Source organism: Cohaesibacter marisflavi, assembly GCF_900115225.1.
Lineage (GTDB): Bacteria > Pseudomonadota > Alphaproteobacteria > Rhizobiales > Cohaesibacteraceae > Cohaesibacter > Cohaesibacter marisflavi.
Map to the genome: position 1 here is coordinate 115,344 of NZ_FOVR01000010.1, position 57,671 is coordinate 173,014.

The window sequence follows — 57,671 nt, forward strand, 5'->3', positions numbered from 1 at the left end:
CAGCGGAAATGCCTTCGGACGAAATGGCCGAATGGGCTGCCGATGAAGCGGCAGACGTAGTTGATGAAGTGGTTGATGTTGACACTGTTGATGCCGACGTCATGGATATGCAGGATCTTGATTGGGCGGCTGAAGCAGACGTTGATACCGATGCTGCCGATGATATGGAGGCTGTTGAGCCTGAGGCTGCTACGAGTGTTGAAGATCAGGAAGCCGATATCTTTGCTTCAACTGATGCAGAAGAGCCGTCCGTAGAGGCCTCCGCTGATACTGATGTAACCGCACAGGATGAAGCCGAAGCCATGCCCGCAGCCGAAGACGGCGAGCCGGATATTTTTGCTTCTGCTGATATCTTTGACAAGGCTTTGAATGAAGAGCTGGCTTCTTCCGAAGAGGAAGAAGAAGAACTTCTTGATCTGCGAGATCGTGTAGCTCAGTTCAGCTGACCGTTCCTGACAGCCCAGCAAGGCGTTGCCTCCGTTATATATGTCATGAAAAAGGGTGCCGTGCTGGCACCCTTTTTTTGTGTCTGAAAATCTATCTGCGGGAGGGAGAGAGGCAAGAGGATTGGTTCCTCTTGCTTGATCCTGCTATCCCAACCGGCCACTGGCATGGGCAAGCATGGTGTAGATCTTGCCGGTATCAGAGGTCAGATAGTTCATGGTCGAGCTTCCGTCTCTATCCTTTCTGGAGATGTCATCCAGAATGCGCTCGAAATCGCCGACATAGCGGTTCACCGTATTGCGGAAGTCTGTGTCACGCTGGTAGCGCATGCGCACATCTTCAAAGGTCTGCTGACCTTTCAGAGTGTAGAGCCGCCGTGTGAAGCTTCCGCCTTCGCCGCGGCGATAGCTTTCCCATGCTTCCGACTGGTTGTTGGTATCAATCCCGCGGATGATATCCTTGGAAATGGGAGCCAGTGCCTCGGCATCGCCCGGCTGAGGAATGTTGTCCTCTGGCTGGGAGGCCCGACGCAGCAGATCTGAGACCCAGCCGCCGGAGCGACCTTCGGGTTCTTCTCTAGAGCTCTGCGGCGCATAGTTGCTTGCCGTCTGCTGCGGTTGCTGCTGAGGCTGTGGCTGTGGTTCAGGCTGTCTGGCTGGCTGCTGAGCAGGTGGCAGCGGACGCTGCTGGTTGCTCGCTGCTGGTGCATTGTTGCGCTGCTGGTTGGAACGATCCGATGCGGGCACCGTATCGAACATGTTACCATGGCGCTGTACCACGCGGGACAGTTCCTTGAGGGCGTCGATCTGCTCGGAGACCACACGACGCATGGCGCCGGTTGCCTCACGGGTTTCGGTTGGCAGTTCGCTGAGGCCCTGTTTGAGCTCGGAGCGGGTGACATCCAGGTCTCGCTTGATTTCTTGCGTGATGGTACGAATGTCCTGTGTGGCTTGCTCGAAGCGTGTGTTGGCATCGGACATGGACTGGGCCATTTCCTCGCTCATTTCACGCTGCACGGCACGAATGGATTCCGCTGCACGGCGCCCTTCGGACGCTGCATTGATACGCAGCTGTTCGAGCTGGTCCATGACCTCTTTGGAAACCCCTTCGGTGCTCTGGCTGAGCAACATGCCCACATCCCGTGCGCGGCCTTCGGCTGTGCTCAGGGTGCTGGCAATGATCGAGGTGAAGTTGTTGAGCACATTCTCGATGGCTTCTGTCCGCTGGGAGAGGTCTTCAGTCATGCTGACAAGCATGGCGCGTCGTTCCTCGACCGAGCCTTCAAGGCGATCATTGGTGGATTCCATGATGCGGGTCGTGTTGACCAGAGCGGAGGCCTGCTCCTCGAACTTGTCGGTAAGAGAGGCCACCTGACCAAGGATGCTGTTGGAAACATCGCGAAGGTCATGCACATGGCCGGTAAGCTGATTGGTCGAGTTGCCTGCTTCGTTGACCACCGTTTCCACGACCGTGCGGAACTGGTTGGTCTGATCGGACAGGCTGGTCTCGATGGTCGACAGACTGTGACCGGCATTGAGCAGCAGCTCGGAGAGCGTGTCGTTGGCATGCTTGAGCCGCTCGACAATCTCTGTGCCATCCGCCCGCAGCAATTCGTTGGTGCTGCTCATGGACTGGCTGGCTTCGTCCGAGGCTATGCGCATTGCTTCCACCAGTCGCTTGTTGGACGTGTCGAGCTTGACAATAGCGTCGTGGCTACTCTGGGCAATGGCCTTGACCAGATTGCTGGAAGAGGCTTCCAATGCGCTTCTTGCCTGATCGGAGCTGATGGTAAGCGCTTCCACAGTGCGCTTGGAGCTTTCGTCCATGGCAGTGAGGGTTTCATTGGATTTCTCGCCAATGGTCTCAACCGCCTGACGGGAGCTTTCAGAAAGCGCGGATACAGCGCGCCGTGAGCCTTCATCCAAGGCGGCAAGGGTGCCGTTGGAGCTTTGGCTGATGGCTTCGACTGCACGACGGGAGCCTTCTTCAAGGGCTTCCAGAGTGCCACTTGAGCTTTCCGTAATTGCGGTAACCGTGCGTCGCGAGGTGTTTTCAAAGGCCGCAAGGGTTTCGCTGGAATTCTCGGTGAGGGCCGATACAGCGCGTCTTGATGTATCCTCGAAGGCTGCAAGGGTCGTGCTTGAGCTTTCGTTGAGTGCCTTGGCTGCCATTTCCGCGCTGGCGGAAAGGGCCATCTGCGTGCGCGATGTGCTTTCCTCGAGCGTCTGAACAGCCATCTGGGCGCTTTCGGACATGGTGTGCGCTGCGCGATCGGTGCTGTTGGTCAAAGAGCCAACGGATCGATCAGTGTTTTCGGTAATCGCCTGAACGGCACGGCTCGTGCTCTCGTTGAGCGTTTCCGTGGCGCGTGAGCTGTTGTCGTTGATGGCGCTGACCAGATGGTCGCCCGTTTCGGCGAGGGTCTGGGAGGCTCGGGCACTTTCCTGAGCAACGGCGCGTGCAATTTCGCCACCGCGGCTGGAGAGGCTGTGAATGATGCTTTCACCCGCTTTCTGGAAGGTCTCAGTGATGCTCTGGCTTCTGCTATCCAGAGCCTGAACCACGGAGTTGCCTTTTTCATCCAGAATGGAGGAAAGCTCAGCCGAACGCGACCCGAGGACAGCGTTGAAGTTCTCGGTCTTCTCGGTGATTTCGGCACTTGCCGTCGTCAGCGTGGAGGCGAGAGCGTCGCGAGCCTTGGCGCTTTCGGTTGCGAAGTTGGTGGAGATCGCATTCAGGCGATCATTGAGGATAGCCTCGATCTGTGCAGACCGGCTGTCGAGAGTTTCTGCAACCTCGAAGACCTTGCTGCCAAGGGAGACGTTGATCTCGGCAACACGATCCGACAGGGTTTCGGTAAGCTCGTGTGCCTGACGGGACAGGGTTTCGCCAACCAGAGTGAGACGCTTGTCCATGCTCTCGTTGATGTCATTCTGCCCTTGCGAGTAGGCCTGCGCGATATCGCGGGTGCGCTCAAGCAGCGTTTCGTTGATATTGCGTGCCCGGGAATCGAGGGTTTCGTCGAGCCTTGTGGTGCGCTCTTCCAGTGCGGTATTGAGCGTGTCGGCCTTGGTGGCGAAATTCATCGTCAGGCTGGAGACATTGTCTTCGAAGCCGCTCAGGCGTGTCGCAATTTCCTGCTCGAATGTTTCGGTGCGGCTGGTGAGTGCGTTGGCCACTTCTTCAGCACGCGCCGAAACGCTGACCGAGAAGCCTTCAAGGCGGTTATCCAGCATGCTTTCAATTTCACCGGCCCGTGCGAACAAGGTCTGGTCAAGCGAGTTGATGCGCTGATCCATGGACTGGCTGAGATTGTCGAGGCGATCGCCAAGATGGCTGACGAGATTGGTGCCACCGACGGTAATGACATCGTCGAACGCCTTGACGCGTTCTTCCATGGCGATGCGGATCTCTTCGCTCTGACCTTGCAGGGCGTTGGTGAGCTCGCCTCCGGCGCTTTCGAATAGTTCTTTGACCTTGTTGCCGCGCTGGGCAATGACCTTGGCGATCTCGGTGCCGACCATGGCGAGGCGTTCGGTGACTTCCATGGAGCGGGAATTGAGCGCGTCTGTTGCCTTGCCCGTGGCTTCTTCGAGATTTTCGGACATAGCCTTGGACTGGGTCTCAAGCACAATGCTCATGCTGCTTGTGCGTTCATCCAGCATGGAGCCCAGATTGGAGGCATGGGCTTCAAGCTGCTCGTTGAGCTCGCCGCCCTTGACGGTGACCGTCTGATGAATGCGCTCTGCTGTGGTGTCGAGCTTGATGGTGAACTGCTCGCCTTGCGTTGACAGGGTTTCGGAAATATGGGTTCCGGTCTGCGTCATGCGCTGGGTGAGCGTTTCGCCGGTTCTGGAAATAGTCTGGGCAATGTTGGTGCCCGTCTCGTCCAGCTTTTCGTTGATTTCCGTGCCGCGCAGCGACAGATCCACCAGAAGCGCATCGCCAGTGCCTTTGAGGGCCTGGGAAACTTCGGAGGAGCGTTCGGTGATGGCAGACACGATCTCTGTGCCCTGCGTACGGATATTTTCGGCCACTGTGGACCCTGTCTCGGACATAGAGAGGGTCATTGTGGAGCTGATTTCCGTCAGGCTGCCGGTGACAGACGTGCCGATTTCGCGCAGTTCGGACGTGATGGAACCGCCGGTGTCGGCGAGGTTCGTCGTAACTTCAGAACCGAAGCTTCTGAGATTGTCCGTCAAAGACTGGCCGGTGGTTGCGATATTCTCGGTAACCTCGGTGCCGATGGTTTTCAGCTCGCTGCTGAGAGAATTGCCGGTGTTGGCAAGATTTTCGGTGACTTCCGTACCGATGGTGCGCAGCTCGGTGCTGAGGGCGCCGCCGGTGGTGGAGAGGTTCGCGGTGACTTCCGCGCCGATGGTTCTGAACTCGCCGGTGAGGCTGTTGCCCGTGTCGGCCAGATTGGTCGTAACCTCGGTGCCGATGGATTTCAACTCGCTTGTCAGGGAACTGCCGGTGTAGGCAAGATTCTCGGTGACTTCCGAGCCAATGGACTTCAACTCGCTGGTGAGCGCGTTGCCGGTGGTTGACAGGTTGGCCGTTACGTCATTGCCGATGGACTGCAGATTGGTGTTCAGCCCCGCGCCGACTTCGGCGATATTCTGGGTTACCGTCTCGCCAGTCTGGGAGAGGGTGGAGGTCAGTTCTTGACCTGCGCCGATGAAGCGATCGGTTACTTCATGGCCGATGCTGGCGAGCTGGCTGGTCAGGTCACTACCGGTCATTTCCAGTTTCTGGGAAATGTCGGTGCCAGACATGCTGAGCTGATTGGTAATGGACTGACCGGCATCGGTCAGAGACTCGGTCACGTTGGCGCCTGTGGTGGAGAGGCGATCCACCAGATCGGAACCGCGGTTGGAAAGCACATTGACCATGGTCTCGCCAGCGTTGGCCAGCGCAATGGTGATCTGCTCGCCTTTTTCGGCCAGAGATAGGGTAACGCGAGAACCCGCATCGGAAACGCTTTTGGAGATCGACTCGCTGGTGGTGCTCAGCTCGTCGGAGAGGCTGGTATGGGCACCGGAAATGGAGGCGCGAACGCGTTCGGAGTTGGTCACGATGGCTTCGCGCTGGGTGATCAGTTCGTCAATCAGCGAGCGAATGCGCAGCTCGTTTTCAGTGTAGGCGCGTTCCAACGAAGATACTTCGTTATGCACCATCACTTCCAGCTCGGAAGCGCGGGCCAGAGCCCGTTCGATGCCGTCGCTCATGGAGGCCACTTCGCGGCGAATGGCCTGACCAACATTGACGACGGATTCCTTAGCCACATTTTCTGGCTCTACAAGACGCATAGCGACCTGCGTCATGGCGTTGGAGACCTGACGCATTTCATGCGCCCGAACAACAATGTAGGCCATCATGAAGAACAGGATCACCGGCAGGAAGATGCCGGCCATGGCAGCAAGAGCTGCAGGCGAATCCATCAGTGATGCAAAGCCGTCCTGAGCGATTTGCTCACCGCCAAAGCCCATGAAGAACAGGCCCCCGCCGATGGCAACCCAGAAGAGCGACAGGATCGAGGCAAACATGTAAGGCGCTGAGCTTGGTGGCTGCTGTAGGGAATGCAGCAGATGGCCGACCGATTGCTGATCGTCATTGGCTGGCCTTGGCTTGATCTTGTTGCCTCGCCCTTCGCCTTTGGCTGTTGCCTTATCGCCCGCGGCGTCTCTGGCCGTGTCAGCGTCGTCTTTCGGCTTGGATTCATTGGTCTCTTCGGAGACGTCGAAATCCATTTTCAAAGCATCTTCAACCGCTGACAGAGCCGCTTCTGTCGGATCCTGAATCTTTGGAGACTTCGTTACCATGTCTGCTCTAGCCTTGTTCTACTCAATACTTGCATCGGGCCTTTCACTCGTACTCCCGCCAAACCGGACGGAACTAGCCTCTTGCGAGTGACAAACCTCTAAAGGGTCAAACCTTATCGTCACTATTCCTATCCGGGAATCCTTGCATCCAGATATCCGAGGGCCAATAGCTCTTGGAGGTCCGCAACCGATGCGCTGCGGGGGCAAGGAGGATAGAAAAGAGTGTCCAACATATTGGGACGCATCGTACAAGGAGAGGAAAGGCAAAGGAACTACTATTTTTCATGAGTCCTCTCAAGCTGTTAACCAAAATCGCATGATGTCGAGGGGTGTCTCAGGGAGAGGATTAGGACTCGCCTGTTAACTATATGTGTTTACTGTGTTTTTTATCTTTATGATTTTGTTTGCTCCTGTGCTGTCGAGACATGCAAAATTGCACAAAATATTTATGGCGAGTCGCTGCGAATCCGGCAAACATGGTTAACGCGTGGTAACCATTTTGGAAAATATTTTGATTCCTGTGAAGGCCACTCAAGGGGAGAGAAAAGTGGGCATGGATACACAAAATTGCGGCCTCGATCTGGATCATCTGGCCAGGCAGACCATGGGTGATGAGGAGCTGCAGAAGCAGGTTCTATCCCTTTTTGTGAGTCATATGAGCGAGACAATGCCCCGTTTGGTTTCTGCCTCTGAAGAGGCGAGCCAGATTGCCCATAGCATAAAGGGGTCGGCTCGTGGCATCGGTGCCTGGAGCGTAGCCTCTGCGGCGGAAGCTGTAGAGAAGGCATGCGGCGACCGGTCGAGTGAAATTCTGGTTCTAAAAGGAGCTGTTGACAGAACGATGCTCGAGATTGCCTCGTTACTTGAAAAAGAGTGACAGTGGATGGGCTGCGCAAAAATGCGCACATGAGTTACGCTTCGATACAATTCGCCCTCTTTGTAATCGCGGCAAAATTGTCTATATGCAGGGAACCTGACCAATAATAGACCAGCGAGCTGAGTTCATGCCGAAGATTACTTATATTACATTTGATGAGACGCAGTATGACGTGGAGGCCAAGGAAGGCGCGACCGTGATGGAAACAGCCATCAAGAATGGCGTTCCTGGAATTGAAGCCGAGTGCGGCGGCGCCTGTTCTTGTGCGACTTGTCATGTCTATGTCGATGAGGCATGGGCCGAGAAGACTGGCGAACCGGGGGCCATGGAAGAGGACATGCTGGATTTTGCTCAGGATGCCGATGAGCGGAGCCGCCTTTCCTGTCAGATCAAGGTGACTGATGAACTGGATGGTCTCGTGGTGCGCATCCCCGAGTCTCAAGCCTGACGGGTATTACTCTTAAGGGCAAAGACGTTATGACAAGCGAAGGTCTGGTGCAGGCCTTCGCTTTTTTATTGAAGCGTGCGAAGGGATCGGGCACATTGAGTTTGGTAGTTTTATATATTCGATATTAACGAGATGGAGGCGGGGTGACAGACTGTTGCGCCAGCAAAAGCAAACGGGCGGGGTCTCTTCTGGGAGGCTTCATGCCGATTGGCGTGCATCTTGTATGCGGGTTGCCTGTGGTTACGCGTCAGCGCGCCAAGGTGGTTCCAATGGCACAAGGGGATGTGGTGGAAATCGGCTTTGGCTCCGGTTTGAACTTGCCCCACTATGACCGCAGCGCCGTGCGTAGCCTGATTGGTGTCAATCCCGATGACGGCCTGCCTCTTTTGGGTGAGAAGGCCATAGCCAAACAGGATTTGCCCGCCGAGTTGCTGGTGGAGAGCGCAGAAGCGATGTCTTTGTCGTCTGCTTCGGCGGACACTGTGGTTGTCACCTACAGTCTGTGCTCCATACCAAACGTGATGGCGGCTCTGGGTGAAGCGCATCGCATTTTACGTCCGCATGGACGTCTGCTCTTCTGCGAACATGGCCGTTCACCCAAGTGGCATGTGGCGCGGCTTCAGGACCGGTTCAATGCGCCATGGCGCTGGATGGCGGCTGGCTGTCATCTCAACCGGGACACGGGTGTGCTCATTCAGCAGGCGGGCTTTGAAATGGAGCGCTACGATATCTATGACCTGGGGGTGGGCACCCGCATTCTGGGAACCCACCATGTCGGTGTGGCGCGTAAGCGCTGAGCGCTCTGACTCTGTCTTAAGCTTCTGCCTTTATTCGGCCGCTGGCTGTGGAACAGAAGGGGCCTTGCCAACCCACTCATGCCCTTCTTCCGGATGTCTTGGTACGAAGCGGGAAAGGATGAAGGAAATGATTGCCATGCAGGAGCCGAGCAGGAAAACGGCTGCTGGATTGATCAACCAGATCAGGCCGAAAGCCGCGGGAATGACGATGGCTGCGATATGGTTGATGGTAAAGGCCACTCCTGCCGTGGGGGCGATATCTGCCGGGTCAGCAATCTTCTGGAAATAGGTCTTCATCGCAATTGCCATGGCAAAGAAGGCATTGTCTGCCACATAGAGGGCGGCTGCCATCCATGGACTTGAGACGAAGGCATAAGAGGTGAAGATGATGAACAGGCCGACATACTCGATGCCCATCATGCGCCGCTCGCCAAAGCGTCCGATGAACTTGCCGATTTGTGGTGCAAAGATCATGTTGAAGAGGCAGTTGATGAAGAACAGGGCTGCAATCTCATCCACGCGATAGCCGAATTTTTCCACCATCATGAAGCCAGCGAAAACTGTAAAGATCTGACGGCGGGCGCCTCCCATGAAGGTTAGGGCATAATAGAGCCAGTAGCGCTGGCGTAGGACCAGCTTCTTGCGCTGCGGGTTCGGGGCTTCAAATTGTGGGAAGAGGAACCAGAGAACGGCAATCATGATGATCGTCATCGATCCGCCGATCAGAAAGACGGTCTCGTAAGACAGATGCATCGTTTTCCAGGTGATAAAAATCACGCCGTAGGCCACCAACTGTGCGGTCGCTGCAACTGCCAGGATGCGTCCCATCATGGCGGGAGCTTTGTCTTTGGGCAACCACTGCAGCGAAAGGGACTGGTTCGCCGTTTCATAATAGTGGAAGCCGATGGACATGATGATGGTCGAGAAATAAAGGCCATAGATGGTCGGCAAAAATCCTGTCATGGCCACGCCCACACCGAGAAAGGCCAGAGCCAGAAAGGCCATGGTCTGCTCGCGCATGATCAGCAATACGAAGATGGCGGTGAAGGCCAGAAAGCCCGGAATCTCGCGAATGGACTGGGCGATGCCGATTTCCCGTCCGGTAAAGCCGACCTCATTGATTGCGAAATTGTTGAGCAGATTATTCCAGCTGGCAAAGCCGAGCTGGTTTGCGGCCGCCATAAGCATGAGCAAAACAAACGGGGTGCGCCAAGAACGGGCTGAAACGGCGGAAGCTTTCATGACGGAGCCTTTGAAAAAGCGAACTCGGAAGGGAACTGATATCTAGCAGGCGCTCCGCAACCCCGTCAAATCAAGAAAATTGATCGTCCTATTCGTCTGGCGCTCTTTGCGCATGGCTTGTCGCGTTTGCTCGCCTTGGTTCGGCTGGCAATAAGCCTAGCGTTTGGTGCCTTTGTTTTTGCCGCTCAGCTCCTCTTCTTCTTCCTTCTCCATCTCTTCGGATGTGGCCCTGAGGGTTTTTATGACAGCCCCCAACTGCGGCTGCGGTTCGGTGATGAAGGGCATGGGGCGACAAAGGGCGATGGTGGTCAGGCCAATGCGCGCGGTCAAGATGCCGTTGAGCAGACCCTCGCCGAGCTTGGCAGAGAGGCGGGCGGCAAGGCCATGGCCGACAATCTGCTGGAGCAGGCTTTCGCCTGCAGCCATGCCACCCGTTACTGCGAGGTGACTAGCGATGTGTCCAGTCAGGCGCAGCATGGCGACGAAGCCGGGGCGGTTGCCATAGCTCTCGGCAATGAAGCGGACCATGCGGATGGTCTCGACCAGCACTACCACGATATCGAACAGGGCGCGGGGGCTAAGGGCCGTGACCACGGCCACGCGCTTGGCCGCCTGATGGACACGATGGGTCACCAGACGGTCAATCGGAGGCATAAGAATTTGCTCTGTCTGGGCGAGAATATCTTCCCGATCGAAGAGGTGTGGCAGGTCCTGTTTGAGGGTCTGGCGGGCGCGGAATAAAGACGGCTGTTCCTTGTACAGATCGAGCAGATTGTTGGCGATCTGTTGTGCGTCCTTGCGGTCGCCTTCTTGATAAATATCTTCAACCTTGGCGCGTAGATGGTCCAGATGAGAGAGGCGACGCAGGGCCAGAAGCTCCCGCGCAACGAAGAAGAGAAGAGACAAAATCGCGATGGCAACAAGCGCCAGCCCTGCCCAGCCAAGATAATCCCAGCGGGCGAAAAGGTCGCGGATCAGGCGGTCGAGCCAAAGCCCGATGGCCAGCATCACAATGCCTGAAAAGGCACTCCAGAAGAAGGCGGAGAGAGACCATCCACGTTTGCGTACGGGCTTGTATCGGGTCTCGCTTGTCTCATTCACCTTATCGAAATAGTCCTCACTGTCTGGTGTGAAGTCCGATGTCATCGACAGGGTGGCGGCGGTGTCTGGCGAGGGGCGCGCAATGTCTTCGCCATAGGCTCCTCGGTCTAGCTTGACGGCTCGGGGTGCACGCTTGCGTGGGCTGGGTTGATCGTTTCCTGCGTTGTTGTTCTTGGTCATTTCAGAATATCTCCCAGCAAATAGTCGAGGGCCCTGTCAAGGCGAATATGGGGAAGCGAGCGAGCGACACCCTCGGCATCCTTGTCGAGCTCTGGCGGCCTGAAGCGGACAAAACAGAGCGGGTCTTCAAAATGCTCTGGCTGTTGAGAAAGTGATTCAACTTGGCCGGTTTTGTCTTCAAGTGTTGAATCCGCTTTTGGGTTGTAAGTGGGGTGAGAAACTGATTCAACTCGTTTGAAAACTGATTCAGGATCTTTGGGTAAGTCTCCGGGAAATAACGCGAATTCTGTTTCTCCATCAAATTCATCCTCACCCAGAGATTCACCTTGCATCGGAATGCCGATAAGAGAGGGCAATTCGTCTCCCTCAACGGTGAGGGTGGCTTCCCGTGTTGCCCTGACTGCCGCAATGGCCATGGTCTCATAGTCTGCACCGGAGGCTTCTACCCGCTTGGCTGCACGTTCAACAAGGCGACTGAGGATGCCTTCCAGCCGGTCATGCGAGGTGTGGTGCAAGTGGTCTGCCTTGGTTGCTGCAAAGAGGATTTTGTCGATGCGACGGGAGACGAGATTGCGCAGCCAGAAATGCGAGCCGGGACGGAAGGCACGCAGAATTTCTGTGATGGTATCTTCCAGCTCGGCCAGCGTGTCGGGGCCTTCGTTAAGGGCTGCAAGCAGGTCGATCAGAACGATCTGCCGGTCGAGGCGGGCGAAGTGATCACGATAGAAGGGCTGGACGATGGAGGTTTTGTAGGCCTCGAAGCGGCGCTCCATGATTGCCCACAGGCTCTTGCGATCCTTGCTATAGAGCGCTTCGGGCAAGGGGGCGAATGTGAGGGCCGGACTATCCTGCAAATCGCCGGGCATGAGAAAGCGCCCCGGCGTGAGAAGAGCATAGGCCCCCCGCGCCTTTTTGGCTTTCAGAAGATACGCGGTAAAGTTGTTGGCTGTTTCGCGGGCGATGGTTTCCAGTACCGGTTCGTCGCCTTGTTCGTTCGCGTCAATCTTGCTCTGGATGCTGTTGGCATAGGCCATCCAAGCTTCGGAATAGGGCTTGTAGAGCGGTTGTCGAGCCTGCTGGAAGGAGCGCTTTGACCAGCTTTGGAAGCTGTGATCCATCAGGGTCAGATCGAGTAGCCACTCGCCCGGATAATCGACGATGTCAAGGGCGAGGCGATCAGATCGCAAGGTGCGTTTGAGGGTGTCGCGAGACTGGTAGCGCAGGGACAGGCGCACCTGACTGGTGCGGCTGGTGGAGGAGGGCCAGATGCGTTTGTCGGTCAAATCCGCGACATGATCTTCATAGCGAAAACGCGGAGTCAGGCTGTCTGGTTGGGGCGTGATTTCGGCGGTACCAATGCGCCCTGTGGCGTGGGCCTCGAAGCGGGGCAGGCGTCCGCGATGGATGATATTGTGCAGGCTGGAGGATATGAAGATGGTCTTGCCAGCTCGGGCGAGGCCTGTCACCCCGAGGCGAACCGATGGCTCTGTCATATCGCTCGCGAAGTCGGCCAGATTGGCCGTTGCGATGCGAAGCTCTTCAAGGACTTTCATATCTTCCGCCTCTTAAATGGATAAGGCGCGCCGGATGGGGAATGCGATTGGTGCCGGATTCCTTCTCTGAGGCTGCAGCCTGCCTGACGCTGAGCCGAAGGGGCTCATTCAGGCTTGTTTCTTTAGCATGTAGGCGAGGAGAGGGGAGATTGCAATCAATGCGGGGGATTTAGGTCAAGGCAAGGAGTGGCATTATAGGGCCTCTCCCTGCATCTAAGATGAACTGTGAGTCGCTGCTGTTTAGGTTAGGCTGCCTGTTGCTTTCCTAGCGGCGAAAGAAGGTCGGGGCAGGATTTTCGACAATCAGCTCTTCTTCGTTATGGGCGATGTCTTTTGGCTTGATGAAGTCCAGCAGATGGCCGGACTTTTGGGAAATGTCATTCCAGTCGCCGCAATTGAATTCCAGAATAGCAAGGGCGGCGGTGGGATATTTCACGCGCATCTGCATGATTAGCTCAGGATCTCCCGATCCGGCCAGCTCGACAGCAATGTCCTGAAGGCCGGTATTGTGACCCACGATCATCAGATTCTTGCTGTTTCTGGCATTCTCCTTGAGGAGGGAGAGATAATCGGGATTGTTGCCTTCGTACAGAGCATCCAGCAGCCTCAGGCTGACGTCGCCGGTGAGGCTAGGGATGATCCCTGCCATGGTTTCCTTGGTGCGCTGTGCCGAAGAGCATAGGATACGGTCCGGATTATAGTGGCGTGCTTTCATGACACGTCCGATCTTTGGGGCGTCTCTCTGGCCGCGTTTGTTCAGCGGGCGATCAAAGTCGTGCAGAGATGGGTCCGACCAGGATGATTTTGCGTGTCGCAGCAGAAAAAGCCTAAGCATCGGGTTTCTGTCTCCTGTTGTCGTTGTTTTCTGGTTCTTGCCTGACGGGGCGTGCCATTTGCCCGAAGTCGGCGCAGGCAGCTTTAAAGTCCGGGCGTTGTGGCCTTTCGCTACCGTGCTGTCAACCGTATGGCCAACTGTGCGGCCTGTGTGTCTGGTGCGTGCGGGCGAAGCCGGATGTCTTGGAGCTTTCTTGCTCAGCAAGGCTACAATTTCATGACAGGGGGGAGCTTTTGGCTTTTTATTCCGAAAATGCCGGGGAAAGGCACGCTGGCGGGCGGCATCAATCATATCCGCCAAACGCACTGCCAATCGGTGCTTAGACCGGTATTGCATGGACCGAGCGCCCATGTGGAGGTGTTTGCCTACCGTCGCAATTTTTGCCGATATGTGTCCGCTGTGGGAAAGAAATTGCCTACTTAACAAAGGGTTAAAAAAGTTAAGTGTCTGTATTTATAAAAATATTTCTATTTGTGAAAAATGGCCCGCTTTTTGCTAGCTCAATGGTAATCTGATTTGTATCTGGTCAAAGGGATGTCCCATGAGTCTTTATTCAGCGCTTACAACTTCGGTCGCCGGTTTGGCAGCGCAGTCCTCTGCTATGCAGAATATTTCTGGCAACATCGCCAACACATCGACCAATGGCTTCAAGCGCGTTGATACGGCGTTTGTCGATCTGGTTAGCGACTATAACGCAAACAGTCGCAATCAGACGTCCGGGTCAGTGCTTGCCAGCTCGCGCCAGACCAACACGGTGGCTGGTTCTGTTGATTCTTCGCAGACTGCGACGCATATGTCGATCAGTGGCGATGGCTATTTTGTTGTCTACGAGAAAATTGGCGAGACCGATGGTCAGCCCATTTTTGACGGGACGCCGCTCTATACGCGCCGCGGTGACTTTACTCAGGATGAAGACGGCTATTTTGTCAATGAAGCTGGCTATTATCTGGCTGTTATCGAGTTGGATGATGCGACTGGTAACCCGGTGAGCTCCGTGCCCCAGCCGACTACCTTTGAAGAAGGGTTTATGGCCGCAGAGGCAACAACCAAGCTGACTTATAACGGCAACCTGCCTTCCATTCCGACGACGACGGATCCGACTGGTTATCTGTTGACTGGTGGTGCCGGCTATGCGGTTGACCCGACTACTGCCGGTGCCGGCGTTGTTCAGGCTCAGGATGAGGTTCAGTTCCTTAGTCAGTCCATTTCTGGCGGCGCGATTACGGCCTATGTTGCCAATGGTGAGAATGCCAGCGTTCAGCTGCGTTGGGCCAAGATTGCAGAAGGTAACCCCTCTGCTGTTCCACCAACCGAAGATACCTGGAACCTGTTCTACAAGTCTGACTCGAGTGCAACCGGTGCCGCGACCAAATGGACAAACGTAGGGCAGGACTACACCTTTGATACCACAGGCAAGATGACGTCGCCTCTGGCCAATGTGACGGTTCCTGCTATGACCATTGATGGTGTTGCGCTTGGCAATATCATTCTTGATCACGGCGGCAATGGGGATGGTATCACCGCTTATGCAACGACCACTGGTATTGCCAACATGAATCTGTCACAGGATGGGGCAGCCGCCGGTGAACAGACCAGCATTTCCATCGATGATGCGGGCTATGTTGTGGCCAACTATTCTAACGGCAAGTCGAGCAATATGGCCTCGGTCATTCTGGCGTCCTTTGATGGCGACAACTATCTGGCGCGTGCTGGTGGCGGTGCGTTCCGGGCGACGGATGATTCCGGTTTGGCCATTCTTGGTGCAACAGGATCCATTCGCGGATCTTCTCTTGAATCATCCAACGTTGATATCGCGGATGAATTCTCCAAGATGATTATCTCGCAGCAGGCCTATTCGGCCAACACGCGTGTTTTGTCTACGGCGCGGGATATGCTGACAGAAGTCATGCAGGTCATTCGGTAGGCATTTGGTTCAGCCCCTTTGCTTCCTCGTCAATGGGTGGCGGGGAAGAGGGGCGGAGGATAGTATATGGCGTTGTCACAAGCATTATCGGTCGCATCATCCGGGTTGAAGGCTACCAGCCGAGACCTCGAGATTGTTTCGTCCAATATTACAAATGCCAACACGCCTGGTTACACCAGAAAGATTTCCAGCCGTCAGGACATGGTTCTGAACGGGCAGGTAACCAGTGTCATTCAGACTGATGCGCAGCGGACCCTTGATCTGGTGGCGCAAAGGCAGTTCTGGTCTGAAACCGGTGCGACGAGCTATTCAAAGACCATCAATGACTATCTCACGCAGGTTGATGCCATGTTTGGCCAGCCGGGGGATGGCAACTCTCTGGATTCGCTGGTCAACGCCTTTGCTACATCGCTACAGGCGTTGGAGACCAGCCCAGATGATGCAACGACCCGGCTTGAGGTGCTCAACAATGCGTCTGTGATGACGCGCGCCATGAATGATGCGTCAGAGACCTTGCAGGCTTTGCGTCAGGATGCCGAATTTGCGATTGAAACGGCGGTTCAGGATACAAACGAGATCCTGAAGCATATCGAGAAACTGGATCTGCAGATCCAGGAGCTGACCCTATCCTCGGGCGAGTCGGCTGTTGGCCTGATGGACCAGCGCGACGCCTATGTGTCGCAACTGGCCGAACTGATGCCGGTGCGCGTGACGCAGCGCGAGAATAACTCGATCCAGATTTCCACGACCAGCGGCATGACACTCTATGATGTGTCAGCATCGCAGTTCGAGTTTTCCGCTTATGGCACGGTAGGCCCTTATACCGAGTGGGATTCCGCCGCGACAGACAATCAGCTGGGCACGGTGTATCTGAAATCGAACAATAGTGATTTGCATGACGTCACCCTGTCTGGTGGATTTGGTGGCAGCAAGATCGGGGCGCTGCTGGAGCTGCGCGACGATATTCTGGTGGAAGCCCAGAACCAGCTCGATAGTCTGGCTGACGGTCTGGCCGACGCTTTCGGTAAGTTCGATGTGGAAGGTACGGCGGTTACCGCAGGCGCGCAGGCAGGCTTCGATCTTGATTTGACCGACCTGCAATCTGGCAACGAGTTCAGCTTCACCTATCAGGATGTGGGGACGGGGCAGACCAACACGGTCACTTTCGTGCGTGTCGATTCAGCGTCTTCCCTGCCTCTGGATGATGAGGTGACAGCGCGTAATGATGACACCGTGGTGGGGATCGATTTCTCTGGTGGCATGGCAAGTGTTGTCACTCAGGTGCAAACGGCGCTCGGTGGTGCCTTCAGTGTGAGCAATCCTGCGGGCAACACACTGCAGATCCTGGATGATGGTGCCGCCAACACGGTTTCCATCCAGTCGTTCGATGCCGAGGCGACGGCTACCGGCCTTCAGCAGACAGCAGGAGCCTTGCCGCTGTTCGTTGATGGAGGCGAGGGGCCGGGACTTTATACCGGCAGCGTAGACGGTATGGTGCAGCAGACCGGCTTTGCTGCGCGTATAACGGTAAACGAAGCGCTCTTTAATGATCCGACCCTGCTGGTGCAGCATAGCGCAAGTACAGGGATTGGCGATCAGACGCGTCCAGCGGCGCTTAATAACGCGCTGACAGAAAATGAACTGGCTTTCACCTATCAGCAGGGTGGGGCGCCAGTGTCCATGACGGTGGATGAATTTGCCCGCCAAGTTATCTCCTTCCAGTCCCAGCAGGCCGCTACTGCCCAAACGCGGCATGAAGGGCAGGAGATCGTCATGAACAATGTGATGTCGCGCCTTGAGCAGTCCTCCAGTGTTGATGTGGATGAAGAACTGGCGCGCCTGTTGGAGTTGCAGACAGCCTATTCGGCCAATGCGCGCGTCATGACTGCCGTTAAAGACATGATGGATGCCCTTATGCGGATTTAGCCGGCAAGTGCGGCGACTGGAAATGGAACCTGAAACATGATCGGTACTCTTAATGGATTTTCATCCTCTGTGATGATGAATGTGCTGAGAAACAATTCCAGCCTGATGCAGGATCTTACCATTCAGCTGAGCACTGGTAAGAAAGCGCAGACCTATGGCGGTTTGGGCCGTGATGCCGGCATGGCGCTAGATTACCGATCGCAGATCACCTCCGTTAAAGGCTACCAGAGCAGTATCGAGCAAGCGCAGGTGCAGATCTCGATGATGAATCTCGGGCTTGAGCGCGTTGTCGAAATAGGGGCGGAAATCAGTGGGTCAGCAACGGGCACTCAATATGATATCTCGTCCAACAATCAATCTGTTGCGCAGGTTACCGCTGCCACCCTGTCCAGGGAAATGATCGGTATTCTAAACACCGAAGTGGATGGGGACTTCGTCTTTTCGGGTACGACAACCGACGTTGAGCCTGCGATCAACTATGATCGCATCGTGTATGGCTATGGAGGCGAAGATGGCCTGCTAACGGTCACTGACGAGCGCATTCGGGCTGATGCAGGGGCTGATGGATTGGGGCGCCTCGACTTGTCCACGGTTGGTCCGACCATGACACTCAGTGAAGAGGTGACCGATTTTGGTTATAAGCTGAGTGCCGTAACGAGTACTCTTAGCAATGTGACTGTGGCCGGTCCTGCGGGGAGCCCTGCGAGCATCGATGTTACCGTGACGGGCGAGCCGGTCGCGGGGCAGGTGCTCAGCTTTACTTTTGATATGCCCGATGGGTCTTCTGAGATCATTCAGATGACCGGGCATCAGGGGGCCACAAGCCCTTCTGAGGGGAAATTTTCGGTCAGTGGTGCTCCGGGTACGATTGCTACTGCAATTCAGGACGTGCTTACCTATCAACTTGGTCAGAATGTCGCCTCCGCTGGTGAAGCAGCCTCCCGTATTCAGGGCTCGATGGATTTTTTCCTGACGTCAGGGGGGGGAGAGCCAAAGCGCGTTGTGGGGGTGCCAGAAACGGCGACAACACTGGATACGGCTACGGCGGCGGGCAAGCCGACCTTGAACTGGTATGTCGGTGATAATGATGCGCTGGTTTCTTCACGAGATACTGCCAAGGTGCAGATCGACAACAAGCTGGATGTGTCCTATGGCGCGCGAGCCAATGAAGACAGCATTGCGCGTCAGCTGGCTTATATGACCGCCTTTTCGTTGCCGACCTATGATCAGAATAGCGATGCCGATGAAGAACGTTATACCACCTTTGCCGATGCGATTTCGTCCGGTCTTTCCAGTGTCAATCAGGGAGATGTTGTCAAGACGACGCTGACGGAGATCGGCGTAGCCAGCAAGGTCATGGAGGATGCGAATCTGCGTCACCATACGAGCCTTAGTATGTTGCAGACGGCTTTGACGGACAAAGAAGGCATCAATGATGAAGAGGTGGCAGCCAAGATCATGACCATCCGCACGACGATTGAAGCGTCCTATCAGGCTGCTTCGATGATGTATAACCTGTCTCTGACCAAGTTCATCTAGGCCTTTTTGGGTCAAAGTCGGCCCTGCCTGTTAACCCTGAAACGAGAAAAGCAGCCTTTGAGGCTGCTTTTTTGCATTTTGCGATCAGGGCGTTGAAATTTTCAAAAGCCATAAAGCGAAAAAGCGTCGGACCGGAAAGGTACGACGCTTGAGCGTTTTTGGAAACCCTATGCCATAGTGCGACATCCGCTCTCGGTTCTAACCGTCAGCGCGCAGACCTTCAGCGATATTGCGGTTGATGTTGATCAGACTATCAACGGTCGCCGATTTGGGGTCCGTCATGATCCGCAGCGTATGGTTGAATGTGAAGATGCCGAGATTCACCAGATTCTGGCGCAATTCCTTAGGCATTTCATGATCTTCGCTCATGAGTTCGCCTACAAAAAGGGTCCAGATCTTGCGGTTGAATGTCAGAGCTTCATCCAGTTGCGCAGGGGTGGTGTCTGCAGATTTTGTTTTCTGCAACTTGGCAGCAGCCTTGATTAACAAAGCTGCTTCACGCTCCCTGGGGGACCCTGCATGAGAACTGGCGTCCTGATAAGCTCTAGCCGCTGAATGGTTGTACATTCCGAAGTAACTCCTCTTCGAACCTTATGAGAGCTTTTGCTTCTTTTAATGCAGGATAAAAGGAACCGGTTAATATTTTGTTATTTACGCTGTCAATTATCGTTAACGCGCTGGGGGCAGCGTGTAAAAAATCATTTACCAAAGTGAAGTACATGTCCTTATGCTCGGCTAGATCTTGCGCCAGATACATAAGTTGTATGCATAGATATATTCTTTTTGCAGGACTATTTGCCGTTTCGGACGTGAGGATGTCTTTTTCGCGTAATATTGGCGCCTGTCCATCGACAAAGAAGCGCGCACGGTGGTCACCGTTTGTAATGACACTGTTTCCGATAATAATACGCTCGCCTGGGCGCAGTTCTATTTTAAGAGACATCTTTATTCCTCTATTCACACAAGTGAATGTCTGCGTCTATTTGGTATTTTTGACAGGATCAATAATAGCTGCGTTGTATTAATAAACCGCTCAGAGAAATTGTTTTGAGAATTCTCGAGACGTACAACCCAACCACTGGCTGCTTCTGTAATTTATTCTGATTGTCTTGCAAAGATCAAATAGAAGAAAAAGACGTTTCCCATAAAACAAAGAAAGGCGGAGTATTGCTCCGCCTTTCTTACGTGTCTTTTTAGCCTAATTAAGCTCGTAGGAAGCTGGTAACTGCCTGATCGGCCTGCGATGCCAGAGACAAAGCTGTTGTAGACAGCGTCTGACGGGTCTGCAGAGCCAACATGTTAGCGCCTTCCTCGTTCGAATCTGCCAGAACCAGGTTGTCTGCACCGGTTTGCAGGGTGTTGATCATTTCCTTGGTGTAATCCTTGCGGATCTGCACGGTGGAAAGGTTGGAACCGAAGGTTGATGCCTGTTTGCGCAGGGTAATCAAAGCGTCAGACAGGGCGTCAAGCTTGAGGTTGGACTCGTCGGTGTCCAGTGTCGTTGCATCGGTCAGAGCCAAACCGGAAGCGGTCAAGTCTGCGGACTGGATGGTCAGCTCGGACTTGGTCTCATCGCGTTTTTCGTTGAACGACACAGTCAGGTCATTGCTTGAACCGTCGATCAGGTTGATGCCGTTGTAGCTGGAGTCGCGCGCAAGCTCATCAATCTGATCCATAATGCCGTTATACTGATCAACCAGCTCGGTGTTGGAAGCATCCTGTGTACCAGCAAAGTTCTTGATGGTCAGAACGTCGTTGGTACCGGAAGCCGCGCCGGTGAAGGTTGCATCGGTACCACCGGGATCCGTTGCGGTTAAGGGACCTGCACCATCCGGGTCGATGTCGGCAAATTGGCCAAAGCCAAGGCCTGCCCAAACGGAGGTGTCCTGAGCACCAGCAGAGGCTGCTGCGCCATCATCATGGGAGATTGACAGGGTTAGTTCTGCGTTGCCGTTGGCACTGATATCCAGACGACCGTCTTCCGTGATCTTGGCAGTTGCAACACCAGAGGCGTTGATGTCATCGACCAGGTCTTTAATGGTGTAAGCCTGAGAACCCGTGGTGTCCAGATCACCATCTGTGAGGCTTTCCCCTGTATTGGAGAAATGTTCAACAAGATCGAAGGTTTTGGTTACGCCCGATTCAGACTTGGATTCAACGGTGAAGTTGGTGCCTGCGGCGAAGCCGATGTTTGCGCTGTTGAGGGCGATGCCTTCAGCACGTTCCTTGGCTGTTGATTCAGATGCGCCCGAGGTATTGATGCTTCGGTTGCCCTGAATGTTGGTGCCGGTGTTGGAATTGTTGTTTGACTGAGCCTGACGAACGGTTGCCTGTGCACTTTCCACCAGATCGGTAATCGCGGAGATACCATTGTCAGCAGCTTCGATCGTTTTGATCGAGTTTGAAATGCCGTCTAGCAGATTGCTAAGGTCGTTGGCGCGCGCGCCGAGGCTTTCAGAGGTAAAGAAGTTGGTTGGGTTATCCAACGCCGAGTTGACTTTTTTACCCGTTGCCAGGCGATTTTGCGTTGTTGACATCATGTCCGCGGTTTTTTGCAGGGACAAAAGGTTTGAACGCACGCCGGCTGAGAGAGTGATATCCGAAGACATTGGGTTACCTTTCTGGGTACTCACACACAGATATTGTTTATTCAGCCTCCTTCTGAGGCTTAAATAGATGTTCGCGCGTAAACCCTAATTTAAGGTTAACCAGATCTTTCGTATTAACCTAAACAAAGCGTTTCGTTTCCGGTTGTACAAAAAGAGTCGATTTCTGTGTCGGATCAGAAACTTGGAAATGATTGGAAATTTAATTTTGTCTAAAGGGGGGAGGGCGAAAGGTTAAAAAAAACGGGGCCTTTGGGCCCCGTTTCGCGTTCGTATGGTGCTTTGAAATTAGCGCAGGAAGCTGAGAACTGCCTGGTCGGCCTGTGATGCCAGGGACAGAGCCGTGGTCGACAGAGACTGACGGGTCTGCAGTGCGAGCATGTTTGCACCTTCCTCGTTGGTGTCAGCAAGAACCAGATCATCTGCACCAGTCTGCAGGGTATTGATCATGTCCTTGGTGAATTCCTCGCGGATCGTCACCGTGTTCAACTGAGAACCAAAGCTGGAAGCCTGTGTACGCAGCGTAGAAAGAGCTTCGGACAAAGCATCGAGCTGATTGTTTGAGTCTTCGGTGTTCAACGAAGTTGCATCAGCCAAGCCGAGGCCGGAAGAGCTCAGGTCTGCGGACTCGATGGTCAGCTCGGACTTGGTCTCATCACGTTTTTCGTTGAAGGCAACCGTCAGATCGCTGCCTGTTCCGTTGATCAGGTTGATACCATTGAAGCTGGAGTCACGAGCGAGTTCATCGATCTGATCCATGATATCATTGAACTGTTCAACCAGCTCAGTATTGGAAGCATCCTGTGTACCAGCATAGTTCTTGATGGTCAGAACGTCGTCGGTACCAGAGGCGGCTCCAGTGAAGGTTGCGTCGGTGTCACCTGGATCGGTGGCGCCATCGCTACCCGGGTCGATGTCTGCGAAGGTGCCGAAGCCGAGGCCTGCCCAAACCGACGTATCCTGAGCACCAGCAGAAGCGGCGGCACCGTCATCGTGGGAGACGGTCAGGGTCAGTTCGGAGTTGCCGTTGGCGCTGATATCCAGACGACCGTCTTCCGTGATCTTGGCGGTTGCAACGCCAGAAGCGTTGATGTCGTCGACAAGATCTTTGACGGTGTAAGCTTGGGAACCAGCAGTGTCGAGGTCGCCGTCAGTAAGGCTTTCACCAGTGTTGGAGAAATGCTCAATCAGGTCGAAGGTCTTGGTTACACCAGATTCGGACTTGGATTCGACGGTAAAGTTGGTGCCTGCAGCAAAGCCGATATTTGCACTGTTGAGGGCGATGCCTTCAGCGCGTTCCTTGGCAGTTGATTCAGATGCACCAGAGGTGTTGATACCTGCTGTGCCCTGAATGTTGGTGCCAGAGTTGGAAGCATTGGCTGCAAGAGCCTGGTTCACCGTGGACTGCGCACTTTCAACCAGATCGGTAATCGCAGAGATACCGTTATCAGCAGCTTCGAGAACCTTGGTAGCGTTACCGATGGAGTCCATCAGGTTGTTCAGCTCGTTTGCACGGCTGTTCAGGTTTGCCGAAGTGAAGAAGTTGGTTGGGTTGTCAAGCGCGGAGTTGACTTTTTTACCCGTTGACAGGCGTCCCTGAGTGGTCTGCATCATGTCTGCAGTGTTCTGCAGGGAGAGCAGGTTTGCGCGTACGCCGGCGGAGAGAGTGATATCGGACATTTATCCATAACCTTTCTGGTTAGTACTCGTCAGCCCTTCGTGGGCTTCGTCCTTCGTGGACAACGACCTTTCGCGGTCATCCGAACAATGCGCGCCAAAACCAGAATCATTTGTAAAAATAGTTGGTTAACGGAAAGCAAGGTTAATAGAGAGTAAGCGTTTCTGTTCTATGGTTACTAAAATATGGATAGATAGAATTGCGGGTCGGGAAGCGCTTTGTGAACAATCAACTAGTGTTTTTCTGAATGTATCAAATTAGGAAATTTGGGAAGTCTCGTTGAAGGCCGGGTGAGGAAAACCGATGCATTTGGCACGTGAGTGTTTCAATTGCGCAGAGAAAATTTTTAAAAGTTATAATCGGCTGGTAATCTTTGGAAGAAAAGCGGCGTTGAAATGAGGGGATTTACGCGGCCCTGAGCATGATAGCCGAGGGGGAAAACGGGGTGGAAGGGCGCAAAAAACATGCCGCGTCATTCCTTCTCTTTTGAGCCTTCTTTATAAGGGCCATCGAAACTCGCTTCATATGAGGCTAGAGATTGAGAAAATTTGCTTTCCCCAGCTTGAGAATGCTTTGCAAGATTTCCTCTCTCACAACAGGTGCAGTGTCTCTCAAGGCCCGCTCGCTAGCGGCTTGAACTTTGCTCTGCCAATCCGCTTCCGTAGGAGATATGGGGGGCTCAAGCCCGAGCATTGAGCAGATGCCCTCTATTTTGGGGGTGTTTGAAGGCAGGCATACGAGCGGGGTTTGCAGGCTTGCGGCCGCAATCGTGTGGTGAAATCTCGCCGAAACCAGCAGGCTTGCGGAGCCGATCACATCTATCCACGTGTCAATGTCTTGCGCGTTCAGCAGTTCAAGCTTAGGAATCTCGCTTTTCATTTGCTCAAAATGCTTGAGGTCCTCAGGCGCAGGACTGCTCTTGGCTCCGGCCAGATAAACGGCTTTCCTATCGCCATCGACGAGAGGGTGAAGCGCTGCAGCCAATTCTCCTGCGAGCGCATTGTTAAGAGAGACACCACCGGACAATATGATCGGGCCATCTGGGCTGACGGTACGGTCATACCCATTGCGCGCGATAAAAAGGGGCAGGCAGTCAAAGCTTTGCACTGCATTGATACCCAGGCGTTTCAGGACTTGGGTGGAATGGACTTCACGGCTAGCTACCAGATCCAGATGCTTGAGGATTTCACCGTAAAACTGATCAACTTTTTCTGATGGCTCAAGGCTGCCGCTCGGATAGGCCGAATGATTGATGAGTGCGACTGTCTTGTTGGCATATTTTTTTGCGAAATACATCAGATAGAGCAGCTGCCATGGCCCCAGAGCATGCTCATGCAATGTTCCTTCGCCATTGCAGAGTACGAGATCTGCCTGTGTGATGGCCCGCACAATCGGCATATTGGCTGCGGTGAACCGTTTGGCGACCTCGCTGCTGTCAAAGTCCGGTATTTGTTGCGGCAACTCGGGAAGAGGTGTGTGTGTTTGCTCGACAGGCAGATAATTGACGTAGTAACCGCGCTCTACAAGAGTATCATAAATCTCGATTGACGTGCCAAAGCAGCCCCAGTGATATGAGTTGGCGGTGAAATTGAGTATTAAGCAGTTCTTTCGGAGCAAGATCGCCTCCGCTGTGTGTGACTATTCTAGATGCAGCCGTTTTATGCTGTTTCGAATCTTCTAACTTCCAAGCTTCTAAGCTCCAGAATCAGTTATAACCTGAATTACTATGGGATACAGCCCGCAATATCATTTCGTTGGTAGCAGAGAACGGGTTGGGAAGATCGCTCAGGCATGCCTGTGTCCGAGAGCTATTGGGGTGTTTCAAGTGGTCATTCGTGTCACTCGGCAACCGACCGCTCAGATGCTTGACAGGCGGTGCTTGTGTGCTTCATTCTTTTTTAACTTCGCAACTTTTTTGGCATTTGGACTGCGCTTTGGCTTCATGACGAAACTTTCCGTACGGCAAACCCTCTCGCGCGCGAAGTCATTTGCCCGCAAAGGTGAAATTGATAAGGCCAGAGCCTTATATCAATCTATTATTGATAGCTATCCTTCCAACATCAGTGCCAAACGTGAGCTTGAAAAGCTTTCCCAAGCGCATTCTCAAGTTAAGGGAGGCGCTACTCTTTCGAATATGCCTGCGGATCAGGTTCTTTCTCTTGAGACTGAAGCAGATGCGCGCAAGACGCGCGATTTTACCAGCGCTCTTGTCAAGAATGTTCCGACATCTTTGGTTGCCTGGAGCCTGTTGGGGGATGCAAGCCGCAAGCTCGGTTTGCTGGATGAGGCAGAAGGTGCCTATAGGATGGCGATCGAGCTCGATCCATCCAGCGCAGAGCTGCATAATAAGCTGGGAGTTGCCCTAAGAGAGCAGGGCAAGATTGAAGAGGGTGTTCATTGCTATCAAAAGGCCCTCAGCCTGGATAGTCGCAATGCCGAGGCCTATGTGAATCTGGGTGTTGTCTTCAGAAGCCTGGGGCGGCTTGAAGAAGCAGAGCTATTCTACCGTAAAGCAATCGAGTTTCAGCCCGATTTATCGAACGCTTTTAATAATCTGGGCAATGTGCTGCGCCTTCAGGGGCGAACGCAAGAGGCCGTGGTCGCGTTCGAACAAGCGCTACAGAATGATCCGCTCTCTACGCTTGCTCTGAATAATCTTGGGTCCACCTACCGCACGCAAATGATGTTCGATAAGGCAATCGAGGCTTTTGAACGGTCTTTGCAACTCAAGCCTGACCGTGCAGATACCCGAGCCGAGTTGATTTGGACTTGCGCCAATATTTGCGATTGGGATCGTTTGAAGCGATTGCTGCCGGATGTCGCCGATCTCGGTGTTGCTTCTGATCCCATTCAGCCATTCATGCTGATTTCTACCGATGGCAGTGCGGAGAACCAGTATCTGCGTGCGAAAAACTATGCGCGTAGTACCTTCAAACAGCAAACGGATCTGCGGCCACAGTGGGACGCCGGGGGCCGTATTCGGATCGGCTATTTTGGATCGGACTTTCACGATCATGCAACAATGCATCTGATGTCCGGTCTTCTGCGCTGCCATGACAGATCCCGGTTTGAGATTTTCGTTTACAGTTATGGCGTTCATTCCGGAGGTGAATGGCATGACTTTATTATCGAACATTGTGATCATTTTTTCGATATCAGCGCGCAAGCCGACCATGTCGTGCTGGAGCTGGTGCATTCCCATCAAATTGACATAGCTTTCGACCTCAAGGGATACACGAAAGATTCCAGGATCGATCTATTCCAATATGGGCTAGCGCCTATTCAGATTAGTTATCTTGGCTATCCCGGAACCGTTGCTGCTGACTTCATGGACTATGTTATTGCAGATGAGGTTGTCATTTCAGAGCGGCAAAGAGCATTCTTTAGTGAGAAGGTCATTTATTTGCCCAACTGCTATCAGCCCAACGACAATCGCCGGGTGATTGCGCCAGACACCATGTCGCGCAGCGAAGCGGGGCTGCCTGAAAGTGGATTTGTCTTTTGCTGTTTCAACAACAGCTACAAGATCTCGTCTTCCGAGTTTGATATCTGGATGCGCTTGCTTGGTGATGTCGAAGGCAGCGTTCTATGGCTGTTGAGCACGAATGACTTTGCAAAGACCAATCTCAGAGCTGAGGCGAAGAAGCGCAATATCGATCTTGAGCGTATCGTATTTGCAGATTGGGTTCCGCAAAATGAGCATCTGGCACGATTCCGGCTCGCAGACCTGTTTGTTGATACATTTATCTGCAACGCTCACACGACCGCCAGTGACGCGCTTTGGGCCGGTGTGCCTGTTGTAACCATGGTGGGAGACCAGTTCCCTGCAAGGGTTGCTGCGAGTTTGCTTCATGCGGTTGGACTAGAGGAATTGGTTACATCTTCTCAAGCTGACTATGAGCAACTGATCAAGACATTGTCTATTGAGCCCGACCGTCTGAGGGCTCTGCGAAAGCAATTGCAAGAGGATAGAATGACTTCGCCCCTGTTTGATACAGAGCGCTATACGCGCAATTTTGAAGAGGGGATTGCCCAAGCCTATGCCATCTACTCGAATGGAGAGAAAAGGCGCGATATTCGGGTGATCGAAGCAGAGCGTTGAGGTCTGCTGCTCTGTATCTCAGAAGCGTCCGCGCAGGGCGCATAGCCACGCACCCTGTCGAACAGGCGCGTATATTTGCACTTGGCGGGCAGGCGTATCTCTAGATATTTATTTCGAAATGAGGCAGGTCGTCCTCTTCGTTTTTTGGCTGAGTTTTGGCCTGATAGGCACGCACCTGCAAAAACTCTTCCGCTGACGTGTCCTCTTCCTGTTCGGTTTCCAAGGTGTTTGTCAGTTCCAGAAGGTCGTCGCCGGATAGCATCTGACGATTTTTGCGGCGCCCTTGTCTTTTGGGCTTATCCTTGGGCCGTGACTTTTCCTTGTCAGGATCAACGGCTTCATATCCGGTGTTACCGTGTTTGAAATCGATGGCCTGATCACGAGGAACATCCTCGACCGAGTCATCGCTCAAGTTATTACTGGTCTTCTTCGCCGCAGTTTTACCCAGCGTAGTGGCTGGCGGCTGCATCTTCTGAACAGAGAGATCCATTTACGTACCTCATACTCAATGCGCAGTCGTATGAAATAACTATATCTTAAAAAGCGGTCCTTGTCATTTCTTCTTCATTTTGGCAAATATTTTAATAAAAATGCTGGAAATTCATAAAGATATTGTTGGCTTTATAGGAAAGCGGTTTTGATTTTCTTCAGTTAGTCTGTCTAACGATGCTTCTATGGTCGCGATTCTGAAGCAGCCAATCAGACATGTCATCAAGATAGTCATGCACCGTTTTGCCCCACGGAATGGAACGACAAAACTGGTCTTCATACCAGGGTATGAATTGTTGCCCGAGATTCTCCGGCAGATGAACGAGATCCATCCGGTAGCTTTTTACGCCCATGGCGCCGGCCATATCTGCACTGCTGTTTGCCGGACCTGCAAACAGATCAAGGCAGGCTGTAAATGCTGCCGTGTTCAGTAGGTCGTCATTTATGTCCAAGCCGGGAATATGATAAATCGGCACATCGAACTCTTCGCGGAAGGCTTTGATTTCTTCTTCTGAGGCGGAATATTGCAAGTTGAAAAAATCGAAGCCAGGTAAGCGCAAGATCGGTAGTAAATCTTCTAGCGAGAGATAGTTTCGGTCGGTCAATTTGTTCTTCTTGATGCTAGACCATGCCAGACCGACTTTTGTATTGCCATTGTGCCGCATGAGCTCGTGCTCAAGGAAGGGCTTCATAATCTCATGCGGTAACCGAATTGCCATTGTCTTGTCGATAAATGACCGCAGATTGGGTCTGAACAAGGTATAAAGACAGGTGAGGGGGATTTGATAGTCATAGTTCCCGTCAACTTTCTCATATTTGTTCATCAGCCGCTTCTGTTGCTTGCCGGGGAAGAGGCCTATCGGTGCAGCAGCTTTGCCCGCTGCGTTGTCTCTACTGTCTTCCAGCTGAAAGGTTTCAACCTGCCTAGGCAGTTGCTGGATATCGATTTCGGGCAAAATGACCCTGAGCAAGTCGAGGGTCTTCTTTCTGGACAAGAGGGTTGTTTGCACTTCTGAGGGGATTTCTTTCATCAGTTGGACATGCTTGAAAACATCTCCGATCCCCTGATCAGACCATACCAAAAGCCGTTTTCCTTCGATGGATTCTCCTTTCCAATGAGGAACATCAAGATCAAGGACCGGGTTTTGCGTCTGTATTTCGAAACGGGCATATTCGTCTTTTGCGGCCTGAGCAATGTTGCCAAGGTTTTTCTGTACGAGATTTCTCTCGTATTTCAGCCCGGCCTGCTCGGGTAACGCCCTGATGCTCTTGTTGAGATCCTCAAGGGCTTCTTCGAATTTTCCAAGAAACATGCGCGCTCTACCACGTCCTGCTCTGAGGTGAGCGTCCTCTGGGAATCTGGCTAAGGCCCTGCTTAGAAAAGTTTCCTCTCGATCAAAGAGTGCGAGATGATCAAGGCTTGCGCCTATCATTCGTCTGGCAGCGGGAATCTCCAGTGATGCATTTGCGTGCTTTTCAGAGTAGGCAACAATGTCCTCATAAGCCTGATTGCGCAGTCGGTCCTCAAGCCAGCGGATATGTGCTTCGGGGATGACCGGTGTCGCTTGCATGGCGCGCTTGAAACATAGGATTGCTGCATTTTCCAGACCTGCCGCAGAAAAAATGTCTCCAACCAGAGCACAGAGCTGCAGGTCTTCAGGAAAGGACTGAAGGGCGTTTTTTCCCAATGTTACGAGAGGGGTAAAGGCTGCCGGAGACGCATTTCCGGTTTGGCGGGATTCCTGTGCGGTCGCAGCGTACATGCAGGCGATCAAGTCCGCCCATTTTTGAGAATTGGTAGGAGCTTTGGTGACCGCATTCTGGAAAAATTCAACGGCGTCGTTGAACAGCTTGGCACGCTGAAGTGTCCGTCCGGTCTTGGACTGCAGCTCAATGTCTTCGGGATTCTTTACGGCCAGATCGACCATTGTTGCCGATGCTTCATGGGGTTTGCCGAGCGTAAAAAAGATTTCTGCCAACAATTCTCTTGCTGGCAGGAAATCCGGATAGGTTTGAATTTGGTTATGGCAGATTTCTGCTGCCTGACTATAGCTGGCAGCGTTAAAAAGCTTTTGTGCCGCTTTCAACTCTTTTTCGGCGCGCTTTTTATTCGCTCTATTCATGAACCAAAAAGACCTAGCTTATGAGCGTGTGTCGATGGAGATGCCCTGCTTCTGGCTTACTTGCACGGGGGCCTGACCTGCGTTGCCATACGTCTGGGCCTTGGCGCCCTTCTGGATCACCTCGTTGATGTCGCCTACCAGCTCGGAAGAGACTTCCTTGGCTGTCGCAATTACGGCCAGGTTGGTTTGCAGGGTGGACTGGAACATTTCATGGCGGCGTGCCAATAGTTCTGCATCCTGCGGGGCCAATTGCTTGACGAGCGAAGCGTTGGCGGCAATGGACTTCTGCAACAGCATATACTGAATGGAAAGCTGGTTCTTGGCTTCAACAAGATCCAGAGCTTCTTTGATTTCGCCGTTTCGCAGAAGAGCGGTTTCCTCAATCAAGACATTGTCGAGCGCATCCATGATCTGTTCGATGGCCCCAAGCAAGCGCTGTACGTCTTCGGGGCTGCCAATTGGGGCTTTGGCGAGCGCTGCGGCCTGGGTTACAGGATTCTGGGGGGCATTCTGGTGCTCGGACATTTTATTGTTCCATTTCCTGCATGCTGATCAGCTCTCGCATTACGGAGTCCGCAATGCCGATGCCGCCAGCTTTTGTGATTTCATCTGCATAGGTTTCTGTCAGCAGACTGCGATAGGTGTTCTGCGCATAAGAGTCGCCGAATTCGTCTCCTCCCACGCCCTCGAACATGCCCGAGAGCATTTGTGAGAGGAACACACTTTCAAATTCCTGAGCGGCCTGACGGGCCTGTTCTTCCCGGCTCAGGTTGGTTTGAAGGCCCTTGTTCTGGGCAATTGAAAAGGGGGTTGAAGTGACTGCGGTCATTACATCACCTCGATTTCTGCCTGAAGGGCGCCTGCGGCCTTGATGGCCTGAAGAATGGAAATCATGTCACGCGGGCCAACCCCCAGAGCATTGAGACCGGACACCAGATCGCGAAGGGGCACACTGCCTTGCAGCAGGGCCAGCTTTTTCTCGGTGTCCGTGTTGACGTCAACATTCGAGCGCGGAGCGGCGGCAGTCTGTCCGTTCGCAAATGCGTTGGGCTGGCTGATCTGTGGCGTTTCGCTGACGGTGACCGTCAGGTTGCCTTGAGCGATGGCGACGGTGCTGACGCGCACTTCCTGTCCCATCACGATAATGCCGGTGGTTTCATCGATAACGATCTTTGCGGGCAGATCCGGCTCCACATTCAGCTGTTCGATGTCCGTGATCAGGTCAACCATGTTGCCGTTGAAGTGTTTCGGCAGGGTAAGGCGGATGCCCGTCGGGTTCAGCGGCTCGGCAACCGGCTGGCCGATCAGGTCGTTGATTGTCTGTGCAATGCGGCGAGCAGTCGTGAGATCCGGGTTGCGCAGGGAAAGGCGCAGGGTCGTCATGCTTGCCAACTGGAAGGAAAGCTCGCGTTCAACCACGGCGCCGTTTGCGATGCGACCAGATGTCGGCACTCCTTGCGTCACGGTTGCCGCATCGCCTTCGGCGGTGAAACCGCCAATGGCAATCGGGCCTTGCGCAATTGCGTAGGTTTCACCGTCTGCACCCATCAGTGGGGTTACCATCAAGGTGCCGCCCTGCAGGCTACCCGCGTCACCAAGGGCACTGATTGTAGCGTCAATGCGCGAGCCCTGCACTGCAAAAGGAGGCAACGTTGCCGTTACGATGACGGCGGCGACATTCTTGGTGTTGAGGTTTGTGCCAGAGATGTTGACGCCCATCCGTTCCAACATTGACTGCAAGCTCTGCTTGGTAAAAGGGGCGCTGTTGAGCGAGTCGCCGGTGCCATTCAGCCCCACGACAAGGCCATAGCCAATCAACTGGTTGTCTCTGATGCCTTCGAAGTCAACAATATCCTTGATCCGGGATGCGCTATGCGCCGGAAGAACGGCCATGCAGAGAAGTGCAAATACCGTCAGGATGAAAGAACGCAGTGACATTGTTGGTAAACCTTTTCAATCAGGCTGTTGGTGCTATGGGCTTTTCATTTTGCAAGAGTGTTCGCTATTCACTTTGCAAAGCATGTGCCAACAGGCGGGAGTGGCTGGTTTCTGCCAAGAAAGCGCAGAAAGGTACGCTTTTTAAAGGTATTTTAGAATGTTTCCGATAATGTTGAAATTAAGTCCACTGCAGAAATTGCCGAGTTGGTTAACGTTGCGTTAACTAATTGGGTTAATCTTTTCCTAAGGCGCCGGTTTCGGCGTCTTGCGGTTTTTTGTGCGGGATTGATTTGGTAGAGTTGGCGTGAGCCACAGATAAACGAAGGATTTGAAATGCGCGTTCAAGGTGGATCTGGAACAAAGCATATCGGAAAGACTGGCAAGGCCGGAGCATCCAAGTCATCCTCTGGCAGTTTTTCTGTGCCTGAAGAGACGCAAAGCGCAACCCGCTCCCAGCAAACCGCCCAGAGCAGTGCTGTGCAGGACATGTCTTCGTTGCTGGCTCTGCAATCTGTCGATGATGCCCTTCAGGGTAAGCGTCGCAAGGCTGTGCGCAAGGGCAACAAGATGCTGGATTTGCTTGAGGAGCTGCGTATGGGGATTCTTTGTGGAACCCTATCGCTCGCCGTCTTGCAGCAACTGGAACGGCTGTCTAGCGATCATGAACAGACTGGAGATGAGCGAATCGATGCTCTTATTGAAGAAATAGCTTTAAGAGCTCAAGTTGAAGTCGCAAAACTTGAAGCTGTTTCCGCAAACTGAGTATCCGTTGCTAATTTAAGATCAGTTCCATGGGGTTACGCCCTAAAATTAATCTCTTTATACTTTTTTTATAATGAGTAGTTGTGCGCGAGCCTTGCTACCTCTATATAACTCTCGTCTTTTCCAGGGAACTAAGGGGTTAGCCCATGTCGATCGAGATAGATAGTGACTATCGTCCTTCGGACAGTGAGCCCTTCATGAACGAACGGCAAATTGAATATTTTCGTCTAAAACTACAACAGTGGAAAGACGATATTTTGAAAGAAAGCCGTGAGACTTTGCAACATCTTCAGGATGAGAATTCTAATCATCCCGATCTTGTTGACAGGGCCTCTTCGGAAACTGACCGGGCGATCGAATTGCGCGCGCGCGACCGGCAGCGAAAACTCATATCCAAAATCGATGCAGCCTTGAAGCGGATTGAAGATGGATCCTACGGATATTGCGAAGATACCGGGGAGCCCATTTCTCTGAAGCGTCTGGATGCACGGCCAACGGCTACTTTGTCCATCGAGGCGCAAGAACGCCACGAGCGCAGAGAAAAAGTCTATCGGGACGATTGATCCCGATGGGTTGTCTGCTTTTTTAGTGAGCTGATACGAATTCAATAATAGAAGGCGCGGATCCTGAAGATGGATCCGCGCCTTTTATTTGTGATCAGGCCAAATTTGGGAGCATGGTTCTGATCACGGATCGGGAGGTCGGTTTGGGAGCGGACCTCGCCGGAAACCGGTCCTGGTGGTTATCAGAACCGATTGGGGAGCGTGGGAGCTGCGGGCTCAGGCCCGCAACGCGGTTAGAATGGCAGGATGACGTCCATGACCTGCTGGCCATAGCGTGGTTGCTGGACATCGGAGAGCTGGCCGCGGCCACCATAGGCAATGCGCGCTTCGGCAATTTTTTCCGATTCAATGGTGTTGTCAGACGCGATGTCTTCTGGCCGAACGATACCGGCGACGAGAATTTCACGAACCTCGAAATTGACACGGATCTCCTGACGGCCCTCGATCACGAGATTGCCGTTTGGCAAAACCTGAAGAACAACAGCCGCGACGGATGTTGTAATGGTTTCAGACCGATCAATGGCTCCCGTTCCTTCGGATGAAGAGGTGGATGACGCGTTGGCCAGATTGGTCGCGTCAATTTCATTGATGCCAGACAGGGCGCTGCCCAGAATGGAGCCGACAGAGCCTGTAAGGCCGACATTGTCGTTGCCGCTGCGGCTGCGAGAGGTCGTGTTGTCGATTTTTGCGCTGTCGGTGATACTGACCTGTACGGTGAGGATATCACCGACTTTGGCGGCACGCTGATCCTTGAAGAATTTGCGTGATCCGGTTTGCCAGAGCGAGTTCGGGCTATAGGCGGCCGGTTCTACGGTCGGCATCGGCATCTGCACAGGCTTGTAGCCTTTCTGGGTTGTTGGATTGTCGATGGCGGCCAGAGCAGGGGCCTTGCCGATATTTTTCAAACGTTCGCCAGCACCGCATGCGCTGAGCGCGGAAGCCATGAGGCAGATTGTCAAAATTTGTCTCGTTTTCATGATCAGTTGGCTCCAAGGGATGCGACGATACTGCCGGGTTGACCGATTTCAAGCAGGCCATGTCCGATGACCTCGGCGCGGATAACGCGGCTGGTCTGGGAATTCTGTACAGGAATGACATCGCCCTTCGAGCCATCGGAGAGGGCCTTGCCCATGATGGACAGATTGAGGTTGCCTGCATTGAAGACGATGGTGACCATGTCAGACCGTTTCACCATGTCCGGCTCGGTGAAATAGGCCGCATTGGCGATGATGCCTGCGCGCAGAGACTGACGGGCAGCCTTGCCTATGACTTCGTTCAGAGTTGCCGCGCTTGCCACTTGCGCTTTCTGGCGTGGCATTGGCGTCAAGGTAACATCGGATTTCGAGATGATTTCGCCGCGTCGTATGGTGCGGCTCAGAACTGGCACCATGACGGTTTCCATCGCCTCGCCACCAAGGCGAATAACGCCAAGGTCGTCGCGCCCATAGATCTGCAGATTGGCAGAAAAGCGTCCGCTCATCCGGTCGTAACGCAAGCTTCTGATTTCAAACGGGCTAAAGCCACCGGGGGCTGCGTGCTGGTCAGACAGGTGGTTCGTAAGCTCGATATCGAGCTTGGCTGTGTCATCGACATATCCCTTTGCCTTCAACTGGGCTTCCAGTTTGCTGAGAATGTCCATTTCGGTTACCAGCTCGGACAGGCGGGCGACGCGGACGACCGAAATATTGTTGGTCGTGATCCTGCTGAGACCTGCTTGCAGGGCGGCATCGATTACGCGGTCTGCCTGAATGGTGCCGCTTTGCCCCAGAGAAGGAGCGCGAAAAACGGCCTTGTTTGCGTAGGAACCAGCATTCTGGAACAGATCGCCAAGTGTAACCAGGCGGGTATCGACAGTGACATTCTTTTTCAGGATTGCGGTGTCGGCATTGAAAGTGGTCGCCCAAGCGCTCGGACCGGCAAGAAGAATGGCGCTGGTGGTCAGTGCGGTAAAAACGGCAGCCTTGATCCTGCGTCCCAAGTCGGCAGCCTTGCGTTCCCGATATGTGTTCAATGAAAATCTCATTTTATCTGGCCTAGCTTAGCTGTGAGGTTGCCGACAGCATGTCGTCTGCTGCCTGAATGACACGGGAGTTCATTTCATAAGCGCGCTGTGCTGCGATCAGGTCGGAGATCTCGGTAACCGAGTTGACGTTGGCACTTTCCAGATATTTTTGCAGCATGTTGCCGTAGCCATCTGCATTCGGAACCGCAACCTGAGGCGCGCCACTGGCGTTGGTTTCCAGAAAGAGGTTGTCGCCCATTGGTTCCAGACCGGCCTTGTTGATGAAGCGTGCCAGCGTCAATTGACCAAGTGTCGTGTTCTGCGTGCTGTTGCCGACGGTGACCTGGATCTCGCCATCGTTGCTGATGGTGATGTCGCGGGTGTCGTCGGGGAAAGTGATGCCGGGCTGTACTTCGTAGCCATCAGCGGTCACCAGTCGACCTTCGCTATCAATCTCGAAAGACCCGTCGCGAGAATAGGCTGTTGTGCCGTCTGGCAGGGTAATCTGGAAGTAGCCTTCGCCACGAATTGCGACGTCCAGCTCCTTGCCGGTGCTTTCCAGTGATCCTTGCGACATGATGCGTGAGGTTGCGGCCAGTCTGACACCAGACCCGATCTGCACCCCGACTGGCACCTGATTGCCCTGTGCGGAGGTGTTGGAACCGGAGCGGCGCAGATCCTGGTAAAGCAGATCCTGAAACTGGGCGCGCTGCTTCTTGTAGCCAGTGGTCCGCATGTTGGCGATGTTGTTCGACGTGACCTCGACGTTGCGTTCCTGCGCCATCATGCCAGTGGATGCGATATGGAGGGCTCTCATTTTCGATCTCCTGTTCTAGTTGCGTCAGGCATTCAATCTGCCGAGTTTGTCAATTGCGTTCTCGCGTAGATCGTTGGTTGCCTTGAGCGCCTTGGCGAGAGAGCCATAGGAGCGCGAGACTTCGATCATGCGGGAAATTTCAACTACGCCATGCACGTTGGATTGTTCGACATGGCCACCCATGATGTTGGGATCTTCAACGGCAACAGCATTCTCTCCGATGAAGAGAGACTTGCCTTCCTTCTTCAGGGTTTGAAGATTGTCGAAGGTAACGACCTGCAGTTGCCCCAACTCGCCCTGATCTGATGTGATCAGGCCGTCGCGGGCAATTTCGAAGTTGGTGTCTTCGGGCGTTACCGTGATCGGGCCGTCAATGCCCTGAACCTGATAGCCTTCTGTTGTTACCAACTGGCCCTGGCCGTTGATTTCGAATTCGCCATTGCGCGTGTAGCGTTCCCCTTGCGGAGTGTTGACGACGAAGAAGGACGAGTCATCGTTGATGGCTGCGTTGGCCGGATTGCCGGTCGCGACGATCGAGCCGGGCTCGAACTGAAGCACGATGACGTCATCTTGTACATAGGACAGCTTTTTGTCCGAAGACCGAAAATCGTTCATTTCGGCCACGGGCATGACATATTCCTTGAACAGCAGGTTGTCTGATTTGTAGCCTGCCGTGTTGATGTTTGCCAAGTTGTTGGCGATTACATCCATTTTACGCCGCAGAACCATCTGCCGCGTCAGACCTATAAGTTGTAGGTTCTCCATAACCGTTAACCACTTTGCTCCCAAATGATGCGCATCTCTGCTCCCCAGCGTGATGCGTTCAATGTTTGTTAAGCATGATGCGTGCCAAATTGCGAAAGCTATATATTTCAATAGGTTGTTGATTTATAATTGGCGCTGCGGCAATGAATTCAGGGTGCAAAAATGCCCAGTGGGAAAAAGTTGCCTATTTGGCTGTGGTTAAGGTTTAGAAAGGTTTTGTTAACCTTTTCTGCGCTATTTATTAAGGGTTATTAACCATGATTGATGAATCGTTATCAGATTGGGTCCGATATGTCGGAAGAGAATGAAAATGGTGAAGAAGAGGGAGGCTCTGGCGGCGGCAAAAAGAAGCTGATTGTCATCGCAGCCCTTGCGCTCGTTCTGCTGATTGGCGGTGGCGCTGCAGCCTATTTCTTCCTGTTCTCCTCTTCTTCTTCCAACGAGTTGATAGAGCCGGAGAACGATCCGAATGCAGAGCCGGAGAGCAAGGCCTATTTCTACGATCTGCCTGAAATGACTGTGAATCTGAATTCCCAGAACCGTCGTGCGCAATATCTGCGTCTCAAGGTGTCTCTGGAGCTGATCAGTCAGGAACAGGCGCAGAAGATCGAGCCGTTCATGCCTCGGGTGCTGGATGCATTTCAGGTTTATCTGCGAGAGCTCAGAACGCGGGATCTGGAAGGATCTGCCGGTTTGTTCCGCCTCAAGAGAGAGCTGTTGAAACGGATCAATGATGCGATTTATCCGGTTAAAGTGAATGATATTCTGTTCAAGGAAATCCTGATTCAGTAGGACTTCAAATGGCTGACGATGATGACAGCGTAGACCTGATGGCCGATTGGGGCGCCGCTCTGGAAGAGCAGGGTGCCGGTAGTGCCGATGAAATGGCTGCGCAATGGGCTGCGATGATTGACGAGCCGATGGACGGGGACGAAAATTCCTCGCGCGGCGCTGATCGTGTGCTTAATCAGGAAGAAATCGACAACCTGCTTGGATTCAGTCTGGATGATGGCTTTGCCGGCGAGCGCAGCGGTGTGCGTGCGCTGATCGACTCGGCCATCGTTTCTTACGAACGTCTTCCAATGCTGGAGATCGTGTTCGACCGCCTGGTTCGGATGACGACCACCAGCCTGCGCAATTTTACTTCGGACAACGTCGAGGTTTCTCTGGATTCCATCACGTCAATCCGGTTCGGGGATTATCTGAACTCTATTCCGCTGCCCGCCATTCTGACGGTGTTCAAGGCTGAAGAGTGGGATAACCTTGGATTGATTACGGTTGACTCAAGCCTCATCTATTCCATCATCGATGTTCTGCTTGGTGGCGGGCGGGGCACATCTGCGATCCGTGTCGAAGGGCGTCCTTATACGACGATCGAGCTGAACCTGGTGCGCCAGATGATCGACATCGTTCTTGAAGATGCCGAGGCTGCATTTGCGCCGCTGTCACCGGTCAATTTTACGCTGGAACGTCTTGAGACAAACCCGCGCTTTGCGGCGATCTCCCGCCCTGCCAATGCGGCCATTCTGGTTGAATTGCGCATCGATATGGAAGATCGCGGCGGCAAGATTGAAATGTTGCTGCCTTATGCGACCATCGAACCCATTCGTGATCTACTCTTGCAGATGTTCATGGGTGAGAAATTCGGGCGTGATCCCATTTGGGAAGGGCATCTGGCAACGGAAGTCTATCATTCGCAAATCAGCGTTGATGCGCTTCTGTTCGAGAAGAAAATGTCCCTTAATGACATCATGAAACTGGATGTCGGGCAGACCTTGATGCTGGACAGTGGCCCGGATGATCCGGTGCGTCTGAAATGCGGAAATGTCTATCTGACCAAGGGGGTCATGGGACAGCATAACGGGAATATTTCCGTTCAGGTATCCAATAAACTGGCTAAGCCGAAAATGACGCTTTCTGCGTTTGAAAAAGCCGCTCAGGGCGGATCTGGAAAGGGTGAGTAGATGTCTGCTGGAATGATGATTGAATTGCTTGTCGCCTTTTTGCTCGTTCTGACGATTGGCTATTGTATAACGCTGAACCGCCGACTGAAACGGTTACGCAATGATGAAGAAGCTTTGCGGGCGACCATCGCGGAATTGATTACGGCGACCGAAATTGCAGAGCGCGCCATTCTGGGCCTGAAGGCAACCGCAGGGGATTGCGACAAGAATTTGTCCCATCGTCTGATGGAAGCCGAGCGGTTGGCTTCTGAGCTTCAATATTACGTTTCCCAAGGGGAAGGTGTCGTTGGCCGGCTGGTCAAGATTTCCGACGCAGTGCGTGGCGGCGCTGTCGCTGCAGCCGCCGAGCCACAGAAGCTGGCCGCACACGCTGCTCTTGATCGCGATGTGGAGTATGACCGCGTCAATAGCGGGTATCGTGGTGTTTCTGCTCATGCGCATTATGAAGCCATGGAGCGCGAACAGTCTGCGCCGTTGGTGGAAGCAGTTGAAAAACCCCGTAATCTCAAGGATGTGGCTGCGGCGACGTCTGAACGTTTGATGGCCATTCGGCAAAAAAGAGGTGTTGCGGCATGACCCAAGTGCGTTTGCTTCCAACCGTTCTTATCGCGGTTGTCGGGCTATTGTTTATCAAGGTGGCTCATCTGGTGGTCTATAGTGACATGTCTGCCGTATCCACCACGCCCGCACTGGCTCAGGAAGCGCCTGCACCTGCTGCTGATGGTGGCGCTGCAGCGGGAGATACTGGCAATGCTCCAGCTCCGGCTGATATGCCCGCACCGAATATGGATGAAGAGCCACCCTCTCTGGTGGATGGCATGCGGATTGATCCGACCCAGAGTTCGCGCTCCGAGCTTGCCATTCTGGAGCGACTGGCCAATCGTCGCAAGGAACTGGACGAACGCGCCAGAAGTATCGAAATGCGTGAAGCCTTGCTGAAGGCGGCAGAGAAGCGTTTGCAACAGCGTGTGGATGAACTCAAGTCGCTTGAGCAGACCATTGCTCTGGCGACCAAGAAGCGCGACGAGGAACAGCAGGCGGACATCAATCGTCTGGTAGCCATGTATTCTTCGATGAAATCCAAGCAGGCTGCGCAAATCTTCGAAGTCATGGATCAGGACATTCTGCTTGATATTGTCAAATCCATGAAGTCACGCAAGCTGGCCGCAATCATGGGCCAGATGAAGGCGGAATCAGCCAGCTCATTGAGTGCTGCAATCGCCAATAGCAATTCGCTCGAGCAGAATGTGCAGTCGCTGGCGGCGGATGAATTGCCCCAGATCGGGAATTAGTCTGGTGATTGATGCAGACGTGTTTAACGGCTTTGGTAATTAGCCGGAAAGCATTTTCGTTTAGGTTGGTCTCCAGAGAAAAAGATGGGTGATGTTCGTATTTGCAGATCACCCGTTTTGCTTTGAGATCCGGAGAGCTTTTATGACGGAGACGGCGCGGCAGTTTGCGTTGAAATATGATCAGGTGTGCAGCCCGATCCGCTCCCTTGCGGGTGGACTGGGGCGTGGACTTGCATCTTTCATTCTGCTTTGCCTGCTGTTTGTCTCGGTCTTTGCAAGCCATAGTTTCGCGCAGCAAATTGACGGCGGCGCAGATGGCTCGCAGACCGGCGAGCTTGAGATCGTTACAACCCAGGAAGAGGGGTTCGGGCGGATCATTCTCAACTTCAAAGGGCGCAATCTGTTGCCGGGCTACTCAATCAAGCAGGAAAACAGCATTTTTGTTATCCGCTTCGATGAGTCTGTCAATTCCTCCCCGGTTATGTCTTTGCCAACAATCCTGCCGGATTATGTCACGGTTGCGCGACTGGATCCGGACGGGCAGGGCATCCGGATTGCGTTGAAGCCCAATGTGCGTATCAACACTATGGAAGCGGGCGAGCGGTTATATATCGATCTGTTGCCGACCAGTTGGACAGGCCTGCCGCCTTCCTTGCCGCCAGAAGTGGTGCGCGAGCTAGCCAAACGCGCTGAAGAAGCGTTGCGTCTTGCCAGATCTCTCGAGCAGGCCAAAAAAGGCTCGCAAGTACGCCCCAAACTCGATCTGCGGATCGGTGATCATCCGACCTTTACGCGTGCGGCTTTTATCTGGAACATTCCCTTTGACTCCACATTCGAGCGTCAGGGGCCGGAAGTCCGAGTGTTTTTCAACCACAAGGCGGATGCGGATCTATCCAAGCTGCGTGCAGAGCTGCCTCCTTTGGTGAGTGACATTCAGATGTCCCATGAAAATGGAGGCACGCTGTTCAGGATTTTTGTGGCGCCCACATCGGATGTACGTGCTTTTCGCGAAGATGATTCCTACATCGTCGACATAACTGGCGACAAGGTTCTGTTTCAGGCGCAGGGCGCTGAAGACAGTATCACACGTGCCGTCTCTAGTCCCGGCGACAGTGGAGTTCTTATCGCCAATGGGACGGGGGGGAGCGCAGATGCTGCAGCGCCTGCAGGCAACAACCGGTTAGCCGATGCCAACAATTGGCCTGCGGCAGATACGAATAATGCAGCTGACGAGGTCATTCTCGGGCCGGGGCCGAATGGTGAAAGTCAGGACAATGCGCTCTTTGCCAATTCGCAAGTGACCGAGCCAATCGCTCCGACCGTTGCTGGTGCAGCTGACCCGAATGCTCAGAATGCAGCGCTCAATGGGGCGCCCGATGAGCGCTATCTTGCCATACCACCGGCAGCTGCTGAAGTGGAGGCGGTCAATCCGCCCTCGATGTCTGGTGCGACCGCCAAGGTGGAAGCCCCTTCCGAGCTGGTGCCAGCGCCTGCGCAGGTTTCGACGCCAACTCCATCACCGGTGGTGATTGAGGAAACGACGGTACCTAATGTCGACGTTATGCCTGTCGCGCCGGAACAGCAGCAAGCTCAGATGCCAATTGCTCAGGCAGGTACGACCCAGGAGCAGGTTCTACCCGGTGAAGAGAGCATATCAGGTGCGGCCAATGCAGAACGTATGACTGGCGCTTTGCCGGATTTGACCGCGCAAATGCTGCCTGTCGAGGCCAAGGCCTTCGGGCGTTCGGTTCGCCTGTTCTTTCCATTCAAGAATCCCACTGCGTCTGCCGTTTTCAAGAAAAGTGGTGTCATCTGGGCCGTGTTCGATACGCCGCTAGGGCTTGATGTCTCTGCGGCGCGCGGGCAGCTGAATGCCATCGCGGATGATCTGGAAGTATGGCGCTCCGGTCGTATTGCCGTGTTGCGCATTCCGCTCAAAAACTCCCGTCTGGTCACATTTTCCCCTGAGGGATATGGCTGGCTTTTGACGATCGGAGATATGGTGGTCGAACCGACCAAACCGCTGCATATGGCGCGAACCAAGATCAGCGGCGGTCGCTCTGCCATGCGCGTTAAGTTCGAAGGTACAGGAAGTATCCTCAAACTGCGCGATCCGGGCACCGGCGAGAATATTCATGTGGTCACCGGGCTGGGGCCTGCGCGCGGCTTTGTCAAATCGCAGCAACTTGTTGATTTCGCCACTCTGGTTTCTGCGCACGGCATTGCGTTGACCGAAAGAGTGGATGATTTGCAGGTGGCGCGTGATGGCGGGTTCATTTATATCAGCTCGAGCAACGGCTTGACCCTGTCAAACTCGGGAGCAGCGAAGGTCGATCTGAGTGGGCTGACCTCCGGAAATGGTACTGTGAGGGAGACCTATCTTAATCTGGAGTCGCTGATTGCTCCGTCGCCGACGGTTTTTACCCGCGAAAGACAGGCGCTGGAAGCGAAGGTTTCCCAGTTTGATGACCAGATGGCCATTCAGAGCGAAATGGCACTCGCCAAGCTGCTGCTTGCCAATGGTTATGGCACAGAAGCGCTTGGCCATTTGCAGATCATTGAAGATACAGCCCCAGAATTTGCGCGCGGTCGCGGGTTTCGCACATTGTTTGCGGCTGCCGAACTGTTTTCTGGACGGCCGGATTCGGCTTTCCGTCGGCTAAACCATCCCGAATTTGACAATGACGCAGATGCTTCTGTTTGGCGTGGTCTGGCCGCTGCCCGTTCGGGGCGCTGGCGAGAAGCCGAGGACGCTCTGGATCTTGCCTCAACGGTGGCTCAGGATTACAGCATTCATGTGCGCAACATGATGTTGCTGGACGGCGTCGAAATTTCCTTGTTGGACCAGCAGTTTGGCAGCGCATCTGCTGCTTTGGCCGAAGTGAATCCTGCTTATCTGGATCAGGAAGGTGTTGCGCGCTACAATCTGCTACGGGGCAAGATTGCTGTTGCAAGAAATGAATCCGCCGAGGCGCTGGAAGCCTTCAAGACAGCGCGGGAGACCCGATATCTGCCGATTGCGACAGATGCGTGGTTGCAGGAAATCAAGCTCAAGAATCAGGAAAAGCAGCTCACCAATGACGAAGCCATTGATGAGCTTGAGGGACTGACGACCATCTGGCGCGGCGATGACGTGGAACTGAATGCTTTAAGGAGCCTTGCTCATCTTTATGTCGACAAGGGGGAATTCCGCAACGCCTTCGAAACCCTGAAGGCGGCGACCAGTTCGGACGCGGCTTCGGACGTGACACGCGTTTTGCAGGAAGAAATGAACGGCGTGTTTTCGTCGCTCTTTCTTGATGGCAAGGTGGATGAATTGTCGGCCATCAAGGCCTTGTCGCTCTATTACGACTTTCGCGAGCTGACGCCGGTTGGCCGTCGCGGCGATGAAATGGTCCGGCGCCTGGCCGACAAGCTGGTGGAAGTGGATCTGCTGGATCGTGCCGAAGAGCTGCTTAAACATCAGGTTGACAATCGCCTCAAGGGAGCCGCCCGCTCACAGATTGCTGCCGACCTGGCTGTGATCTATTTGCTCGACCGTAAACCCAACAAAGCGCTGGATGTATTGCGCAGGACGCGACAGTCGCAGTTGCCGCTTTCTCTGGAGCGTCAGCGCCGGTTGGTTGAAGCCAAGGCTCTGGCAGAGTTGAACAAGGTGGATCTGGCTCTTGATCTCATCAAACCCCTGCAAGGGGGAGATGTGGAGCAATTACGCGCCGATATTCTCTGGCGCTCCAAACGCTGGCAGGATACTGCCGAGCAAATCGAGCAGATGATGGGAGATCGATGGAGCGTGCCGGATCCGCTGGATCAGGATGAACAGACTAACATTTTGCGGGCGGGTATTGCCTACAGCCTTTCTGATGACCGGTTGGGGCTGGATCGTCTGCGCAGAAAATATGCCAAGATGATGTCGGATACGCCTGTTTCTGGCGCGTTTGATGTGGTGACGCTGCCCATTGAGCAACGCAGCGGTCAGGAGTTCCAGGCCATTGCACAGGAAATTGCGGGTATCAGTACCATGGAGCGGTTCCTCAAAGAATATCGCAGCCGCTATTTGCAGCCCAATGGCGGGGCTGGCAATGTTGCCGAGCAGGCCGTTCCAGCTGCTAACGCTGCAGGCAATGGCGAGACTGCACCGCAAGCCTGATTTCCTCCTGTTGACCATGAAGTCACGATCCGGGGCTTTGGTTGGCATGGTATCTGGGTGGCGCGAAAGGTAGATAGCAAAATAGCGGCGCACCCTGAAGGGCGCACCGCTTGGACTTCTTCTTTTATACTCGCGATAGAAAAGGGGAGGCTAGCTCCCCAGGAAACTACGCACGAGCGATCCTGTGATCAGGTTCCAGCCATCAATCAACACAAAGAAAATAAGCTTGAACGGCAGCGAGATCACGACTGGCGGCAACATCATCATGCCCATCGACATGAGAATGGAAGCGACCACCAGATCGATGATGATGAAGGGCAGATAGATCAAGAAGCCAATCTCGAAACCTCGTCTCAATTCACTGATCATGAAGGCCGGAACGAGAACGCGGAGGCTCAAATCTTCCGGTGTTTCCGGCGCTTCCTGATTGGCCATGTCGAGAAACAGAGCAAGGTCATTCTCGCGCACATGCTGTCGCATGAACAGGTGGAAGGGGCGAGATGTGAGATCAAACGCTTCGGCGGGTTCTATCGTGCCCTGCACCAGTGGTTCGATGCCGGTATTGTAGGCTTCCTCAAAGGTTGGGGCCATGATGAAGGCCGTCAGGAATAGCGCCAGTGATACCATCACCGTGTTGGGCGGCGATGTTTGCAGGCCAAGCGCCGAGCGCAGCAAAGAAAGCACCACAACAATCCGGGTGAAGGATGTCACCATGATCAGGATCGAGGGCGCAAGAGACAGGACCGTGATCAGGGCGACCAGTTGAACTGCCCGCTCTGTCAGGGTCAGGTCATCCCCGAAGCCAATGGATAGCTGCTGGGCGAAGGCCGGGTTGGGATAGATCACCAAGCAGAAGGCCGCGACGGCAATGCAACTCATGACCCCTAGAAGTAGGAAACGGCCCCATGATCGGGGCCGAGTACCTTTATGCTTTTGGTCTCGTGCAGCTGACGTCTCTTTCGAGCTGAATAGGTTCATTTTTTAATTTCGCTCGAAAGCTCATTCAGGAGCCTGTTGATCTCGTCATCGTAGGAAGCAGATTTGGAGAGAGGCTCTATTTCGGGCTCTTGATCGGCCTTGTCTGACGAGGGGGCCTGCGGTTTGGGCTGTGCTTCGTCAGCAGGTGGGGTGGACTGCGCCTGCTCATCACCGCGCTGTTCCGAAGGGGCTTGTTGCTGTTGTGGCATTGGACGGGGCCGCTGTGGCAGCGGGGTTGCCGCTGCCCGTTGATGCGCTTCAGCCTCATTGGCAGCGTCAGGATTTTGCCGAGGAGCCTGTGGTGTCTTTGGCTCTTGCGGCTCCGGGCCGCGAGATTCCGCAGCTTGTGGCCGAGGCCGCTGCGGCTGAGGACGTTGGGCCTGAGAAGGTTGAACCTGTGGAGCTGGCTTTGGATCTGCTCCCTGGTCTCCCCTTTGTGATGCCTCAACAGACGCCTGATCAGGCTGTTGAGTTGGCTGAGAGAGCGTTTCTGTTTCCTTGCCTGCAGCTTTGCTTCCCGCGTCAGCTGAGGCCGAATCCTGTGCATTGGTGGTCTGCTGTTCAGACGGCGTTCTGTTTGCTTCAGCGCGCTGCTTAGGCGTCTCTGGCTCCCTCTTGGCGCTTTCAGGCTGATCAGGAGAAGACGGTTTAGGCGATTTCTGCGTTGCAGGAGCCTGCGCTTCAGAAGCGCGCGCTTCAGTGGGCAGTGCTTCGATAGGTTGGTTTTTGGAAGCGGAGGTCTCTCGTCCAGCGGGATGCGTAGGCTTGCTATCCTGCTCTTTGACAGCCTTGACATCATGTTCGCCGGACGACGGCTTTTCGCCATTATCTGGCTGTGCGATGGGCGAACGCTTTACAGGATCGACATGCTGTCCGCGATCCTGAGGAGCTGCGGGATGGATGGTACGTGGCGCTTCCGGTTTCGGTTGCCGCTGCGCGTCCTGCCTACTCTGCTCAGAGGCCGAGCCTTGATGAATGACAGGGGCTTGCTGTGGCCGTGGGTCTCTTGGTTGCAGGTTGTTCCGTTCGGCCGGATGGACCGGTGGCGCCATGCCGGGGCCACCGGTACGGGCTGCTGGTCTTTGCAATTGGTCCTGTGGGCGCTGCATATGAGGAGCTGTCGGGGAGCCTGAAACCGGTTGGCCTGGCTGTTGTGCCGGGGCTGTCGGACGCTGAGCCTGCATGCGAGGAGCGGCCGTTGATGTTGGTTGGGATGTCTGCTGCTGGGCAGGCATCTGCTGTGCCGGGCTGGACGGTGCAGGAGCTGGCTGCGCTAATGGCGGTTGAACAACCGGTGCGGCCTGTTGTGGCTGCATCTGTGCATGTGATGGCTGCTTCTGCATTTGCTGGGCGGGGATGTGATGTTCGACCAACAGGTCGGATTCTCCGCCGATGAGCAACAGATGCTCGACATGATCGCGCTGCACCAGAAGCAGGCGACGCTTGTGATCCACCGCGATCACTTCCTTGATTGACAGCCTTGGATCTTCACCCTGTCTGGCAATGCGTGCCGATACTAGATTCAGCTTTTTCATGATCCATGTCAGTAGAAATATCAAAATCAGGATCACGCCAAAGCCGATCAGGACCTGAACAAGCACTCCGCTTTCAATGCTCAACATAGGGTTTCCAATCTTGTCTTTATTCAGTCGTTGTGAGTTCAGACTCGTGCTTTCCATTTCTGCGTACAGCGAAAAACATGCCTCGAGCGAATCTGAATCTATGATAGCATTTTAACAATCTTGAAATATTTTTGGCGGTTTTTATTCGCAAACTGCAAATTTTACCCCTTGTAATTTTTAACAGAACAGTCCGGTTTCAGCCGTTTTTTCTTGTGACTTCCAATTCGTTAAGAACTTGTTAACCAATTGATAGGCAAAATTTGCCGTAAGGGCTGATGAAGGCATCGCCTTGCATTGCTGCGCACTTAAATTCACGAGGCAAACCTTTGGCAATTGGAGACCTGAAACTATTTTCGATGCTTCGTTCCAAGATGCATTGGCATCAAACGAGGCAACGCGTGTTGGCCGAGAATATCGCAAACGCGGATAGTCCCCAATATAACGCCAAGGATCTTGCTCCGGTCAATTTCGATAGTGTCCTGAATATCCCGCGCGAAAGCGGGCTGCAGACACGCAAGACCAACAGCCATCACTTGCAGGGAAAGGCGATCTTTCCGGATAACAAGCTGGTTGGCAAGGATGTGGACGGCTTCGAAGTGACACCCTCGGGTAATAACGTGAATCTCGAAGAGCAGATGATGAAAGTGACGGCCAACCAGATGGACTATCAGGCGGTTGCCAGCCTTTATTCCAAGGGCTTGGGGATGATCCGCACTGCTGTCAGAAAAGGTTAGAGGCTGAGCACGTGCCTTGGCGATAGCCCGGGGCTCTGGGCTCGGGATGAGGTTTGAAACGCGTACGGGATCAATGAGGGTTCGACGCCAATTGAAAGGAAGAAGACGAGATGGATTTCCTGAAATCGATCATGATTGCAGCTTCCGGCCTGCATGCGCAAAGCGGCCGCATGCGTGTGATTTCGGAAAACATTGCCAACTCTGATTCTACGGCCAGGGAGCCGGGCGGGGACCCTTATCGGCGTCAGATTCCGTCCTTCCGCTCGCGGTTTGACAAAGAGGTTGAGGCCAATCTTGTCGAATTGGGTCGTGTGTTGCCCGATCAATCGGACTTCCGCATGCAGTATGATCCGGGCAGCCCGGCAGCCAATGACGAAGGCTATGTGAAGCTTCCCAATGTCAATTCCCTGATGGAAGTGACCGACCTGCAACAGGCGCAGAGAAGCTATCAGGCCAATCTGAACGTCATTACCGCCACCCGCCAGATGGTCACCAAGACGCTTGATATTCTCAAGGCGTAATCCGTTCCTAATCGCCCCCAACCCCAATTGGCCGTGCTGGGCCTGACGAGTTAACCAATGATTAATACTTCCTTGAGTGCTGCGAACGCTTATAATCTAGCTCAACAGCTTACGAATCAGACTAACCCGGACCAGTCACTGCAGAAGGCCGCCGATACGAAACCCGATTTCGGAGCGATGGTCAAAGACGGTGTTCAGGGCGTGCTCGACAAAGGGGATGTTGCCGAGAAAACCGCAACATCCATGATTGATGGCAAGGCCGATGTTGTTGATGTCGTAACTGCGGTTGCAGAAACCGAAGTGGCGTTGGAAACGATGGTATCCATTCGGGATCGTGTGATCTCCTCCTATGAGTCGATCATGCAGATGCCAATCTAATGGAATGGGCGCGTTTTGCGCGCCTTTTCGTGCCGGATCGGTTTCTAGCCTCACCATCTGAAGGAGATTTGATATGACCGGTCCGGAAGTACTCGATATTGCGCGTGAAGGCGTATGGGTGCTAATCAAGATCGCTGCGCCGCCAATGGTTGTCGGGTTGGTGATCGGTGTGGTCATTGCTCTTTTCCAGGCGTTGACGCAGATTCAGGAAATGACCTTGGTGTTTGTGCCCAAGATCATTGCCATTTTCCTCACCATTCTCATTACAATGCCCTTTTTCGGGGCGACATTGAGCACTTATATGCGAATGTTGATGGAGCGTGCCATTTCAGGCTGACGGTTCTTACCCAGCGTCTGACGGTGCGAATGAAGCATGCTCATCGACCTCCTTCCTCAAACGGCCTACATCTTTGTTCTGATCTTTTCCCGGATCGGAACCTTGTTCATGTTGCTGCCAGCTTTTTCTGAGCAGGCGGTATCTGTGCGTTTGAGGCTGGTGATTGCCTTGATGACCTGTCTGGTGCTCTATCCCATGGTTTCGGGCAACTATGGGGCCGTGCCGGGCACCTTTACGGGTATTCTCGTTGCCATGGGGCGGGAGATGATTGTGGCCGCCTTGATCGGGCTTTCCGTAAAGCTGGTGATGGCGGCCTTGCAGATTGCCGCGACCACAATTGCTTTCCAGATGGGTTTGAGTTTTGCCATGGGGTCGGACCCGTCTTCTGGCCAGCAGACGGTGCAGATCGGCACCTTTCTGAGCATGCTGGCCGTGACGATGATCTTCATCACCAATCTGCATTACTTGATGATTGCCGCGATGTATGACAGCTATCAACTGTTTCCGGTCAATCAGCCGATTCCGATCGGAGATATTGCCCAATACGCAACGGATATTCTGGCAGAGTCTTTTGTTATCGGCATCAAACTGTCATCACCCTTTATCGTCTATGGGCTGATCTTCCAGTTTGCGTTGGGGCTGTTATCCAGACTTATGCCGCAGTTGCAGGTGTATTTTCTGGCGATGCCTGCCAACATCTTTGTTGGCCTGTTGTTGTTGATGGTGCTTCTGGTCACGATGATGACCTGGTATCTGGGGCATGTTGAAGAGGTGCTTGGCAATTTCATCGTGCGGTGACGAGCCGCGCATTAGGTGAGTGCATTTGGAAAGACAGGATGTAGGAGACTGTCATGGCCGATGAAAATGACGACTCAGAAAAGTCGGAAGAGCCCACGCAAAAGCGTCTTGATGACGCGATAAAGAAAGGCGATGTGGCCAAGAGTCAGGAAGTATCCGCCTGGTTCTCCATGATGGGGACCGGACTGGTGCTTGCTGTGCTTGGTGGCTATATTGCCAAGGGCGTTACCAATAATCTGAAGGGTTTCATCGAGCATTCCTGGGACTTGTCGATCAATGGCTCACTGCTGGCCCAGCTCTGGGCCAAAGTGAGCTATTCAATGCTCGGCATTCTTATTCTGCCCATGCTGGCGCTTGTGACAGTGGCTGTGATCGGCAATCTCATTCAACACAGATTCGTCTTTACCACCGAGCCCATTAAACCAAAGCTCTCTAAGGTCAGCCCGGCCAGTGGTTTCAAGCGCCTTTTTTCCAAAGAGAGCCTTGTTAATTTTGCCAAAGGACTGGTCAAGCTCGGTGTCGTTGGCGCCTTGTTCTGGTTTCTGCTTTATCCCGAGCGCGACAAGCTGGACGTGGTGATCGGGCTGGAGCCGCTTGCGCTGTTGCCGCTAGTGCAAAGTCTGGCGATCAAGCTTATTTTCGGGGTGATCCTCTTTATGGCGGTGGTTGCCGGTATCGACTATCTCTATCAGCGCAATCGCTGGCATGAGAAACAGAAGATGACCATGCGTGAGGTCAAAGAGGAATACAAGCAGCAGGAAGGTGACCCAATGGTCAAGGCCAAGCTGCGGCAGGTGCGCATGGAGCGCAGCCGCAAGCGCATGATGGCCGCTGTTCCCGAGGCCTCTGTGGTGCTGACCAACCCGACGCATTATTCGGTGGCGCTCAAATATGATGCCGGAGCCATGCAGGCGCCTGTCTGTATCGCCAAGGGGGTGGATGACACAGCCATGCGCATTCGAGAGATTGCTCGTGAGCATGAGATTCCGATTATCCAGAATCCTCCTTTGACCCGGGCGCTCTATGCCACCGTTGAAATCGACGATGAAGTTCCTGAAGAACACTATAAAGCTGTTGCTGAAGTGATCAGCTACATCATGAAACTGAAAAATCGGTCAAGTTGGTCTAGCCGCAACTGAAGTTTTCAGGCAACTTGAAGGCCAACGATTCTAGAAGGCATAGCCGCTAAGCAAGGCAGGGACACACCAGATGGGCAAGCTGACAGGTCAGGAAAACATGGAGCCGGCCATGATCGATCACAGTGAAGGATCTGGAAGTATCAAGTGGCTGTTGTTGCTTGCTTTTCTTCTTGTTGGCGTGGCTGTTGCCCTGGTCGTTTTCAAAGGCGAGATCGGTGGCCAGATCCAACTGGTGTTTTTGAGCGTTCTGGCTGGCTTGGGGATTCTCTCCCTGCTGGGCTTCGCTGTGGGGCTGATACAGCTGGGTAATCCGGCGCCTGCACCGCATCTGACGCGACAATTTGTGGATAGTATGAATGAGGGGATCCTTGTCTGCGATGGCAAGGACAGGCTCGTTTATGCCAATACTGAATATGCCCGCTTGACGGGGGCCGAGGATGCTTCGGCCATTCGATCCATAGAGCGCAGCTTTGCTGGCGAACCCGACGCAGCTGAGGCGATCTATCGCCTGTCTGAGGCCGTGCGCTCCGGCCGTCCGGCGCTTGAGGAATTTCGCCTGTTCAAGGCACCCAGCGGTGGAGGCGATGACGAGCATGAAACGCAGGCGCGCTGGTTCCGTATCCGCGTGCGCAAAATGCAGGATATCGGGGTCAGCGGCAAGGTTGAGGATTTGTTCGTCTGGCAGGTCAGCGATATCACGCGCGACCGAGAGCGGCAGGAAAATATCTTTCAGGAACTGCAGCTTGCCATCAATTATCTCGACCATGCTCCGGCAGGCTTCTTCTCGGCTGAGCCGGATGGGCGTGTCATCTATATGAACGCAACGCTGGCGGATTGGCTGGGCTATGATCTGGCGCAGTTCGAGCCGCGGCAATTGAACCTCAATGAGTTGGTTCCCGGGGATGGAACAGCCCTTCTGGAAGCGGCCAACAGCGCGCCGGGAATGCCGAAAACCGAGATGATAGACCTGGATCTGGTCAAGAGCAACGGCCAGAGCTTGCCAGTGCGCCTGATGCATCGGGTGCCGATGGCGTCTGACGGAACGCCGGGTGCGTCTCGTACGCTGGTGCTGAACAGAAGTCCGGGCGAGGATATTTCCGAAGAGTTGCGGGTTGCCGAGGTGCGCTTTGCGCGCTTCTTCAACAACACCCCGATTGCCATTGCCGCGCTGACGGGCGACGGTCGCGTATTGCGCACCAATGCGCCTTTTGCGCGTATGTTCAAGGCTGAAGTGCCCACTGAACAAGGGGTGCAAGAGGGAGAGAGCGAAGAAAAGACGCCGTCTATCCTCAATCTGGTCGCCGAGAAGGATCAGGAGAATCTCACCGCAGCAATTGAAATGGCTCTTCAGGGCCAGAGCAATATTCTGCCGGTGGAATGCCTGCTTGCCGAAGACAAGAATCGCACCGTGCGCTTCTTCCTCTCCGGAGTGGAAGATAGCGAAGGGGATGATGAGCAGATCATTGTCTATGCGCTTGAAACGACAGAGCAGCGGGCGCTTGAGGAGCAATTTTCCCAGAGCCAGAAAATGCAGGCCGTTGGCCAGCTGGCCGGTGGTGTTGCCCATGACTTCAACAATGTGCTGACCGCGATTATCGGCTTTTCCGATCTGTTGCTGACCAGCCATCGTCCGAGTGATCCTGCCTTTCAGGATATCATGAATATCAAGCAGAATGCCAACCGCGCCGCATCGCTTGTGCGGCAGCTTCTGGCCTTCTCTCGCCGCCAGACGCTGCGCCCGCAGGTACTTGCGTTGGGGGATGTTCTGGCTGACCTCTCGATCCTGCTGGATCGTCTGCTTGGCGAAAAGGTCGATCTTGATCTGGTGCATGGACGCGATCTCTGGCCGGTCAAGGCAGACCTCAACCAGCTTGAGCAGGTGATTGTCAACCTGGCGGTGAATGCGCGCGATGCCATGCCAGATGGGGGGCATCTGACCATTCAGACGCGCAATATGGGCAAGGATGAAGCCGAGGAAATGCCCTACAAGCAGCTGGAAACGGCTGACTATGTGCTTTTGGAAGTGGTCGATAGTGGTACTGGTATTCCCGCCGATATTCGCGACAAGATTTTTGAGCCTTTCTTCTCGACCAAGGATGTGGGCAAGGGCACCGGCCTTGGCCTGTCGACCGTTTACGGCATTATCAAGCAGACGGGTGGCTTCATCTTCCTTGAGAGCGAGATGGGGCAGGGCACGACCTTCCGCATCTTCCTGCCGCGTTATGTGGAAGAGGCCAAGGCGATAACCATTGATGCGGCGGCAACAGATGATCCCGAGCAGCAGGCACTTGAAGTGGCTGCCGACGAAGCGGGCAAGGAAGTCGTCAGCGAGGCTCCTCCTGCTGTCACCGATTTGACTGGTAACGCCACGATCCTGCTGGTGGAAGACGAAGAGGCTGTGCGTGCCTTTGCCGCTCGTGCTCTGGCCTCGCGTGGCTATCAGGTTTATGAAGCTGGGTCCGGTGCCGAGGCGCTCGAATTGATCCATGAAATCGACGAGCCGATTGATCTGGTTGTATCCGATGTCGTCATGCCCGAGATGGACGGTCCGACTATGCTGGGCGAGTTGCGCAAGATCAGACCTGAGTTGAAAGTCATCTTCATGTCCGGCTACGCTGAGGAAGCCTTCCGCAAGAATTTGCCGGATAATGAAGAATTCGGTTTCCTGCCCAAGCCTTTCTCCTTGAAGCAGCTGGCTACCAAGATCAAGGAAATGCTCGATGACGCATAAGCGTGCGCTTTGGTGACAAACGCGATAAAAGACAAAAAGAAAAGCCCGCCGATCTCATGATCTGCGGGCTTTTTTGTTTATTGCGGTCTGATTGCGTGGCCTAGAGGGCCTTGGCAATCCGGGCTGCCAGACGAGCATTGTTCTTGACCAGAGCGATGTTGGTAACAAGGCTGTCGCCTTCGGTCAGATCCTTGATGCGCGAGAGCACGAAGGGTGTGACTTCCTTGCCTGAAACGCTGCGCCGGTTTGCTTCGCTGATGGCTTCAAGGATGAAGGTTTCCATTTCGTTGCGCGGGATCTCGTCGGCTTCGGGCACAGGATTGGCAACAATCATGCCGCCTTCGAGGCCAAGGGCCTTGCGCATGGCATAGAGGGACGCGATATCCTTTGGGTCATCCAGGCGCAGCGGACAGGAAAAACCGCTTTCACGGGACCAGAAGGCTGGAAATTCGTCAGTTCCAACGCCAACAACCGGCACCCCAAGAGTTTCAAGCACTTCAAGCGTCTTGGGAATGTCGAGAAGCGCCTTGACGCCAGCTGAGACCACCATGACAGGGGTTTTTGCCAGTTCCTGAAGGTCGGCAGAGATATCAAAGCTCTCTTCTGCGCCCCGATGGACACCGCCGATGCCGCCTGTGGCAAAGGTGGAGATGCCTGCCAACGATGCGCAGATCATGGTGGCCGCGACGGTGGTCGAGCCGCTCTTGCCTGCTACAAGGGCATAGGCGAGATCGGCGCGGGAAAGCTTCATGATGTCGTTGCGCTGTGCCAACTCTTCAACCTGTTCGGTTGTAAGACCCACATTGATCACACCATCCAGAATGGCGATGGTTGCCGGACAAGCGCCTTCTTTGCGGATGATGTCTTCCACTTCCAGTGCGGTGGACACATTCTCGGGATAGGGCATGCCATGGGTGATGATGGTTGATTCAAGGGCCACGATGGGCTTGCCTGCGGCGCGGGCAGTTGCCACTTCGTCGCTATAGATGATGGGCAAGGAGGAGGTTTCAATGCTCATGATGGTCGGCTTTCTTGTTCGCTCTTATCTAGAGGGCTTCTACCACTAGGGCAGGGAGCGCTTTAAGGCTAGCTTTGGGGGATGTCTGCAATGCAGGAATCCAGAACGGGGCGGTTTAGCATGTCCGGTACGGCTTGTTCACTCATCAGGCTGAGGCTTGCGCCTGCCATGCCATAGGTGAGTGCCTTTTCAAACGGAACCTTGAGCAACAGGGCATGCAATACGCAGGCCGTCAGGGTGTCGCCTGCTCCGTTGGAGGATTTGATCTTGACCGGAGGAGCGGGCAAGGTCCAGCTCTCGTCTCCGCGCCATGCGCTCAGCCCGGCATTGCCCTTGGTGATGATGCCGGACTTGACGCCAGCTTCCGAGAGGATCTCTGGTAATGCATCAAGCTCGGCAAATTCATCCGCCAGAATAGCTGCTTCTGCCTCGTTGCAGAAGAGCAGGTCAATATCGGGCAGAATATCCTTGGCGCGATTGGCCTTGGGACCGGACACCGCGCTTACGGCCAGTTTGTGACTGCCCTTGTTCTCGGCAAGGGCCTGAAGTACAGACGGGGAAAGATTGGTGTCGGCAACGATTTTTGAGGGCGTGGGGAAGATGTTGAGGCAGCCAATGACTTCCTCGACCGGATAGGTGTCATAGATTCCCATGTCGGCAATGGCTGCTACGAGAGCCCCATTGCTATCTTCAATCGCGGTGTAGGTCGCGCTTCTTTGCTTCACGCTGGTCAGAATGAGAGAGATGTCGATATTAGCTGCGAGCAGCTGCTGCTTGAGCAATTCGGCATCGTCATCCTGACCGGAAATGGTCGAAAGGGCGACATTCCAACTGAGCTTGGCCAGACAGCGGGCAATGTTGCCTGCCACGCCGCCGACATTTCGGGTGAGAGTGCCGGGGTTGGATTGTTCCGGCTCAAGGCGAGCGGTGGAACGGGCGATCCTGTCGATATGGGCACCGCCAATCACGAGGATATCCGGAGTGAAGGAAACAGGGGTCATGCTCTGCTCAAGCTCATTTCAAGTGGTGACAACACTATCAGACTTGTCGGGATGCGACGAGGAAAGAATGGTTTCTTTTCGCGCCTCATAGAAAAACCGCCGCTTGCAAGGGCGGCGGTCGATCTTCTGTGAGGCATATAGAGCCAATGGGGGCTGCTTGTAAAGAGCCCCATTGGTGCCTGATGTCAGTCCATGGCCTTGAAATTGAATTCGCCGCCTTCCTTGATGCCGGAAAACCAGCGGGCAGTGACTGTTTTGGTCTTGGTGTAGAAGCGGAAGGCATCGGGACCATATTGATTGAGGTCGCCGAAGGAGGATTTCTTCCAGCCGCCGAAGGTGAAATAGCTAAGGGGAACCGGGATCGGGAAGTTAATGCCAACCATGCCGACATTGACGCGGTGGGCAAAATCGCGCGCGGTGTCACCATCGGCGGTGTAGATAGCCGTGCCATTGCCATAGGCATTGTCCATGACCAGCTTCAGAGCCTCTTCATAGCTCTCTGCGCGCACCTGACAAAGAACCGGGCCGAAGATTTCCTCTTTGTAGATGGTCATGTCTGCTGTGACATTGTCAAACAGACATGGGCCAACGAAGAAACCATTCTCAAAGCCTTCAAGCGAGAAACCACGCCCATCTACGACCAGTTTGGCGCCTTGTTCTACGCCACTGTCGATGAGACCGAGAATGCGGCTCTTGGCGGCTGCGGTTATGACCGGGCCATAGTCGATATCCTCGCCCTCAGTGTAAGCGCCGACCTTGAGTTTTTCGATGCGGGCGACGAGTTTTTCTGTGAGGGTATCGGCGGTTTTCTGGCCGACTGGAACCGCCACAGATACGGCCATACAGCGTTCGCCTGCGGCGCCAAAGCCTGCGCCGATCAGGGCATCTGCTGCCTTGTCAAGATCCGCATCTGGCATGATGATCATGTGGTTCTTGGCCCCGCCGAAGCATTGGGCGCGTTTGCCATTGGAGGCCGCGCGGCCATAGATATATTGTGCGATTGGGGTGGAGCCGACAAAGCCGATGGCCTGAATTGTGTCATTGTCCAGAATGGCGTCTACGGTTTCCTTGTCGCCGTTTACGACCTGTAGCACACCGTCCGGCAAACCGGCTTCCTTGAGCAGTTCGGCAAGACGGAAGGATGTGGAGGGCACTCGTTCGGATGGTTTCAGGATCATGGCGTTGCCGCAGACCAGCGCTGGTGCCATTTCCCAAAGCGGGATCATGGCAGGGAAGTTGAAGGGCGCAATGCCTGCGACCACCCCCAGAGGCTGACGCATGGAGTAAAGGTCGATGCCCGGTCCGCCATTGTCGGTAAATTCGCCCTTGAGCAGATGCGGCGCGCCCATGCAAACTTCAACCACTTCCAGACCGCGCTGCACATCACCGCGAGCATCTGGCAGGGTTTTGCCATGTTCCATACTTACCAACTCGGCCAGCTCGTCCATATGCTCATTGATCAGGGCTCCGAATTTCATCATGACGCGGGCGCGGCGCTGTGGGTTGGTCGCGGCCCATGCTGGCTGTGCCTTGGCGGCGGCATCCACAGCGGCATTCAGCTCGTCGATTGTTGCCAGTGCGACCTTGGCCTGGATTGCTCCTGTCGCAGGATTGTAAATGTCGGAAAAACGCCCCGATGTGCCGGCGACGAGAGCGCCGTTGATATAGTGGCCATATTCGCGGGTCATGTGGACCTCCCAAATGCATGTTTATTGTGGTTGGGTGCATAGTGTATCAACAAAAATCGAATAGCAACGCTCGTCAAAACTCATCCGTTGTGCAAATATTAAAGTTTGGGAAGCAGCCAGGAGAGCCGGAGAGACAGGATGAATTGGGATGATGTGCGCATTTTTCTGGCGGTGGCGCGGGCGGGGCAAATTTTGCAGGCCGCGCGGCGTCTGGGGCTTAATCATGCCACGGTTGCCCGACGTCTTTCCTCGCTGGAGGAAGCTTTGCAGGCCAAATTGCTTAAACGGCATACTACGGGCTGTAGTCTGACACCTGAAGGGGAGAGCTTTCTGCTGGCCGCCGAGCGTATGGAAACGGAGATGCTCTCTGCGCGGGCCGACATCGGGGCGGCGGATACCTCCGTTTCTGGCGTTGTGCGCATCGGGGCGCCGGATGGCTTCGGGGTTGCCTTTCTGGCGCCTCGTCTTGCGCCGCTGCTTGAGCAATATCCTGATCTCACGGTCCAGTTGGTGCCGGTGCCGCGATCCTTTTCGCTGGACCGGAGGGAAGCGGATATCGTGATCACAGTCGAACGGCCGTCGCAGGGTCGATTGGTGGCGCGGAAACTGGTGGACTATAGTTTGGGATTTTACGCCTCAGAGGACTATGTGGAGCGGTTCGGCCACCCGGCGAGTCTGGACGATTTCAAGTGCCATCGTCTGATCGGGTTCGTGGAAGATCTCATCTATTCGCCCTCGCTGAATTACAAGGCCGAGATGATGCGCGGCTATCAGCCACAGTTTG

The 57,671-nt window shown here is 54.1% G+C and carries 47 protein-coding genes (2 of these 47 cut by a window edge); 23 read left to right on the forward strand and 24 right to left on the reverse strand.

The annotated features are described in order from the left end of the window. Positions 1–446, forward strand: partial view of a protein phosphatase CheZ gene (locus BM258_RS16930; protein ID WP_175528130.1) — the 3' portion only. Its footprint begins 940 nt before the window's first position; the window shows 446 of its 1,386 coding nt (coding positions 941–1,386); the start codon falls outside the window, past its left edge; its stop codon occupies positions 444–446. 144 nt (positions 447–590) lie between these two features. Here the strand turns inward: BM258_RS16930 and BM258_RS16940 are convergent, their stop codons facing one another. Beyond that, positions 591–6,269: an apolipoprotein A-IV repeat region-like domain-containing protein gene (locus BM258_RS16940; RefSeq protein ID WP_090074296.1), complete on the reverse strand. Its 5,679-nt coding sequence runs from the start codon at positions 6,267–6,269 to the stop codon at positions 591–593. A gap of 553 nt (positions 6,270–6,822) precedes the next feature. Here BM258_RS16940 and BM258_RS16945 point away from each other — a divergent pair. From BM258_RS16945 to BM258_RS16955, 3 genes are all read left to right on the forward strand, one after another. After that, positions 6,823–7,146 carry an Hpt domain-containing protein gene (locus BM258_RS16945; protein WP_090074298.1) on the forward strand — a complete coding sequence of 108 codons (324 nt, stop codon included), beginning with the start codon at positions 6,823–6,825 and terminating at the stop codon, positions 7,144–7,146. Between the two features lie 127 nt (positions 7,147–7,273). After that, entirely contained in the window at positions 7,274–7,594 is a 321-nt protein-coding gene (locus tag BM258_RS16950; RefSeq protein WP_090074300.1) for a 2Fe-2S iron-sulfur cluster-binding protein, read from the forward strand. Between the two features lie 143 nt (positions 7,595–7,737). Next, positions 7,738–8,391 (forward strand): class I SAM-dependent methyltransferase, encoded by a 654-nt coding sequence (locus BM258_RS16955; RefSeq protein WP_139229302.1) that lies wholly within the window; start codon positions 7,738–7,740, stop codon positions 8,389–8,391. Positions 8,392–8,421: 30 nt separating this feature from the next. On the opposite strand, the gene BM258_RS16960 is transcribed toward BM258_RS16955, so the two are convergent. From BM258_RS16960 to BM258_RS24510, 4 genes are all read right to left on the reverse strand, one after another. After that, positions 8,422–9,633: an MFS transporter gene (locus BM258_RS16960; RefSeq protein WP_210186787.1), complete on the reverse strand. Its 1,212-nt coding sequence runs from the start codon at positions 9,631–9,633 to the stop codon at positions 8,422–8,424. A 156-nt stretch (positions 9,634–9,789) separates the two neighbouring features. Next, entirely contained in the window at positions 9,790–10,914 is a 1,125-nt protein-coding gene (locus tag BM258_RS16965) for a YcjF family protein (protein ID WP_090074303.1), read from the reverse strand. Next, complete coding sequence (locus BM258_RS16970) at positions 10,911–12,467, reverse strand: YcjX family GTP-binding protein (RefSeq protein WP_090074304.1); 1,557 nt, start codon at positions 12,465–12,467, stop codon at positions 10,911–10,913. Before BM258_RS16970 ends, BM258_RS16965 begins: the two co-directional genes overlap by 4 nt. Positions 12,468–12,732: 265 nt before the next feature. After that, complete coding sequence (locus tag BM258_RS24510) at positions 12,733–13,302, reverse strand: SixA phosphatase family protein (protein WP_175528131.1); 570 nt, start codon at positions 13,300–13,302, stop codon at positions 12,733–12,735. 541 nt (positions 13,303–13,843) lie between these two features. Between BM258_RS24510 and BM258_RS16980 the strand changes: the two genes are divergently transcribed. The 3 genes from BM258_RS16980 (at position 13,844) to BM258_RS16990 (ending at position 18,691) form a co-directional block, all read left to right on the forward strand. Continuing rightward, positions 13,844–15,226: a flagellar hook protein FlgE gene (locus BM258_RS16980; RefSeq protein ID WP_090074307.1), complete on the forward strand. Its 1,383-nt coding sequence runs from the start codon at positions 13,844–13,846 to the stop codon at positions 15,224–15,226. 66 nt (positions 15,227–15,292) lie between these two features. Further along, positions 15,293–17,152, forward strand: a complete 1,860-nt coding sequence (flgK, locus tag BM258_RS16985) for a flagellar hook-associated protein FlgK (RefSeq protein WP_090074309.1) — start codon at positions 15,293–15,295, stop codon at positions 17,150–17,152. Positions 17,153–17,188: 36 nt separating this feature from the next. Next, positions 17,189–18,691 (forward strand): hypothetical protein, encoded by a 1,503-nt coding sequence (locus BM258_RS16990; RefSeq protein WP_090074310.1) that lies wholly within the window; start codon positions 17,189–17,191, stop codon positions 18,689–18,691. A 198-nt stretch (positions 18,692–18,889) separates the two neighbouring features. Here the strand turns inward: BM258_RS16990 and flaF are convergent, their stop codons facing one another. The 5 genes from flaF to BM258_RS17015 form a co-directional block, all read right to left on the reverse strand. Then, entirely contained in the window at positions 18,890–19,258 is a 369-nt protein-coding gene (flaF, locus tag BM258_RS16995) for a flagellar biosynthesis regulator FlaF (RefSeq protein ID WP_090074312.1), read from the reverse strand. Further along, positions 19,236–19,634: a flagellar biosynthesis repressor FlbT gene (gene flbT / locus BM258_RS17000; RefSeq protein WP_090074314.1), complete on the reverse strand. Its 399-nt coding sequence runs from the start codon at positions 19,632–19,634 to the stop codon at positions 19,236–19,238. The genes flaF and flbT overlap by 23 nt, the downstream gene beginning before the upstream one ends. Positions 19,635–19,893: 259 nt before the next feature. Continuing rightward, positions 19,894–21,231 (reverse strand): flagellin N-terminal helical domain-containing protein, encoded by a 1,338-nt coding sequence (locus tag BM258_RS17005; RefSeq protein ID WP_175528132.1) that lies wholly within the window; start codon positions 21,229–21,231, stop codon positions 19,894–19,896. 354 nt (positions 21,232–21,585) lie between these two features. Continuing rightward, on the reverse strand, positions 21,586–22,977 hold the full coding sequence (locus BM258_RS17010) for a flagellin N-terminal helical domain-containing protein (protein WP_090074317.1): 1,392 nt from the start codon (positions 22,975–22,977) through the stop codon (positions 21,586–21,588). 529 nt (positions 22,978–23,506) lie between these two features. Beyond that, on the reverse strand, positions 23,507–24,592 hold the full coding sequence (locus tag BM258_RS17015) for a polysaccharide pyruvyl transferase family protein (RefSeq protein ID WP_139229303.1): 1,086 nt from the start codon (positions 24,590–24,592) through the stop codon (positions 23,507–23,509). Positions 24,593–24,917: 325 nt separating this feature from the next. Here BM258_RS17015 and BM258_RS24625 point away from each other — a divergent pair, with 325 nt between their 5' ends. After that, positions 24,918–27,077 carry a tetratricopeptide repeat protein gene (locus tag BM258_RS24625; RefSeq protein WP_210186788.1) on the forward strand — a complete coding sequence of 720 codons (2,160 nt, stop codon included), beginning with the start codon at positions 24,918–24,920 and terminating at the stop codon, positions 27,075–27,077. A gap of 100 nt (positions 27,078–27,177) precedes the next feature. Here BM258_RS24625 and BM258_RS17025 read toward each other — a convergent pair whose 3' ends face one another. From BM258_RS17025 to BM258_RS17045, 5 genes are all read right to left on the reverse strand, one after another. After that, positions 27,178–27,567, reverse strand: coding sequence for a hypothetical protein (locus BM258_RS17025; RefSeq protein ID WP_090074322.1), 390 nt, complete (start codon positions 27,565–27,567; stop codon positions 27,178–27,180). A 157-nt stretch (positions 27,568–27,724) separates the two neighbouring features. Beyond that, on the reverse strand, positions 27,725–29,689 hold the full coding sequence (locus tag BM258_RS17030; protein WP_090074324.1) for a tetratricopeptide repeat protein: 1,965 nt from the start codon (positions 29,687–29,689) through the stop codon (positions 27,725–27,727). A gap of 18 nt (positions 29,690–29,707) precedes the next feature. Further along, positions 29,708–30,214 carry a hypothetical protein gene (locus BM258_RS17035; RefSeq protein WP_090074326.1) on the reverse strand — a complete coding sequence of 169 codons (507 nt, stop codon included), beginning with the start codon at positions 30,212–30,214 and terminating at the stop codon, positions 29,708–29,710. Between the two features lies 1 nt (position 30,215). Continuing rightward, a complete protein-coding gene (locus tag BM258_RS17040; RefSeq protein ID WP_090074327.1) occupies positions 30,216–30,518 on the reverse strand; it encodes a rod-binding protein in 303 nt (100 codons plus the stop codon). Next, positions 30,518–31,627, reverse strand: coding sequence for a flagellar basal body P-ring protein FlgI (locus tag BM258_RS17045; RefSeq protein ID WP_090074329.1), 1,110 nt, complete (start codon positions 31,625–31,627; stop codon positions 30,518–30,520). The genes BM258_RS17040 and BM258_RS17045 overlap by 1 nt, the downstream gene beginning before the upstream one ends. A 333-nt stretch (positions 31,628–31,960) precedes the next feature. Here BM258_RS17045 and BM258_RS17050 point away from each other — a divergent pair, with 333 nt between their 5' ends. Together BM258_RS17050 and dksA are read left to right on the forward strand one after the other, a co-directional pair. Beyond that, positions 31,961–32,389 (forward strand): flagellar assembly protein FliX, encoded by a 429-nt coding sequence (locus BM258_RS17050; RefSeq protein ID WP_090074331.1) that lies wholly within the window; start codon positions 31,961–31,963, stop codon positions 32,387–32,389. Positions 32,390–32,535: 146 nt separating this feature from the next. Beyond that, positions 32,536–32,952 (forward strand): RNA polymerase-binding protein DksA, encoded by a 417-nt coding sequence (gene dksA / locus BM258_RS17055; RefSeq protein ID WP_090074332.1) that lies wholly within the window; start codon positions 32,536–32,538, stop codon positions 32,950–32,952. 233 nt (positions 32,953–33,185) lie between these two features. On the opposite strand, the gene flgH is transcribed toward dksA, so the two are convergent. Genes flgH through flgF form a run of 4 tightly spaced genes read right to left on the reverse strand, consistent with a single transcriptional unit; the run spans position 33,186 to position 36,536 of the window. Next, positions 33,186–33,929 (reverse strand): flagellar basal body L-ring protein FlgH, encoded by a 744-nt coding sequence (gene flgH / locus BM258_RS17060; RefSeq protein WP_090074334.1) that lies wholly within the window; start codon positions 33,927–33,929, stop codon positions 33,186–33,188. A gap of 2 nt (positions 33,930–33,931) precedes the next feature. Beyond that, positions 33,932–34,963: a flagellar basal body P-ring formation chaperone FlgA gene (flgA, locus tag BM258_RS17065; protein ID WP_175528133.1), complete on the reverse strand. Its 1,032-nt coding sequence runs from the start codon at positions 34,961–34,963 to the stop codon at positions 33,932–33,934. A 22-nt stretch (positions 34,964–34,985) separates the two neighbouring features. Further along, positions 34,986–35,771 carry a flagellar basal-body rod protein FlgG gene (gene flgG, locus BM258_RS17070; RefSeq protein ID WP_090074337.1) on the reverse strand — a complete coding sequence of 262 codons (786 nt, stop codon included), beginning with the start codon at positions 35,769–35,771 and terminating at the stop codon, positions 34,986–34,988. Between the two features lie 24 nt (positions 35,772–35,795). Beyond that, entirely contained in the window at positions 35,796–36,536 is a 741-nt protein-coding gene (gene flgF, locus BM258_RS17075; protein ID WP_090074339.1) for a flagellar basal-body rod protein FlgF, read from the reverse strand. A gap of 291 nt (positions 36,537–36,827) precedes the next feature. Between flgF and BM258_RS17080 the strand changes: the two genes are divergently transcribed. The 5 genes from BM258_RS17080 to BM258_RS17100 all read left to right on the forward strand — a co-directional run bounded on the left by BM258_RS17080 (position 36,828) and on the right by BM258_RS17100 (position 43,942). Continuing rightward, a complete protein-coding gene (locus BM258_RS17080; RefSeq protein WP_090074441.1) occupies positions 36,828–37,328 on the forward strand; it encodes a flagellar basal body-associated FliL family protein in 501 nt (166 codons plus the stop codon). A gap of 8 nt (positions 37,329–37,336) precedes the next feature. Continuing rightward, complete coding sequence (fliM, locus tag BM258_RS17085; protein WP_090074340.1) at positions 37,337–38,500, forward strand: flagellar motor switch protein FliM; 1,164 nt, start codon at positions 37,337–37,339, stop codon at positions 38,498–38,500. Then, positions 38,501–39,076, forward strand: coding sequence for a DUF6468 domain-containing protein (locus tag BM258_RS17090; protein ID WP_090074341.1), 576 nt, complete (start codon positions 38,501–38,503; stop codon positions 39,074–39,076). Continuing rightward, entirely contained in the window at positions 39,073–39,792 is a 720-nt protein-coding gene (locus BM258_RS17095; protein ID WP_090074343.1) for a MotE family protein, read from the forward strand. Before BM258_RS17090 ends, BM258_RS17095 begins: the two co-directional genes overlap by 4 nt. Before the next feature lie 142 nt (positions 39,793–39,934). Next, entirely contained in the window at positions 39,935–43,942 is a 4,008-nt protein-coding gene (locus tag BM258_RS17100; protein ID WP_139229304.1) for a hypothetical protein, read from the forward strand. 150 nt (positions 43,943–44,092) lie between these two features. Here BM258_RS17100 and fliP read toward each other — a convergent pair whose 3' ends face one another. Together fliP and BM258_RS17110 are read right to left on the reverse strand one after the other, a co-directional pair. Next, on the reverse strand, positions 44,093–44,821 hold the full coding sequence (fliP, locus tag BM258_RS17105; RefSeq protein WP_090074347.1) for a flagellar type III secretion system pore protein FliP: 729 nt from the start codon (positions 44,819–44,821) through the stop codon (positions 44,093–44,095). 95 nt (positions 44,822–44,916) lie between these two features. Next, complete coding sequence (locus tag BM258_RS17110) at positions 44,917–46,542, reverse strand: flagellar biosynthetic protein FliO (RefSeq protein WP_175528134.1); 1,626 nt, start codon at positions 46,540–46,542, stop codon at positions 44,917–44,919. 356 nt (positions 46,543–46,898) lie between these two features. Here BM258_RS17110 and flgB point away from each other — a divergent pair, with 356 nt between their 5' ends. The 7 genes from flgB to cckA all read left to right on the forward strand — a co-directional run bounded on the left by flgB (position 46,899) and on the right by cckA (position 53,180). Next, on the forward strand, positions 46,899–47,276 hold the full coding sequence (flgB, locus tag BM258_RS17115) for a flagellar basal body rod protein FlgB (RefSeq protein WP_210186789.1): 378 nt from the start codon (positions 46,899–46,901) through the stop codon (positions 47,274–47,276). Between the two features lie 110 nt (positions 47,277–47,386). Then, positions 47,387–47,797: a flagellar basal body rod protein FlgC gene (gene flgC / locus BM258_RS17120; RefSeq protein WP_090074352.1), complete on the forward strand. Its 411-nt coding sequence runs from the start codon at positions 47,387–47,389 to the stop codon at positions 47,795–47,797. Between the two features lie 57 nt (positions 47,798–47,854). Then, on the forward strand, positions 47,855–48,175 hold the full coding sequence (locus BM258_RS17125; RefSeq protein ID WP_090074354.1) for a flagellar hook-basal body complex protein FliE: 321 nt from the start codon (positions 47,855–47,857) through the stop codon (positions 48,173–48,175). A 73-nt stretch (positions 48,176–48,248) separates the two neighbouring features. After that, positions 48,249–48,512, forward strand: a complete 264-nt coding sequence (gene fliQ, locus BM258_RS17130) for a flagellar biosynthesis protein FliQ (RefSeq protein ID WP_090074356.1) — start codon at positions 48,249–48,251, stop codon at positions 48,510–48,512. A 36-nt stretch (positions 48,513–48,548) separates the two neighbouring features. Next, entirely contained in the window at positions 48,549–49,310 is a 762-nt protein-coding gene (gene fliR, locus BM258_RS17135; protein ID WP_090074358.1) for a flagellar biosynthetic protein FliR, read from the forward strand. Between the two features lie 53 nt (positions 49,311–49,363). Continuing rightward, positions 49,364–50,449 (forward strand): flagellar biosynthesis protein FlhB, encoded by a 1,086-nt coding sequence (flhB, locus tag BM258_RS17140; RefSeq protein ID WP_090074360.1) that lies wholly within the window; start codon positions 49,364–49,366, stop codon positions 50,447–50,449. Between the two features lie 70 nt (positions 50,450–50,519). Then, positions 50,520–53,180: a cell cycle histidine kinase CckA gene (gene cckA, locus BM258_RS17145; protein WP_244544747.1), complete on the forward strand. Its 2,661-nt coding sequence runs from the start codon at positions 50,520–50,522 to the stop codon at positions 53,178–53,180. Positions 53,181–53,280: 100 nt separating this feature from the next. Here the strand turns inward: cckA and BM258_RS17150 are convergent, their stop codons facing one another. The 3 genes from BM258_RS17150 to BM258_RS17160 all read right to left on the reverse strand — a co-directional run bounded on the left by BM258_RS17150 (position 53,281) and on the right by BM258_RS17160 (position 56,887). After that, positions 53,281–54,198, reverse strand: a complete 918-nt coding sequence (locus BM258_RS17150) for a pseudouridine-5'-phosphate glycosidase (protein ID WP_090074361.1) — start codon at positions 54,196–54,198, stop codon at positions 53,281–53,283. Positions 54,199–54,266: 68 nt separating this feature from the next. Beyond that, positions 54,267–55,199: a carbohydrate kinase family protein gene (locus tag BM258_RS17155; protein WP_090074363.1), complete on the reverse strand. Its 933-nt coding sequence runs from the start codon at positions 55,197–55,199 to the stop codon at positions 54,267–54,269. A gap of 185 nt (positions 55,200–55,384) precedes the next feature. Further along, entirely contained in the window at positions 55,385–56,887 is a 1,503-nt protein-coding gene (locus BM258_RS17160; RefSeq protein WP_090074364.1) for a CoA-acylating methylmalonate-semialdehyde dehydrogenase, read from the reverse strand. Between the two features lie 138 nt (positions 56,888–57,025). On the opposite strand from BM258_RS17160, the gene BM258_RS17165 reads away from it, so the two are divergent. Next, positions 57,026–57,671, forward strand: the 5' portion of a protein-coding gene (locus tag BM258_RS17165) for a LysR family transcriptional regulator (protein ID WP_090074366.1). It continues 236 nt past the right edge of the window; 646 of the gene's 882 nt are visible here — the first part of the coding sequence; its start codon is at positions 57,026–57,028; its stop codon lies beyond the right edge, outside the window.

Coding starts and splice junctions, on each gene's coding strand:
- BM258_RS24510 (WP_175528131.1), bottom strand. CDS start 13,302: ATGCTTAGGCTTTTTCTGCTGCGACACGCAAAATCATCCTGGTCGGAC.
- fliR (WP_090074358.1), top strand. CDS start 48,549: ATGCTCATCGACCTCCTTCCTCAAACGGCCTACATCTTTGTTCTGATC.
- flgG (WP_090074337.1), bottom strand. CDS start 35,771: ATGAGAGCCCTCCATATCGCATCCACTGGCATGATGGCGCAGGAACGC.
- BM258_RS17040 (WP_090074327.1), bottom strand. CDS start 30,518: ATGACCGCAGTCACTTCAACCCCCTTTTCAATTGCCCAGAACAAGGGC.
- BM258_RS17025 (WP_090074322.1), bottom strand. CDS start 27,567: ATGGATCTCTCTGTTCAGAAGATGCAGCCGCCAGCCACTACGCTGGGT.
- flhB (WP_090074360.1), top strand. CDS start 49,364: ATGGCCGATGAAAATGACGACTCAGAAAAGTCGGAAGAGCCCACGCAA.
- BM258_RS17155 (WP_090074363.1), bottom strand. CDS start 55,199: ATGACCCCTGTTTCCTTCACTCCGGATATCCTCGTGATTGGCGGTGCC.
- BM258_RS16980 (WP_090074307.1), top strand. CDS start 13,844: ATGAGTCTTTATTCAGCGCTTACAACTTCGGTCGCCGGTTTGGCAGCG.
- BM258_RS17110 (WP_175528134.1), bottom strand. CDS start 46,542: ATGTTGAGCATTGAAAGCGGAGTGCTTGTTCAGGTCCTGATCGGCTTT.
- flbT (WP_090074314.1), bottom strand. CDS start 19,634: ATGTCTCTTAAAATAGAACTGCGCCCAGGCGAGCGTATTATTATCGGA.
- BM258_RS17030 (WP_090074324.1), bottom strand. CDS start 29,689: ATGAATAGAGCGAATAAAAAGCGCGCCGAAAAAGAGTTGAAAGCGGCA.
- flgH (WP_090074334.1), bottom strand. CDS start 33,929: ATGAAAACGAGACAAATTTTGACAATCTGCCTCATGGCTTCCGCGCTC.
- BM258_RS17035 (WP_090074326.1), bottom strand. CDS start 30,214: ATGTCCGAGCACCAGAATGCCCCCCAGAATCCTGTAACCCAGGCCGCA.
- BM258_RS17080 (WP_090074441.1), top strand. CDS start 36,828: ATGTCGGAAGAGAATGAAAATGGTGAAGAAGAGGGAGGCTCTGGCGGC.
- BM258_RS16960 (WP_210186787.1), bottom strand. CDS start 9,633: ATGAAAGCTTCCGCCGTTTCAGCCCGTTCTTGGCGCACCCCGTTTGTT.
- BM258_RS17100 (WP_139229304.1), top strand. CDS start 39,935: ATGACGGAGACGGCGCGGCAGTTTGCGTTGAAATATGATCAGGTGTGC.
- BM258_RS16970 (WP_090074304.1), bottom strand. CDS start 12,467: ATGAAAGTCCTTGAAGAGCTTCGCATCGCAACGGCCAATCTGGCCGAC.
- BM258_RS17160 (WP_090074364.1), bottom strand. CDS start 56,887: ATGACCCGCGAATATGGCCACTATATCAACGGCGCTCTCGTCGCCGGC.
- cckA (WP_244544747.1), top strand. CDS start 50,520: ATGGGCAAGCTGACAGGTCAGGAAAACATGGAGCCGGCCATGATCGAT.
- BM258_RS16990 (WP_090074310.1), top strand. CDS start 17,189: ATGATCGGTACTCTTAATGGATTTTCATCCTCTGTGATGATGAATGTG.
- BM258_RS17125 (WP_090074354.1), top strand. CDS start 47,855: ATGATTAATACTTCCTTGAGTGCTGCGAACGCTTATAATCTAGCTCAA.
- flgB (WP_210186789.1), top strand. CDS start 46,899: ATGCTTCGTTCCAAGATGCATTGGCATCAAACGAGGCAACGCGTGTTG.
- BM258_RS17050 (WP_090074331.1), top strand. CDS start 31,961: ATGCGCGTTCAAGGTGGATCTGGAACAAAGCATATCGGAAAGACTGGC.
- BM258_RS17095 (WP_090074343.1), top strand. CDS start 39,073: ATGACCCAAGTGCGTTTGCTTCCAACCGTTCTTATCGCGGTTGTCGGG.
- BM258_RS16950 (WP_090074300.1), top strand. CDS start 7,274: ATGCCGAAGATTACTTATATTACATTTGATGAGACGCAGTATGACGTG.
- BM258_RS16940 (WP_090074296.1), bottom strand. CDS start 6,269: ATGGTAACGAAGTCTCCAAAGATTCAGGATCCGACAGAAGCGGCTCTG.
- fliQ (WP_090074356.1), top strand. CDS start 48,249: ATGACCGGTCCGGAAGTACTCGATATTGCGCGTGAAGGCGTATGGGTG.
- BM258_RS24625 (WP_210186788.1), top strand. CDS start 24,918: ATGACGAAACTTTCCGTACGGCAAACCCTCTCGCGCGCGAAGTCATTT.
- BM258_RS17010 (WP_090074317.1), bottom strand. CDS start 22,977: ATGTCCGATATCACTCTCTCCGCCGGCGTACGCGCAAACCTGCTCTCC.
- flaF (WP_090074312.1), bottom strand. CDS start 19,258: ATGTACAACCATTCAGCGGCTAGAGCTTATCAGGACGCCAGTTCTCAT.
- BM258_RS16965 (WP_090074303.1), bottom strand. CDS start 10,914: ATGACCAAGAACAACAACGCAGGAAACGATCAACCCAGCCCACGCAAG.
- BM258_RS17005 (WP_175528132.1), bottom strand. CDS start 21,231: ATGATGTCAACAACGCAAAATCGCCTGGCAACGGGTAAAAAAGTCAAC.
- fliP (WP_090074347.1), bottom strand. CDS start 44,821: ATGAGTTGCATTGCCGTCGCGGCCTTCTGCTTGGTGATCTATCCCAAC.
- flgF (WP_090074339.1), bottom strand. CDS start 36,536: ATGGAGAACCTACAACTTATAGGTCTGACGCGGCAGATGGTTCTGCGG.
- fliM (WP_090074340.1), top strand. CDS start 37,337: ATGGCTGACGATGATGACAGCGTAGACCTGATGGCCGATTGGGGCGCC.
- flgK (WP_090074309.1), top strand. CDS start 15,293: ATGGCGTTGTCACAAGCATTATCGGTCGCATCATCCGGGTTGAAGGCT.
- flgC (WP_090074352.1), top strand. CDS start 47,387: ATGGATTTCCTGAAATCGATCATGATTGCAGCTTCCGGCCTGCATGCG.
- dksA (WP_090074332.1), top strand. CDS start 32,536: ATGTCGATCGAGATAGATAGTGACTATCGTCCTTCGGACAGTGAGCCC.
- BM258_RS17090 (WP_090074341.1), top strand. CDS start 38,501: ATGTCTGCTGGAATGATGATTGAATTGCTTGTCGCCTTTTTGCTCGTT.
- BM258_RS17150 (WP_090074361.1), bottom strand. CDS start 54,198: ATGAGCATTGAAACCTCCTCCTTGCCCATCATCTATAGCGACGAAGTG.
- BM258_RS16945 (WP_090074298.1), top strand. CDS start 6,823: ATGGATACACAAAATTGCGGCCTCGATCTGGATCATCTGGCCAGGCAG.
- BM258_RS17045 (WP_090074329.1), bottom strand. CDS start 31,627: ATGTCACTGCGTTCTTTCATCCTGACGGTATTTGCACTTCTCTGCATG.